Here is a 57,671-nt window from a genome sequence, read left to right on the forward strand (position 1 = left end):
GTATTTTTCACAAGGAAGATATTCAAAGAGTAAATATTCCCCCTATTAGTTTCAAAAATGTAAATAAAAAATAAAATTGTTGCGATATTTTTATAATTTTTCTTGTAAAATACGATATCAGCTTAGGTATAATTTATGAAATACAAATTATTTACATTTATTTTTCTATCCTTTTTCTTTAGTGTTACAAATGCAAGTAATGATGAGAAATGTTTTGAAGACTCAAAAAGTTTAATCACAGACTTATATAAAAACTATCCTGTGGATGGAAATAAAATTATTGAGAGTGCTGATAGAAAAACTATTTCTAGGTTTTTTTCTAATCAGTTAACAAATATGTTAGTAAAAGATTATGCTTGTAGAAGTAATTTAAATGGTGTATGTAATATGAATTTTAATATTTTAAGTAATGCACAAGATGATATAGGTAAATTTAGTATACTACAAGCTACAGATAATATTGTTACTGTTAAATTTAATACGCCTACACATGGTGAGTTTATTGATTTTTTGATAGAAAATAAAGGAAAATGTAAGCTTATTAAGAATATAAAATACGATAATAATACTAATTTGATTAAGATTTTGCAGCAATAATATTTATTTCTATTTAGTAAGTATACTAGTGTAATATATAAATTATGGTTGGGTAAAACAAGAAACTTTAATATATTAGTGATATTGTTGTAAATTTTTTATAAAATAGTAACTTGTCTGAATTTTGATTTTTATTGAAGGTACATATAGTGAGAAATAGTTTCACTAAGTTTTCTAATATTTTATTAGTTTCTAGTTTGAGTATCTATTCAAATGCTGCAGATTATAAGCCACAACAGTTAGATGAGAAAACAGTATATAAAAATAGTGAGCATGATCTGAATAATACATATTCTGATATAAAAAGCTATATTAGTGATAATAAAAACGAAGTTAAGTATCTTGTTGATACTCAATGTTCTTGGTTGAGAAATAGAAATTTAAAATGTAATTTTAATGGGAAAGAAGCAAATAATGAAAATTATAAATGTCTGAGTGATTTTAATAACTCTAAAATTAAAGATTTAAGAATATCATACCTGGACTTTGATAGTTTAGAAGGGAACTTAATAAAGCCATTTAATTATAAAGATGGTGTTATAAAAGAATTAGAAGTAGGCGGGTGTTATTGTAGTGAAAGTACAATTAAGATTTTAAAAAATAAGATTTATATATATCAAGCTTGTGATCAAAAATTAAATGAACCACGTATATATAATATTGTTGGTAAGAAAAAAGATGAATTTTCTGTAGAGTATCAAATTGATACCAATAATAATAAAGTCCCAGAGTTTAATTTGGTGTTTGTAACTAATGGAAAAAATGTTTGGAATATTGTTCCTAAGGTTTTTAGAAAAGAAGACTTATTAAATTTAAATTTTAAAATTGGCTATACAACTGATGCGAATTTAAAAAATAAGAAAATTGATTGTAATGATTATGAGGAATAATTATAAATTATTAGAGCTTTGATTGTATTTGATAATAGTAATATTATCTAAAAAATAATATTACTATTTTACTAAAATTTAAAATGGAACTTATCCTAAATGAAGAAGCAACTTAAGTTTATAATTTTTACTTTTCTAATGATTGGTCCTATAGTATCTTCATACGCTGACTTTGGTTTTATTCAAGATAAGGATGGATACGTTAATGTACGAGGAAATTCAAGTTTAAATTCTAAAGTTACGTCTAAATTAAATAATAATGAAATTGTTTCTTGTGTGATGGATGAAGGGACAAATAATTTTTGTTTAGTTAATGCAAGCAATGGTGTAACTGGATTTGTCTATAAAAATAGAATAAATAATTTTAGTGGTTACACTTCTATTAAGCTATCTCAATATTCTAGAGAAAAGGTTGTCTATAGTGATAAAAATATAATAGCAGAAGTGTATGCAAAAAAAGCTATTTTAGATCCTAAACTTTATAAAACTTTTAAAGGTGAATATAAGTATTTTAATAATAAACAATTCTTTGGTACTGATGGTACTTTACCTAATAATGATTTTTTACAACTTGATAAAATCATAATTAAGGATAAAGATAAGAAAATAGAAATTGGTAAAAATGATATAGAGCAATACTTTTTTCCTAAAAATGGTATAGATAGTGACAAGAACGAGCTTGCTGATTTTAAAATATATTATTTAAATAATAATATTTATATTTTAAATACTTTTAATAATGGTGGTGCAGCAGCTTACAATATTGTTTTAAATATAAAAAATGGAAAAGTAATTGCCAATAAAGCTTGGGGGGCTGAAATTTAAAAATATTTTCTTTCTTCTACAAAAGTTAATTAATTAAAAAAGCCCAACATTAAGTTGGGCTTTTTTTTACGTCTCTACAATTCCCTCTAAATCTTCGAGCTTATAGTTCGGCATATCAATAATATGGGTTTGAATACCTTCTTGAACGTAATCATTAGCATGAGGATATAACCAACGAGTGATCTGTTCCGCAACACTCGAGTGATACTGAATCTCAAAGTGATTTAAACCATAAAACACGGCTTTATGTGAGTCTGGAACCTTAAGCTGAAAACGTGGGTTAGGGTGTTCGCCTAGCGCGCTTTTTACACTCACTAAGTAGTCGCCAATTACGGTCAACGCTTTATTACGCACCTTTTCAAATTCTAAGGTTCCTGCCACTAAAAAGGTATTGATATGGGAAGGTAGCGGAGCAGGGGCACGGTTATCATCCATCATACCAATACGGGCATCCATATGTTCCCAATCATCATCACGAACGCTACCGTGGCGTAAGTCTAAAATACCATTACTCCGAATATTAACCAGTTGACCGAGTAAGCCGACAAAAGGGAAAGCCCCAAGTTTATCTTGTATGGTAAAGCCAAAGCGCTCTAAAACTGCCCCATGATGTGGAGAGCCAATGCAGACTAGATTCTCGACCATATGGATCCATTGATACATATTTTGTTTGCCATAAAACAAGGCACTACGAGATACTAGCCCGCCCATACTATGGCCAATGATATCAATACTGGTAATTCTTGGATTACGTTGTACCAAATCTTCTAATAAGTTCGAAAAACTGCGTCCATTGGCTGAAATGCGTCGGCCTGTATTGTAATTTAAATACAACATGGTGTTATGGTCACGCTGCGCTAACAGGCGCTCACCAATGCCGCCATAGTGTGCATTTGACCAAGTCAGATGGTTCATACACAAACCATGAGCTAAAATCACAATACGGCCTGCAAGTTCCCCTTGTTGTATTGCACCATAGTGATCGTAGAGCACCATGGGTAAGGCGAGGGGGCTATGCTGTTTAAGTAGATAATCCCCAAAAATCCCATTCAAAATGCCGACTAAAAAATGTAAGCTCGGGGTGAGCGGTTTTTCGTGAAGTGTGGGATATTTTTCAATAATATGACGTAAGCTTGGCGCTAAAAAACAACTACCGTATTTTTGTAAAGCACCATAAGAAAATTGATATGCCTTTTGCACAAATGGTCGTTTTTGAAAGTTTTTAGCATTTTGTGTACTCACACCAAAAGCATTTTTTAATACTTCAATATTAATAACTTGAATTAATTCATGTACACCATTTAAGCTGGTACTGAACAGTTGAGCTAAACCTTCTAATACGTCTGCCTGACTAGGTGGCGTACGATCCCATTTACAATAAGTTTCATGTAGTGGTGTTAAGCTCGGCATATCTTTTCCCCATATACGTTATAACCGACGTTTTAAGCTGTACTTTTTATCAACGGCAGCTAACGTTTCCATCTTAGTAGTTTAAATAACACATGTTTTTAAAATACTGATGAATGGTTAGTTGAGTGGTTTTTCTTGTCTGACAATAGTGTTTTTATATACAAACTGAGAACAAAAATGTGAATTTATTCTCAATTTAGAGGGAAATATATGAATATTATCTACCTCCATGGCTTTAATAGTAGCTCTCTTTCAATTAAAGGGTTGAGCCTTAGACAGTATTGTAGCGAATTGGGCATAAATGTGCATTTGCCAGATTTAAATAGATCTCCTGATCTAGTGGTTGAGCAAGTTTCAGAGCTGATAGAGTCTTTAGAGGATGTAGCCCTAGTCGGTAGTAGCCTTGGCGGGTTTTTTGCGACATATTTTGTCGCGAAATATAATGTTCCAGCTGTACTGATTAACCCTGCTATGCAACCATGGAAACTGTTTGATGAGTTATTTCAAGTTGAAAGTATGCCCTATGTGGTGAATGATCAATGGTCAATTGATCATGTTCAGTTAAGGCAGTTAGAACAACTGGAACTGAATCAACCTGAAAATGCCGACAAAATACTCGTCTTATTGCAACAAGGCGACGAAATTTTGGATTATCGTCAAGCACAACGCTATTATAGTGCTGCAACGCCATCCTCATTGATTTTGACGGATGCTCATGGCAATCATGCTATGGAAGATTTTGAAGAAAAATTACCGTTAGTGATCGAATTCTTTGCGCACACCATCAAATAAGGAAAACGTACAACGTGACACAATATACGGCTCAATCGCTTGAAGTTCTTTCCGGTTTAGACCCTGTTCGTCGTCGTCCAGGGATGTATACCGATACGACTCGACCTAACCATTTAGCCCAAGAAGTTATTGATAATGCTGTTGATGAAGCATTAGCTGGTCATGCCGACAAAATATGTGTCACGGTTTATAAAGATGGTTCGTTGTCGGTTGAAGATAACGGCCGTGGTATGCCAGTCGATATACATCCTGAATATGGACAAAGTGGTATCGAAATTATTCTAACCAAGCTCCATGCTGGTGGTAAATTCAGCACCGATAACTATCAGTTTTCGGGTGGTTTACATGGTGTGGGCATTTCCGTTGTAAACGCTTTATCAACACGGGTTGAGGTCGAAGTTCAACGTCAGGGTAACCTATACCAAATGGCCTTTGAGCAAGGGGAACCCGTTGCTCCTTTAGCTGTTCTCGAAGGTAAAGTGCCAAAACGCGCGACGGGTACAACGGTACATTTTTGGCCAGAAGCTAAATATTTTGATAGTCCAAAATTTGCGTTAAAAGCACTCAAACACAATTTAAAGGCCAAAGCTGTTTTAGCTGCTGGTTTAAAAATTATTTATATCGATCAAATTAACGATGAAAAAATTGAATGGCAATTTGAAAATGGCCTCGTCGATTATTTGATGGATGAATTACAAGACCGCGAAATTTTGCCAAACCCTGCATTTGTGAGCAGCGGTCAGGCAGATCGTGCGGCATGTGAATTTGCGATTTGTTGGAATGTGGAAGGTGGTGAGCAGGTTCAAGAAAGTTACGTCAACTTGATTCCAACTGCACAAGGCGGTACTCATGTGAACGGTTTACGCTCTGGGGTTACTGAGGCGTTACGTGAATTCTGTGAGTTACGTAACTTGTTACCGCGTAATCTTAAACTCTCGGCAGAAGATGTTTGGGATGGCGTGAACTATATCTTGTCGCTCAAGTTCCAAGAGCCGCAGTTTTCAGGTCAAACCAAAGAGCGTCTTTCGAGTCGTGAAGCATCAAATATTGTTTTAAATATTGCTAAAGATGCTTTTTCACTCTGGCTAAACCAACATGCTGAAATCGCGATGCAACTGGCTGAAATGGCGATTTCTAAAGCAGGTCGTCGTTTAAAAGCAGCAAAGAAAGTCGAACGTAAAAAAATTGTTTCCGGCCCTGCATTGCCGGGTAAGTTGGCAGACTGTGTTGGCCAAACACGTGAGGACAGTGAATTATTTATTGTCGAGGGTGACTCAGCAGGTGGTAGTGCCAAGCAAGCGCGCGATAAAAACTTTCAGGCGATCATGCCAATTCGTGGAAAAATCTTAAATACATGGGAAGTTTCTTCAGATGAAGTACTCGCTTCTCAAGAGGTTCACGACATTGCGATTGCCATCGGGGTAGACCCGGGCAGTGATGATTTATCTGAACTACGTTACGGTAAAATTTGTATTTTAGCCGATGCTGACTCTGACGGTTTACACATTGCGACCTTATTATGCGCCTTATTCGTTAAACACTTTCCAGCATTGGTTGAAGAAGGGCATCTGTATGTAGCAATGCCACCATTATTCCGTATCGACATTGGTAAAGATGTCTATTACGCGCTTGATGATGATGAGCTTGAAGCTATTTTGAAAAATGTTAAAGGTAATCGAAATCCGCAAATTACCCGATTCAAAGGGTTGGGTGAGATGAACGCGATTCAATTACGTGAAACGACTATGGATCCGAACACGCGTCGTTTAGTTCAGCTTGACCTAGATGACGTTCACTTAACGGCAGGTTTACTCGACAAGTTGCTTGCGAAAAAGCGTTCGGCAGATCGTAAGCAGTGGCTTGAGCAGAAGGGTAACTTAGCTGATATTACTGTTTAGAAAAATGAAAAAACCCCCGTTCAATTGACGGGGTTTTTTTATATAAACCTAAGATTGTTAGAAATCACCACAACGATTCCTGCTATTAAGGTTTAGACCATTAAATTAGACAGATCTGTATATTTTAATTTAGGTCGTAATTTTTATAGCCTGTGGAAATTGAAAAATATCACAATTCGCTCCACCTCCAATTCGATCTACTACTGCAAAATCACTTGGTGCCTCAAAGGTAAGCAAAGGATGATGCCATGTGCCTGCCCGATAATTAATACTTTGCTTTCCATTCGAGACGAAAGCACATAGTTTTGAAATATCAGGGGTGTTTTCGTCCAAAGCGGGTGCCACGATAATTAAAAACTTTTGTTGCTGTAGTGGAATAAATGCCTGAGAGCCTTTGGGATGGCGTTCTAGCATTGAAATTTCTAGAGGCAACACACTGGCTTTAATATTACGGAAAATACTAATTCCTGCCTTTGCTTCCCCTTCAATTTCAGTTTCAACGAGCGCATGGTAGCGCTCGGTGTGGGCATCATTAATATGAAAAAAGTCATGCCCGTCACAACAGATGACTTCTCCGAAGGGCTGGAAGTTTTCAATGGTTAAGGGCTGAATTTGAACAGTATTCATCATCATGACTTGGCAATTTTTCCCCATAAACGAACACGGCTAATACCACCATCTGGAATCATGTTAATACGAATATGCGAGATTTTTTCATGTTGTAAAATCTCATTCACATATTCATGAATATGATCCATTTGCATAGGTTGGGCTTCTAGTAAGTAAGACCAAAACATACTTTGAGGAATTAACTGTGCATCGGTTGCATTTTCGAGGTAAACCGCCTGAATAGATACTTGAGCAGGAAAGTTCCCTTTAAAATGAGCTGTATCAATTTCAAGTTTTTCAATTTTTCCGCTTTTACCCAACGCAAGAATACACCAGTCATAACCCGGTGCACGGCGGCGTTTGGTTTCCCACCCATCGCCCATGTTGACGCCACGGCCTGGGTTAATCAAATTACGCGGGTGTCCAAAATGAGCATCACTATAGGCAACTACGCGGCCACCATTTTCGAGAGCCAATAAATCGAGAGTTTGTTCGCTATCAGTTACCTGAATATGAACATCACCATAGACACGTAAACGGGCAATACCGCCATCTGGGAAAATATTAAGGCGTATATGAGTGAAAAGTGCATCATTATTGACCATAAAAATATGATGCTGGCTTGGGCCTAGTTCAGTATTTCCTAAAACATCCTCCCATTTTGCCCCTGACAGGTCCCCATTTGGTGCATAACATGCTTCTAATGATGCAGATGCAGGATAATTTCCTGTAAAAAAGCTGGTATCAATATCAAGTGCAGTGATTTTTCCACTTACACCTAACTTCACGATACACCAATCATAGCCTGCGTGACGTTTACGGCGCGTTTCCCATCCGTCCATCCATTTGCCGTTGTCATCAAATTTATCTTCAACAAAAATAGGTGCATCAAATTGCAGCATACGCTTTGCTTCTGCAAAGAAATCATCTGAACACTCAATGACTTGTGCACCAATTCGGGCATCTGCCAAATTGGTTTTCGTATTCAAAATCTCAGGAAGTTCAAAAGCTGGAGCGTGCAATGTTGCCATAGTGGAGTATCCGTATTTCTTGTTAAAAAACATGATTTTTCATTTAAAACTGCGCTAACACGGAACGTGCTGAGACGAGTTTTATACTTAAATATATAAGCATGGTGCATGCCAGTTTTGTGGAAAAGCTAAATAAATTTTGAACGATGGCATGTTTTTAGCATAAGCACCCTATAGGTGAATATCTATAGGAGAGTGTTATGAATGTGGTGATTATTGGTGCAGGAATGGGAGGTCTAACCACAGGCATTGCATTAAAGAAATTTGGTCACCAAGTTCGCATTTTTGAACAAACTGAAAAGATTCTTCCCGTCGGCGCGGCAATTTCACTGTGGTCGAATGGTGTGAAATGTCTGAACTATCTGGGATTAACTGACAAAATCGCCAAACTTGGTGGACAAATGGATGATTTGGCCTATGTGGATGGTTTAACTGGAGATGTGATGACACAATTCAGTTTACTGCCATTAATTGAAGAAGTGGGCCAACGACCTTATCCAGTTGCACGTGCTGATTTACAAAATATGTTAATGGATGAATTTGGTCGTGATCAGATTTATTTAGGCAAAAAAATGGTCAGCCTTGAAGACAAAGCTGATTATGTCGAGGTTCATTTTGCAGATGGTAGCTCAACGCAGGCTGATCTATTAATTGGGGCTGATGGGACTCACTCACTTACACGGGCCTATGTGTTGGGGCAGCAAGTGCAGCGCCGTTACGCAGGTTATGTAAACTGGAATGGTTTGGTTGAGATCTCTGAAGATTTAGCTCCGGCCCAGCAATGGACGACTTATGTGGGCGAAGGCAAGCGAGCTTCTTTAATGCCAGTTGCAGATGGAAAGTTCTATTTCTTTTTAGATGTTCCTTTACCAGCAGGGCTAGATAATAATCGAGATGAATATAAAAAACTTTTAAAACAATATTTTGTTGATTGGTGTCAACCCGTACAGCAGCTTATTGAACGCTTAGACCCGCAAAAGACCAATCGGGTAGAAATCCATGATATTGAACCGTTCACTCAATTTTATAAAGGTCGCGTGGTGATTTTGGGTGATGCTGCACATAGCACGACACCTGATATTGGGCAAGGCGGTTGCCAAGCGATGGAGGATGCGATTTATTTAGCGCGTTCTCTGCAAATTAATACTTTGGGGCTAGAGGACGCTTTACGTCGCTATCAAAACAAGCGCAATGAACGTGCCAATGAATTGGTGCTTCGCGCACGCAAACGTTGTGATGTGACACATATGAAAGATGAAGCGGTTACACAAGCATGGTATGAAGAATTACGTCGTGAACAAGGTGGGCATATTATGCAGGGGATTATTAGTAATATTGTGGGTAATCCACTTGATTAAAAACAAAAACAGCAAGGAACTTTCCTTGCTGTTTTATCTTCTAAATTTGGATTTTAGAAGTGGTATTTAACCAAGGCACTCACGTTATTTTCGTCGGCACCTTTAATACCAAATTTGTTATTCCACACTGAGTGCTCGATACCTAGGTATAGGCGTGTATCGGGAGAAATGTGTTTACCCACATTCCATTTCCACTGAGTTGTCCAGTTTAACTCGCTCGCATGGTCGCCTTCAGCAGTTGACCAGTCAAGGAAACCATCTACCAAGAAATCTTCAGATCCTAATTTTAATGGAATACCATAAACGAATGTCATTTGATAATCGTCGTCAATGTTCTCATTATTTGCACGGTAGAAGTTTAAATTTGCATATTGGAAATATGGGATATCTAAATCAACTGCAAAACCATAAAGGAAGTTATCGAAGTTATTGCCGTCTTCACTGTTACCTTCCCAAGTAGTACTAATAAGTACATCTTTGATTGGGCCATACGACAGTTTCTTACCAGATACTTCGCCTAAACTTAGGCGTGGTGATAACTCGAAGTAAGTACTCTTGTGGTCATTTTCACCACGCATGCGGTCCATAAAGAAAAACACATCAGCGTATTTAACTTTTGCTGCATATTCCAAAGTAATGGTGGTTTCTTTGTCATCTACAACTTCATAGTTTTCGCCATAAAGTCCAGTCACACTAAAATCTTGCCAGATTGGTTTCGCCTGAACCATGGCAGTTACAGATAACAAGGCACAAGTCGCCGCAAGTTGCTTTAATTGCATTTAAATGATCTCCCCCCAAATAAAGCACGCTAAGGATACAGGGTCTTAAGCAAAAATGAAGCCAAATTTGATCAACGGTTAAAAAAAAGCCCACCGAAGTGGGGCGCTAAAAACTAAATCTTTAATGAATATTTCTTGTGTTTATTGTTTGGCTTAAATGCGCAGTACGTGAGCTGCGAAATGAAGGTAAATGATTAAATAATAAATTCAATAAGATAGCAAAGATACAAGTTGAACTAATGCCTGAATGGAACAAAGTCTGTACCCAAACCGGGAAATGAGCGTAAAACTCATGGTTAATAATTGGGATCATCCCTGCTGATAAAGCAGTTGCCACAATAATCAAATTTTTCTGATCGTTATAATCTATCTTTGCCAAAGTACGAATTCCACTCGCTGCAACCGACCCAAACAAGACCAAACCTGCACCACCAAGTACGGGCATTGGAATCGCTGCAATTAAACGACCCATAATAGGTAGTAGACCCAAAATAATCAGAATGACACCGCCTGCTGCGACTACAAATCGACTCTTGATGCCTGTGATCGCAACCAGTCCAACATTTTGGGCAAAAGCGCTTTGCATGAATGAACCAAAGAGAGGGGCAAAAGCACTGGAAAACATATCCGCACGAACTCCATTGGCGATACGTTTAGCATCTACCTCAGTTCCTACAATGTCTCCAACAGCAATAATATCGGCTGTGGTTTCAGTCATAATCACCAAAGTGACGATCAACATCGACAAGATAGCGCTGAGCTCGAAAGTCGGTAAACCAAAAGCAAATAAGTGTGGAAATTGGAGCCATGCGCCTGAGCTCACCTGACTAAAATCACCAAAACCCATAAAGTAGGCGAGGATAGTACCGGTAACAATAGCCAACAAAATTGATATGCGACGGATGCCTGCTTGCGGCAGCATATTTAGAACAATCACAATGCCTAAGGTCAGCAGTGCCAAAGAGATATTTTCTACGCTACCCCAGTCAGGCGCTTTATTGTTCCCACCCATCATCCAGCGAATCGCAACGGGTAACAAAGATAGACCAATAATCGTGATGACGCATCCTGTCACAACAGGTGGGAAAAAACGAATAATTTTAGAAAAATAAGGTGCAAGACACAGTCCAATTAGAGATGCAGCAATGACCGCGCCGTAGACAGCAGGTAAACCACCGCCTGTAGTGATAATGGCGACCATCGTTGCAACACCCGCGAAAGATACACCCTGTACCAGAGGTAATTTTGCGCCTAGATATTTGGTACCGATTGTTTGAATCAGTGTTGCCAATCCACCTACAAATAGCGCAGCCGCAATTAACATTCCGATTTGTGCTGAGCTTAAGTCAGCTGCCGTTCCAATAATCAAGGGCGGGGCTACAATGCCACCATACATGGTCAGCACATGCTGTAAGCCGTAAGCAAAACTTTTGGAAATTCCTAAATATTCATGCTCTGGAGAAATCACATTTTTTTGCTGATGATTCATATTTTTCTCCTATTTATATCTGAGTTAGCTACCGCGATAAGTGGAGTAAGCAAATGGGCTGATCAATAAAGGAATGTGATAATGCTGATTGATGTCTTCTATGAAAAATTGGATACAAACACGCGGGAAAAAAGTTTTGACTTGCTGCGATGAAAAATAAGGTGCAATTTCAAATTCAAGTTGATAAGCACCTTCTGCAAAGTCTGTTATGCCAAAATCACTCACTCGACCATCTTGGTTGGTGGTTGCGGTCGCTATCAGTTCATGGGTTGCTGCATGAAACAACTTTACTTCTACGTCTGCAGCTGGTTTACCTAAATTCGTATCTAAAATATGAGTGCTGATCATGCTTGTATTTCCTGAGATAGACGTAATAGAGCAATCGCTGCGAGTTGCTCATGTACAATTGTTTTTTCGATAGCTAAGTCGTTTTTTAGTCTTTCATGTAGCTTTTTTAAAATTTCATCACTACTGAGGCCTGCCGCTTTAATTAAAAAAATAAAGCCAAACTTTTGCTCATAATCAAGATTACCTTGCAGCAGAGCTTGTTGTGTTTGTTCATCTAAAGAAATGCCAGCTTGTTCTTTAGATGAAAAATCTTGCTCTTTTGCATTGAGTTGTTTTTTAGCTTCGCGTTCACCAATTTTTGGATGAGTTGCTAAAGCTGCTTGAATCTCTTGCCATGACCACATTTGACTTAATTGTTCTGCATATTCCAAAAGAGATGCTTTTGTTGAATAGGGGCGTTTTGAGATGATTTTTTCGGCCCATGCTTGAATGTGGACACAGTTTTTTAACAAAGTCTTGAGTTGTTCTGGTGGGGCTTGATTAAACTCGGCTAAAAACACTGTTATTCCTAAACTCGTTGTCTTGATATGGAGTTTTAGCAATAACAGTGCCAATAGCGAGTTTTAATTCACTTATGAATTTTGAAAATTAAAAATCAATTATTTAGTTATGTGATTTTTATACCAATGTTCGGCAATCTCCTGTCGACGACATACCCATACTCGATCATGCATTTGAATATAGTCGAGAAATTTTTGTAATGCTTTAAAACGGCCCGGACGCCCCAAAATGCGGCAATGCATTCCAATCGACATCATTTTTGGTGCAGTTTCTCCCTCTGCATATAGCACATCGAAACTATCTTTCAAATATTGAAAAAACTGTTCTGAACTATTAAATCCGCCTGGTGAGCAGAACTTCATGTCGTTACATTCCAAAGTATAAGGAATAATCAGATGAGAGCGTGATGCACCTGTAGTATCGGTAAGCGTTGTCCAAAAAGGTAGGTCATCGCCATAATAATCAGAGTCATATTGTATTTGTGGAAACTCTGCGAGTAACTGACGTGTATTAGGGCTGTCACGTCCGGTGTACCAACCTATAGTTTTATTTTCAAACAAGTTTTCTAAAACAGTTAAAGCTTGTTCCATATGCTTCTTTTCGACTTCAATATCAGTATCTTGATAGTGAAGCCAGCGGTAGCCATGTGAAACAACATCATAGTCAGCTTGCTTAATTGCTTCTACAATATAAGGATTGCGGGCAAGCGCCATTGCAACTCCGAAAATGGTCATTGGAAGTTTGCGCTTTTGGAATTCATTATGAATGCGCCAAAATCCAGCACGTGAACCATATTCGTACATAGAGTCCATCGACATATGTTTAGCTGGGTAACTTGCGGCACCAATAATCTCTGATAAAAACTGTTCTGAGCCCTCATCGCCGTGCTCAATATGTTTTTCGCCACCTTCTTCATAATTAAGCACAAATTGCACAGCAACCTTGGCATTGTTAGGCCATTTAACCTGTGGCGGTTGCCCGTGATAACCGATTAAATCACGTGAATAAGGAGACTTTTGAATCTGCTCAATAAGTTCTGCTCCAGATAGATAAGATTCGGACACAATTGCTCTCCTTTTGTTCAATTTTTCATAAAAATTTAAAAAATCAGCTTGCATATTTTTATAGATGGACTGATATTGAAGATATGGAGATCTTCAAAATAAATTAAAAGCAGTACGTTTAAGTCAGGAGATAACAAACCATTACACCATCAAAATGTACAATTGAAGTCAGTTCATGCATGCTTAAAACATGCCAACATAAAAAAGTTTTGCATAGAAAAGATCCACAGTAAGAAAGAGAGGATGGTATTTATGAATATTGAAATCCGCACAGATAAAAACATCCATAACAGTGAACGTTTAATTACTTATGTACGTGCAGAACTTACTCAAGAATTCCAACGTCATAGCGAACGTATTACGCATTTCTCGGTTCATTTTAGTGATGAAAATGGGGACAAAGGTGGTGACAAAGATATCCACTGTATGATTGAAGCACGTCCTTCAGGTTTGAAACCAGTTGCAGTACACCATAAAGCAGGAAATATTGATGCTTCAATTCATGGAGCGATTGAAAAATTAAAACGTAGCCTTGAACATACTTTTGAGAAAAAGGAACACCCGAGAGGTGGTCAACCAGAATTCATTGATGATGAAGTTTAATTTAAAATCCTAAAAAGCCCTTCGGGGCTTTTTTTATATTTAATGAAAATAAAACTATTCACAACATTAGGTTTGCAATGCGATGCAATCAACCTCTAAAATCTTCAGAAGAGATTAGGCATAATAGCCCTAATATATTTTTGAGAGATGGTCATGTTAACCACCCAGCAGCAAGCTTTAATTAAAGCCATAGAAGAATTAGAACTCGCGCAAGTGCAAAAATTACTTGCTGAAGGACTTGATCCGAACTTTATTGATCCGGAACAAGGACCACCTGTATCAATCATTTGTGATGGAATTTTTAAATGGTGGGAAGATGTATCAGAAGCTTATGAAGCTGGTACACCACTATCAAAAGAAGAAAAACAACAATCATTACAGGTTTACCTCGATATACTCGAAGCGTTGATTCAAGCCAAAGCGAATGTACACCTTTGGGATGCAGAAGAGTTTTATGGTCCTTTATGGGATGCAGCAAGCTCGGCATGTGCGCCAGCCGTTCAACGTTTATTAAATGAAAAAGTTGATCCAAATACACGTGATGAAGAAGGACTCACTATTTTATCTTCAATCAGTCAGTTGTTCTTTGATTGTGACTTTGATGAAATAGATTGGTCAGAAGCGCTTCAAGAAGAGCGTGAAACATTAGAGTTATTGCGCCAACATGGGGCAAAAATGTCAAAAGAACTAACTACTTGATTGGATAATAGAATGAGAACATTTCAAATTTTAACTTTTGCTCTGACCACTGTTGCTGCTGGAAGTACTTTCGCTGCGGAGTTTTCTTTTGACCGCCCAGGTGCAGGCTTTGGAACAGGGATTACTCCAGTTGGTAAATTGGCTTGGGAACAAGGCTTACCAAGTGCAACTTATACAGAGTCAACGGTTGATGGTGTTAAAGAAAAGACCGTAACTGTAAATGAGGATATGTTATTCCGTACCGGTTTAGCCGAGGGCTTGGAATTACAATTAGGTTGGCAAGGTCCAGCATGGACTCAAACCAAACGGGCTGGTAAAAAACATGACACTTCAGGCTTTGGTGATGTCAGCATTGGTTTGAAAAAAGCAATTGATCTAAAAGATGAAAACTTATCAATGGCTGTGTTAGCTGAAGCGATCATTGCCACTGGAAATGATGAATTTACTGCACATGACGATATTTATAGCCTAAGTTCAGCAGTCGCTTATAAATATAATGACTTAGTCGGCACATCAATTACCATGCGCTACGAAGTACAAAATAGTAACTGGGCAGTAACTGCAATCCCGACGATTGATTATAAAATCGCAGGTAAGTTGTCAGGTTATTCTGAGTTCATTTACCGTAAAGCTGAAAGCCAAGACTACGAATATGGTTTAGGGACAGGTTTAGTCTACGCTGTAAATGATCGTACTCAGCTCGATGCAAGTATTGGGGTTGATTTAGAGGGTCAAGATAAGAGCTACAACGGTGGCTTAGGCGTGGCATTCTTGTTCTAATCGAAGCAATTTAAATTTATGTTAATGAAAAAGCTTATTCATCAGGGAATTTTTTATTTTCTAGCAGTTGCTGTTTGTGTGTTTAGCCAGTTGGTTTCTGCGCAAGATAAGCTACTCTCACCCGAACAAGCTTTTTCATTTTCGGTTGAATCTTCTGAGCCGCATACTGCGAGTTTGTCTTGGCAGATTCAGCCAAATTACTATCTTTATCAGCATAAATTTTCCGTACAACAAGGTACTCAACCTTTAACTTTAAAGTTACCTAAAGCGATTGCTCAATATGATGAAAATTATGGGCAAAGTCAGGTTTACTACCATCAAGTTAATTTCCAAATTAAGACTAAGCCTTCAGAGCACTATAGTGTGACTTGGCAGGGCTGTGCCAAAGACCGTATTTGTTATCCGCCACAAACCATTGAATTTCAAACTGACGCAGATGGCTTGGTGGGTGTGCAAAACCAAGCAGGAACAGCGCCAAAAAGATTACTAGATTTAGCGAATACACAATCCGAAACTTCCTTGGGTTCAGAATCTTTAGAAAAAGAGCAGAGTACAGAGACAACAGCTGCTACAACTACACCACAAATTGCCCAAGATCAGATCTGGTCAGCCAAGTTAATTGAACACTCGCTTTGGTATGGAGTTTTATTATTTTTAGGTTTAGGCATGTTGCTCGCCTTTACACCATGCTCTTTACCGATGCTGCCTATTTTAACTTCGCTGATTATTCGAGAACATAAAGGTTTAAAAGCGTGGACCATTGCGCTTACTTTTGTGTGTAGCATGGCATTAGTTTATGCAGGCTTGGGTTTAATTGCTTCCTCGGCAGGCTTAAATTTCCAACGCTGGTTACAACAGCCAGCAACTTTAATTGCTTTTAGTTTGCTGTTTATTGTTTTTGCTCTGAATTTATTTGGTTTGTTTGAGCTTCGTTTACCGCAAACATGGTTAAATCGACTTGACCGTATTCAGTCAATGCAACAAGGCGGCACTTTGGTCGGTGCTGGGGTTATGGGTATCGTTTCTGCGCTCTTGGTGGGACCTTGTATGACTGCACCACTCGCCGGAACTTTGTTATTTATTTCTCAAACACAAAATCAATGGCAAGGTGCTTTGCTTTTATTCTGCCTAGGTTTTGGAATGGGAATTCCATTGTTACTGGCAAGTATTTTAGGGGCAAAATTCTTGCCTAAAGCGGGCGACTGGATGCATCAGATTAAAGTAATTTTTGCTTTTCTGATGTTGGGTTTAAGTCTTTATTTTATTCGCCCTTTATTACCAGATTGGGGCATGCAAGTACTTAGTTTAGTATTAGGCCTCGCTTTTATAGCCTATGCTGTTTATCAGTTTTTCTGGAAAAAAGGGCAACTACAATGGCTCTACGCGATTTTATTATTAATCGTTACACCTTTTGTAGCCTATAACCAATATCAACATATTCAAAATCGAACCTTGCAAAGTTCTAATCATATGGCCGAGTGGCATATTGCGACTAGTGCAGCAGACTTTGAGAAAATTTTAGCGGCAGCACCTGCTGATCGAGCTATTGTGGTTGATGTCTATGCAGACTGGTGTGTTGCCTGCCAACCGATTGAACACCGTATTTTAAAAGCACCCGAGGTTCAATCTGCTCTTGCGCCATATTATTTAATTAAGCTTGATTTGAGCCATTATGACCAGTCGCATGAAGCACTACTCAAACAATGGAATATTTTAGGACCACCGACCTATTTATTCTTAAGCCCAGAGCAAAAAGAGATTCGTGCTTTACGATTAACGGGTGCTTTTAGTCAGCAAGAACTTTTGCAACAACTCGCGAGTTTGGCAAAGCTCAAAGAATCATAAGGTATTGATAGTTTCGGTCTGATGAAATGTGCGTACCTGATTACGGCCTGAAGCTTTTACCGCATAGAGAGCTTGGTCAGCCTGTCGAATAACAAGATAAGGGTCCTCTGCAAAAGCTGAACTGCTTATTCCAAAACTTGCACTAATATGAATAGGATTATTTTGGGCGCTACAAACAGGTAATTCTTGTAAAGCACAGCGACAACGCTCAGCAATTTTTTCAGCTTGAATAATATCGGTGTGGGGGAGTAATAAAATAAATTCTTCTCCACCAAATCGACCAATAATGTCCTCACTGCGCAAATTATCAGAAAGGCACTGCGCAATTTCAATTAAGACCTGATCACCTTGGTGATGTCCGTATATATCATTAATTTTTTTAAAATGATCGATATCAAGAAGTACCACTGCATAATCAAATTGTTGTTGGTGTAGCGACTCTAAATGTGTGTTTAAACTACGTCTATTTAAAACATTGGTTAAAGGGTCGATTTGGCTTAGACGTTGAATATAAGTTTCTCGCTGACGCCATTGGGTGAGTAATATTTCAAATAAAATAAAACAGGCCAATAAAATAGGCATAATAAAAAAAGCCATACTTCCTAACCAAAACGGATTAGTTTGGGCTCGTTGCATAGCAATAAGATTAAATAATGGCGCATAAGGCAAAACACCTTTCATGCTTAGATACGTACATATTGTTAAAATAATCGTCGCAGGTATAAGGGCGCTATAAACAATTTTCCGCTCGAATAACACCAAACCCACACCGATGGTACCTACATAACCGACCATAGTGGCTGGACTGATACTGCCAATTAAATATCCATCGTGGCATAGCATGAGTGCAAAGAATTGTACACTAATCAAAGGAATAAATTTTTGAGCCCATTCGTCATTTTTGTAGCGATAACAGGGGATTATCAAAGCGCCTAATAAAAATAAAGTAAATAAATTGAGCAAGATTTGTGATTCGACTAAAGGCAGATTTGCCCATTGCCAAACGCTTGGCGTAATTAAAATATAGCCTTTCCATAAAATCCAACTGAAATTCATTGCACAGGCAAGTGTGAGCATCAGTGCACTTTTTTGTAAGGGAGTCCAGTTGATAATGTGATTATTGTGGATGAAATCGATTATCACCTGTTTTGTTCTATGTATTGGATGAGTGATTAAACGATTTTTCATAGTAAGTAAGGGCTCCTAAATATAGATGCCTCTTTATTGGACCATCCTAAAATTGGATTGTTTAAATAATTTATATTTTAAACATAACATGATTTTCAATTTATACATGATGTCTTTTATAAAGAAAATGATGTGAAAAGTTTTGGGACTATTCACATCATTCATCAGTAAATTAAGTTTTATCAAGCTGATGGGCAAATTCAGCAATATCTGCCAATGCTTGTTTAGCTTCATCAAACCATGCATTAAACATTTGGAAGTTATGCCACATGCCCGTATAAAGTTTGAATTGAACGTTAACACCAGCATCTTCAGCTTTTTCTCTAAAACGCTTGGCATCGTCTAATAAGATTTCTTTAGACCCCACTTGAACCAAAGTGGGCGGTAGACCATGCAAGTCATCGAAAATAGGCGAAACACGTGGGTCATCAGCTGCAATATGATTGCCTATATAGTATTGAGTGCCTGTTTGTAGGGCTTCAATAGATAATAAAGCATCATGTTTTTTGTTAAACCGAAGAGACTCACTCGTGAGTGTTAAATCCAAAAATGGAGACAATAAAATCAGGCCACTCGGCATGAGTTCGGGTTGTTCTTTTAAACGCAAGCAAAGTGCTAGCGCTAAATTTGCCCCGCATGAGTCACCCGATAAAATAATATCTTTCGGTTGAATGCCTTGGACCACTAAAGACTGATAGATGTCGTATAGAGCTTCGGTTGCCTCAGGGTATGGATGCTCTGGTGCAAGAGGATAATCCACATGGATAATCTGCATTTGAGTACGGGCAGCTAAATCCGTCATAAAAGCATGATGTGTTTTGACACTACCAAGGAAAAAAGCACCGCCGTGAATGTGAAAAATTAGTTGAGTCGCAGAATCTTGCGGCTTGATTTCTTCACCTTTAATACCTGCTAGTCGAATCGGGCGCACGGATACATTTTTTTGTCGTGGGAAAGCACGACACATCTGATCCAGCACAGGGCGTAAGGCAGTAGCCGGCAAATTTAGCTGGCTTGGCTTGCGAATTGTTGTTTTAAGAAAAGTTTCTGTAAAATAATATTTCCAAACATTTGATATATTCATATAGCATCCATTTTTATGCTAGTTTCTTGTTTTCTTGTAAATTTTATTTTGCAAGATTACAAGGTTACACGAAACAGTCACATTCAAAAATTGCAATATCTTTGCGACTTCTGAATACTAAAAATCTTGAAAGACCCAAGGATATTACAAAAATGAAAAAGATTGCTTTAGCTTTAGGACTCATTGGTATGGCTGCATTTGCCAATGCGGCTGATTCACTCAATGGAACGGTATGGAAAACGATTGATGATCAGACCAACAAGCCAAAAGCCGTAGTGAAATTTACGGAACAGAAGGACGGAACCTTAACTGCAACCATTCAGAGCATTTTGACACCAGGTGAAGAAAACGCTTGTACAAAATGTGAAGGTCCGTACAAAAACAAACCGCTTAAAGGTGTCACCATTGTACATAATTTAAAAAATGTAGGTGGTAACAGTTATGAAAACGGTACGATTTTAGACCCAAAATCAGGTAAAACTTACAAACTGAAAGGTGAGTTAACCGATGGCGGCAAAAAGCTTAAATTACGTGGTTATATTGGCGTTTCTGCACTTGGTCGTAACCAAACATGGATTCGCGCGAACTAAAAGTTTTAATAAAAAAAACGAGCCATTTGGCTCGTTTTTTTATGCTTGAATATTTTGATAGGCGGTTTCATCGAAACCTACAATAAAGCCTTGTGGAGTTTTTAAAACAGGTCTTTTAATCAAACTTGGTTGAGCAATGAGTGCTTCAATGAGGTTTTCTTCACTGCTTAGAGCACGATTTTGTTCTTCTTCTGAAAGCTTGCGCCATGTCGTTCCTTTTTTGTTGAGAACGGTATCTTGTCCAATTTCTTTTAACCAGATTTTTAGAGTATCTGCATCAATGCCTTGTTTTTTATAATCATGAAAATCATAGTTAAGCCCTTTAGCCTGCAAGGCATCAAATGCTTTTTTCATTGAGTTACAGTTTTTAATTCCATAAATTTTTAACATTTTATCGGACCATGTCAAAAAGAGAGAGCACACAGCCTAACCCAAAATGCTTTTAAGCACTACTTTATACCGATACTTTTAAAACAAATGAAAATTAATGATTAATCGAAAGAGAAATGTCATGTTATTGTCATAAGACAAGGTAATAATGAGCTTAATAAGAAGAAGTTAAAACTAAAAGAACTTAGCGCAAAATAAGAGACAGAAAAGAGAAAACCCGCATTTAATCATCCTGATCATGCGGGTCTCATTTCAACGTCCAATGTCACATCCTTGCAAATAAACTTATCATAAGTTTATTTTATCTTCCTACGGCGTCCTATCCTTTTGCGTCATCCTGACTGCTTCCCTGTGCCGTGGGGCTATAATGCCGTTAAAGCTGTGTAAGAAAAATACTCAAAAACGACATATGCTGTAAGCGAAAACGACAATGTAAGTGAACGAGTGTTCACTTATTCTTGAATTTTATAGTCGATAATAACGGGTGCATGGTCGCTAAACCATTGATCTTTATAAACCCAAGCATTAATTGTACGTGCTTTCCAGTCTGGCGAGCATGCATGGTAATCAATACGCCATCCTACATTTTTTGCACGCGCTTGACCGCGATTTGACCACCATGAATAAAGTTCCGCTTCTGTACGAACTACACGGAAGGTATCGACATAACCAAGTTCATCATAGATATGGTCAAGCCACGCACGTTCATGTGGTAAACAACCAGATGATTTTTGGTTACCTGACCAGTTTTTGATATCAATTCGTTTATGAACAATGTTGTAGTCACCACAAATGATCACTGACTTGTTTTCATCACGCCATTGTTTCAAGATTTTTGCGTATTCACCTAAAAATAAATCTTTACGTGCTTGCGCTTCTTCACCACTTGAGCCCGAAGGTAAGTATAATGACGCAATATGTACCGGATGTGACAAACCCAAATCGAATTCCGCAGAAATAAAGCGGCCTTGACTGTCAGCTAGCTCAAACCCTAATCCATCTTTAACAGAGACGAAGGGTAGGCGGCTATATATCGCAGTCCCCGCGTAACCTGCACGCTCTGCTGGAAAGAGATGGGTATGCCATCCTTCGGGTCTGAATTTTTCAGTCCATTGTTCATGGGTAATGCGGCTTTCCTGCATGCATACGACATCGGCATCTGATTGTTCTAACCATTCAAGTAAGCCTTTCGTCACCGAAGAACGTAAGCCATTTACGTTAATGGAAACGACTCGAAGAATTTTTACATCACTTGGATACTGATCCTTTGGTATCATGCGAAAATTTAACCTCAATTGTGAATTTGGAGCACCTCATGACAACGCCTGTGTCATTTCACCCGCAAGCATTTATCGAACTCGCATTATCACGCGGTGTGCTTAAATTTGGTGAGTTTACTTTAAAATCTGGACGCGTGAGTCCTTATTTTTTTAATGCAGGCCTACTCAACGATGGTGAAGCTTTATCTCTTTTAGCACAAGGCTATGCTGATAAATTAACACAATGTGAAAATGTTGATGTGATTTTTGGACCAGCTTACAAAGGTATTCCATTTGTAGCAGCGACTGCTGTGGCTTTATCGCAAGTCCATAATAAAAGTGTGCCATGGGGCTTTAACCGTAAAGAAGCGAAAGATCATGGTGAGGGTGGTGTTTTAGTTGGTGCTGCGGTTGAAGGTAAAAAAGTCTGGATTATTGATGACGTAATTACCGCAGGTACAGCAATTCGTGAAGTGGTAACGATTTTGAAAAATGCTGGTGCAACTATTGCGGGTGTTTTGGTGGCATTAGATCGTCAAGAACGTGGTCAAGGTGAACTTTCTGCAATTCAAGAAGTTCAAAAAGAATTAGAAATTCCTGTACATGCACTGATTACCATGAAAGATTTAATGGATTATTTAGAAGCGAAAGGTGAAACAGAAGCCCTAGCAAATATGCAAGCGTATCGCGAGAAATATGGTATCTAAAAAGAAAAAGGCATACTTCTAAAGAGGGTATGCCTTTTTAATATTTTACTTAGAACTGATAATTTAAACGCAATAACACATTACGTGGTGTGCCTGGCATGCTGTCTGAGCGCCAGTATTCTTTATTAGTTAAATTGTTCACTGCAAGTGTGACATTCCATGGGGCTGCACTATAGCCAATCGCTGCATCGACACGGTTAAAGCCTTCCATTTTTACTTGATTATTAATATTTGGATAATAAGACCCGACATAGGTCACGCCCACTTCGGTATACCACTGTTCAGTTGGTAAATAACGAACAAATAAATTACCTGTGTTCTTAGATGTGTTGGCTAAATAGTTGCCTTCTTGTTCAGGTTTTTGTTTATCTTCTTTCACTTTTGCATCTGTGTAACCATAACCACCACGGACAAAGACATTATCAAGTACACGACCAATAAAACTAAATTCCAGACCACGTGATTGATGCTGACCCGCAGTTGCCCATACATCTGGCTGCTCATTAGGATTTGGTTTATAGCGGATATTATTTTTACGAATATCAAAGACCGAAAATTGAGTATTTAAACGATTATCTAACCATTCGCTTTTTACCCCAACTTCATATTGTTCGTTATATTGAGGCTCTTTATCCATTTTTGTGACATCGGTGCTTCCAGTAACTTGGTTAACACCCATTTGTCCACCAAATGGTGCAAAGCTCTTAGAGTAAGAGGTATAAAAGCTATGTTCAGGAAGCGGTTGCCATACCAAACCAACATTTGGGCTAAAGCTGCCATCTTTTACATTACGGTGTTCTTTAGTCAGCTTGTTGGTGGTTGAAAAGTCAAAGTAATCGTAGCGCACACCCAGCATGAGTTTAAGTTGGTCATTTAGACCAATTAAATCTTGAATAAATACGCCGTAAGTTGTGCCTTCATTATAGTTATGCTGATTAATCTTTAATGGGCCATTCCCACGACTGTACTCACGTTCGCCAGTGATTGGATTAACGTAACCATAAATGGCTGACCCATTTTGAGTTTTATTGGCTAGACGTGGCTCTCGTTGTTCATAAGTCCAGTCTGTACCCATCATGATTTGATGTTCAAGCTGACCAGTTTTGAACTTACCCTTAATATCAAAGGTATTGGTGGTGGTCTTATTGCTGGTTTGTTGCCAGTAGTAAATTTGGTCGACGTAACCTTTTTTAGTACAAGACTCATTCTTTGAGTTTTTACCATCTAAACCACAATAAGTTCCAAAATAAAAGTGGTCAAAGTTCTGTTCTGCTTGTCGGTAACTTGCTGCCCAGTGAAAGTTCCAATCAGGCGCATATTGATAATTCACATCGGTGCGGACCACTTGCAAAATATCATCAACATAATCGCCGTCTTGGGCAAATCCCATTTTAATTGAAGTTTCTGCAGGCAGAATGTCACGTGATGGTCCGCGATCAGGTACACGACCTAATTTGTCATAGGTATATTGTGTGGTCCAAGTGAGAGTTCCATCATCATTTTTATAAGTAAAACTTGGTGAAAACATTTCAATTTTATTTTCAATACCGGAGCGGAAGCTCCCTGATTCACCATATTCTCCAGTTAAACGTACTGCTAAATTGTCATTAAGTACTTGGTTGATGTCAGCGGTTGTTCCGTAGTTGTCGTAAGAACCTGCGTACGCACCAACTGAACTTTTGGAGTCAAAATTGGCGAATTTACTCACCATATTCACAACTCCACCGCCAGCACTACGGCCATATAAAACAGAGGCGGGGCCTTTTAAAATTTCAATACGTTCGATATTTGCTGTACTACGACGTACTTGTCCGCTTTCACGTATGCCATCACGATAAATATCACCTGTATCAGCACCAAAACCACGTATCGTGATCCCATCACCGCGCATATCATAACTGGTTGATACGCCAGGGGTGCCTTGCAGCATAACGCTTAAATCATTTGATCCATAAATTTTATATTTCTGAACATCAATTGTATCAATGGTTTGAGGAATATCTTTTTTGTCTAAACCATTACGTGTGACATTGGCTTTGTCGTAGTCGATATAACTTTTAATTGGGTCGAGCTCACTCATTGCCTCAATTTTTATGGTGGGCATGGTAGCTGCCACTTTTGATGAGTCAGTCACATCTTCTGCATAGGCACCTTGAATATTCAAGATCATTAAACTGAGTAAGCTCAGCGGGAAAAGACGCTTCATTTGGGGAGATGGTATAGAAATTCTTAACATAAAAATAAAATCAATTAACAAAATAAAAGTACAAATGATAATTATAATCATTTAATTGTTTAGAATAAAAGAACTATTACCTTAAAAAATGACATATTTATTTTTTAATAACTGATTTTTAGTAAGTTAATTAGCAAATTAAACGAATTGGATGAGTTGACTCATTAGTTTTTCTTGTTAATTGGGCTTTAAAGGGGACTTTTCGTTGATTAAAAGCACCCTTCTGGAATTACGCGTTATTTTTGAGAACATCTAAAATATCCATTTCTGGATCATAATTTTCATCAATTGTTTTGCAAATTGCTTGTCCCACAATGACATGCGTGCCGTTAAAGGTCATAGTGGGTGCTTCATATAACTCCCAACCATGATTCAGAGCTTTAGTCACTCGTGCACAAAAAGCAGAGTCATCAGGACCAGTTAAATAGCGATAAAGTTTCATCTTTAGCCTTTAAAAATAGTATTTTATAACCTTAGTTTAACTGAATTTACCTTAATTCAAGATAAAGAAATAACCGATAAGGTTTTACTGAAATTAAGAAAAACCAGTGAAAAATCTCAGTTATACTCATGCTAATTTAAATTTTAAGAAGAGCTTGAGCATGCGTGTACTTGTCGTCATGGATCCGATTGAAACCGTAAACCTTAAAAAGGATTCAACCATGGCAATGTTGTGGGCGGCGAGCCGTCGTGGACATGAATTAGGTTATGCATTACAACAAGATTTATATATCGATCAAGGTAAAGCTTACGGCCTCATTTCACCGCTAAAGGTTTTCGAAGATTACAACCATTACTATGAGCTGGGCGAAAAGAAAAAAGAATCTATCGGGGCTTACGATGTAGTACTCATGCGTAAAGATCCGCCGTTTGACATGAACTTTGTCTACACGACTTACGTGCTTGAGCAAGCTGAGCGCGAAGGTTCATGGATTATTAACAAGCCTCAATCACTGCGTGATTGCAATGAAAAACTCTTTGCAACGCAGTTTCCAGAACTGCAAGTGCCTACACTTGTAACATCACAGCAAAGTTTAATTCGTGAATTTATTAAAGAACATGGCGATGTAATCGTTAAGCCACTTGATGGTATGGGGGGGATGGGCATTTTCCGTTTGTACCAAGACGGTGTAAATATTGGTTCTACCCTAGAAATGCTTACAGAGCTAGGTACTCGTCCCATTATGGCTCAGCGTTATATTCCTGAAATTGTAGAAGGGGATAAGCGTATTTTAATGGTGAATGGTGAACCTGTTCCTTACTGTCTAGCTCGTATTCCACAAAATGGTGAAGTACGCGGTAACTTGGCGGCAGGCGGTTTAGGCCAAGCGCGTCCGCTTACTGAAAACGATAAGCTGATTGCTGCTAAAATTGGCCCTTTCCTACGCGAAAAAGGTTTGATTTTTGTAGGCTTAGATGTGATTGGTAATTATGTCACTGAAATTAATGTCACTAGCCCAACCTGTATTCGTGAAATTGATGCTCAATTTGGTACATCAATTGCCGATGATTTATTTGATGTATTAGAAGCTGGTCGCACAGCTTAATTATTTATTTCAGGTGATTTTCAGCGGTATTTATTGGAAATCACCTGAAAATATATGAATTAATAAAATAACAATACTAAATACACCACAGCTTTGTAAGCATATTTTCAAAAAAGCACATCTTTCTGTTATAAACGAGTGAAATTAGCTTTTCGTTAATGAAGCTTTAGGATTAAAATAAACGGCTACAAAAATAGATGACAATTTCCATTGTTTTTTGAGTTGAAGAATTAGACCGTGACCGATTCACAGCAAAGCAAACCTAAACATGTCATGATGATGGCTGCCGGTACAGGTGGACATGTTTTTCCAGCCCTCGCCGTAGCCAAAAAACTTCAACAACAAGGTTGTCAGGTTTCATGGTTAGCCACGCCAACAGGTATGGAAAACCGATTATTAAAAGATCAAAATATTCCAATATATCAAATTGATATTCAAGGTGTTCGTGGCAACGGATTAGTCCGTAAAATTGCTGCACCTTTTAAAATTTTAAAAGCCACTTTAAGCGCAATGCGTTATATGAAACAGCTTAAAGTTGATGCAGTTGCAGGCTTTGGTGGTTATGTTGCGGGGCCGGGTGGTTTGGCCGCACGTTTGTTAGGTATTCCTGTACTTATTCACGAGCAAAATGCAGTTGCAGGTTTTACCAATGCGCAGTTATCTCGTGTTGCTAAAGTCGTATGTGAAGCATTTCCAAATACCTTTCCTGCTGGTGGAAAAGTCGTTACAACAGGAAATCCTGTACGTCATGAAATCACAGATATTTTAAGCCCAAAGTGGCGTTATGATGAGCGTGCGCAAGCAGGACAGCCTCTAAATATTCTAATTGTTGGTGGTTCTTTAGGTGCCAAAGCACTCAATGAACGCTTACCTCCAGCATTAAAACAATTACAAGTTCCACTCAATATTTTTCACCAGTGTGGTCAGCAACAAGTTGAGGCAACTCAAGCACTTTATGCAGATGCACCAGCTAATTTAACTGTACACGTTTTGCCGTTTATTGAAGATATGGCAAAAGCTTATAGTGAGGCGGATTTAATTATTTGCCGAGCTGGAGCACTCACCGTAACAGAAGTTGCAACAGCAGGTGTGGCCGCAGTTTTTGTACCACTCCCTATAGCAGTTGATGACCATCAAACTGCAAATGCCAAATTTCTGGCGGATGTCGGTGCTGCGAAAATTTGCCAGCAATCGACCATGACGCCAGATGTTTTAAATGAATTGTTCACTTCGCTGATGAACCGCCAATTACTTACTGAAATGGCAGTGAAAGCGCGTCAACATGCCCAACCAAATGCGACTCAGCATGTGGTTGATCTTATCCAAAAAATGTAATCGGATTTACTATGTCTCCATCAACAGCTGCGAACCAAGCAAAAAAACTGATTAAAGTGCCTGAAATGCGCCGTATTAAACACATTCATTTTGTGGGGATCGGTGGCGCTGGGATGTGTGGCATTGCAGAGGTTTTGGGTAACCAAGGCTATAAAATTTCCGGTTCAGACATTAAAGCGTCTAAAACTACAGAACAATTAGAGAAAAATGGCATCAAAGTTTATATTGGCCATCAACCGGAAAATATTAAAAATGCCAATGTGCTTGTAGTTTCTACAGCAATTGATCCGGAAAATCCGGAAATTAAAGCTGCAATTGAACAGCGTATTCCAATTGTACGCCGTGCAGAAATGCTAGGTGAGCTTATGCGTTACCGTCACGGTATTGCTGTGGCTGGTACGCATGGTAAAACCACAACTACAAGTCTTTTGACGACGATGTTGGCGGAAGAAAACCTTGATCCAACTTATGTTATTGGCGGCTTACTTAACAGTACAGGCGTAAATGCGGCGTTAGGTGAAAGCCGTTTCATCGTGGCTGAAGCTGATGAATCAGATGCATCTTTCCTTTATTTGCAACCAATGGCCGCGATTGTAACCAATATCGATGCTGACCATATGGATACCTATGAAGGTAGCTTTGATAAATTAAAAGATACGTTTGTACAGTTCCTTCATAACTTACCATTTTATGGTTTGGCTGTAGTTTGTGGTGATGATGCGAACATTCGTGAAATTCTGCCGCGTGTAGGCCGTCCGGTCATTACTTATGGTTTTAATGAAGATAATGACATTCGAGCAGTTGATATTGAACAAGATGGTATGCAATCGCACTTCACTGTGTTGCGTAAAGGTCGTGAACCATTGCGTTTAACAATTAATCAACCAGGCTTACATAATGTTTTAAATGCCTTGGCAGCAATTGGTGTTGCCACAGATGAAGGTGTTTCTGATGATGCAATTAGCCGTGCATTAGAAGGATTTAGTGGTGTTGGCCGCCGCTTCCAAGTGCAGGGTGAATTTGAACTTGCTGATGGCAATGTTAAGTTGGTTGATGACTATGGACATCATCCGAAAGAAGTAGAAGCAACAATTAAAGCTGCTCGCCAGAGTCATCCAGACCGTCGTTTGGTTATGTTGTTCCAACCACATCGTTATTCTCGTACCCGCGATTGTTTTGATGACTTCATTGAAGTGCTCTCTCAAGTCGATCAATTATTATTGTTGGAAGTTTATCCTGCTGGTGAAAAGCCTATTGTGGGTGCAGACAGTCGTACTTTGGCTCGTAGTATTCGTTTACGCGGACAAGTAGAACCAATTTTGGTTGATCCGGTGGAAGGTAATTTGCAAAACATCATGCAAAATGTGTTACAACCAAATGACTTGTTATTAACGCAAGGTGCGGGTAACGTGGGAGCAATTTCAGTAGAACTTGCGCAACACCATTTGTATGTGAAATAAACAAAAAGTATTGAATTATCGGGTTAAGGATTTAAACGTGTCAAATGCTACAAAATTCGGCAAAGTTGCCGTGTTATTTGGTGGGAAATCGGCTGAGCGTGCTGTGTCTTTGGATAGTGGTCAGGCAGTTTTGGACGCTTTGTTACGTTCAGGTGTTCAGGCTGAAGCATTTGATCCACAAGACCGCAGTGTGACTGAACTTGTAAATTATGATCGTGCATTTATTGTATTGCATGGTCGCGGGGGTGAAGATGGCCAGATTCAAGGTGTACTTGAATGGTTAAATCTGCCTTATACAGGAACAGGTGTGCAAGGTTCTGCTATTGGCATGGACAAAGTTAAAACCAAGCAAATCTGGCAAGGTAGCGATTTACCTACAGCGCCATATCGCATTATTACTAAAGAAACAGATTTAGATGCGGTGATTGCTGAGTTGGGCTTACCTGTCATTATCAAACCTGTACATGAAGGCTCAAGTGTCGGCATGAGTAAGGTTGAGAAAGCAGAAGACTTTGCTGCAGCAATTGAAAAGGCGACTCAGCACGATGCTGTGGTTATGGCAGAAAAATGGATCACCGGTCGTGAGTTCACAATTTCATTCCTAAATGGACAACCTTTGCCTGTCATTCGTTTGCAACCACCAGCAGATGTTGCTTTCTATGACTATGAAGCGAAATATCAACGTAATGATGTAGAGTATGGTATTCCTTGTGGTCTTAGTGAGACTGAAGAGAAAAACCTACAAGCATTGTGTTTACGTGCTTTTCAGGCCGTTGGTGCAGAAGGCTGGGGTCGTATTGATGCGATGCAGGATGAGCAAGGCAATTTCTGGCTTTTAGAGGTAAATACTGTGCCAGGTATGACCAGTCACTCTTTAGTTCCAAAAGCTGCTAAAGCTGTTGGTTATAGCTTTGATGAATTGTGCGTTGCAATTCTTGAGCAAACATTGGAAGGTACGGCTTAAATATGGCACAACTTCCGGCTTCCATGCGCCGTAAACGTGCGGCTATCACCTCTATTCATGATAAACCGCCTACGCGTAAGCAGAAGCTTGCGAATGCTGGTGGATGGGTGCTGTTGGTTATTGCTTTTGTAGTGCTGGCAGTCGGAATTTATGGGCTATATAAAGTTATTACAGATGCAACAGTTGCAAAACTAGAAGTTGTAGGTTCGGCGTCTTCGGTTGAAACGCAACAAGTGATGCAACATGTTGCTCCAATTATAAAAGCAAATTATTTCACATCTGATTTAGAACAGATTCGTGACAAAACATTAGAAATTTCATGGGTAGACCGAGTTGTCGTATCTCGTGCTTGGCCCAATGGTATTCGTGTCCGTGTCATGCCTCGCCATGCTATCGCTCGTTGGGGAACAGGTCGCTTATTAAGCGATGGTGGCGATGTATTTAGTGAGGCAGAGCCGACGAATCATCCTGAACTTCCGTTGCTTCATGGGCCGGTAAGTCAGTCAAAAATGATGATGCGACGCTATAATGAAATTAATCAATTATTCCATCCTGTTAATTTACGTTTAAAAGAGTTATATCTGACTGAGCGAATGACTTGGTTTATGCAATTTGATTCTGGTTTACGCATTATTGTTGACCAAGATCAAACAATGAATAAGTTGCAACGTTTAAGTCATCTGGCACAATCTGACTTAAAACCGGTGTGGTCGAAAATCTCAGCCATTGATTTACGATATCGTAATGGATTATCTATTCAATGGAAGAACGCAACACCACCTAAAATTGTGAATGGTCAGTTTGTTGTAACGAGTGATGACACAAGCATTGCAGGTGGAACAAAAGCAAAGCCATAATACGTGGCTTTAAAATAGGCAATTTGCCTGGTATTAAACAACAAAGAAATGGTATGAGTGATGAGTGAAGCTGTTCCCTCAGTTGTTGCGATTGACATTGGGACGCATAAAGTTTCAGTTTTGATTGGAAAAATTCATGCGCCGGATAACATTCAAGTTATCGGTATGGCAACTGCTCGCAATCGAGGCATGAATAAAGGAAAAATTGTAAGCCTCGATAAAGTCATTGCTGCGATTAAAAATGCTGTTGCTGAAGCGGAAAATATGGCCGAATGTCGCATTCATAGCGCATGGGTATCTATTCCGAGTACCGAGTTGCAAAGTTTTTATGCCTCTGGTCGCACACCAGTATCTAATCCAGCACATGTGATTACAACAAATGAAGTCGTGCGCGCGTTAGAATTGGCAAAAGCAAGTCATGTGACTTCTGATTACTATTTAGCAAGTGCAGTGCCGTTAGGCTTTGAATTAGGTGATTCTGCTGAATGGGTGCAGAATCCAATTAATATGACTGCCCATAGTATGACTGGACATTATCAGTTAATGATGATGCCTATAGCGACTATGCAAAACCTTGATCGTGCCATGAAAGGTGCAAATATCGGGGTTGAAAAAATGGTGGTGTCTTGTTTGGCAACCGCTGAGGCAAGCTTACTGAAAGATGAAAAAGAGTATGGTGTTTGTCTAGTTGATATTGGTGCAGGCATTACCAATCTTGCTGTTTATCTAGATGGACGTTTGGCTCTAGCGCGTACGTTGCAACGCGGTGGTGAACACGTTACACGTGATATTGCTGCTGTATTGCAAACGACGACAGAAGAAGCCGAAAGAATTAAAATTCTGCATGGTTGTGTCGATTTAAGTGCTGTTAAGCCAGATCACATGATTCAGGTAGAAGGAATTGATGGCCCTCAAACAATTAGCCGGATTGAGTTGTCAGAAATTATTATTGCCCGTTATGAAGAGATCTTTAGCCAGATTCGCGATGAACTCGAACAAAGCGGTGCAATTCATGGTTTATACCATGGTGTAGTATTGACAGGGGATGCTTGTCAAATAGAAGGTATGGTGAGTTTAGCTCGTCGTATGTTGGGTGTATCTGCACATTTGGGTAATCCGCCGTTACAGGTTTATGCTGATGATCAACATCAAGCAGCCTTACGTCGTTCTATGTATGCAACAGCAGCTGGTTTGCTCATGTTTAGCCAAAGTGAGTTGCAAGATGCTGTTGAAGAGCCTGAAGAGGCAAATGACCGTTCGATATGGGAACGAATGGTAAATGGCTGGAATGCGTTTAATAGCAAATTAAAAGCCATTTTTTAGGATGTATGTATTTATTGGTAGAATTGTTAGGAAGTTGTAAGAGAAAACCGCTGTACTTGACAAGGTTGGTATTGCACAGCATTCTTAAAATTAGTTATTTTTGAAAATCAAGGCAGTATACGGGCTGAAGTGACTGCCATAATGTATTAGGAACCCTAAAGGTCATGGCCTCATTTGAATTTATAGAAGATGAACTAAACGATGGCAACGGTCAAGCCCGTTTCACTGTATTTGGTGTAGGTGGTGGTGGCGGTAATGCCGTTCAACATATGGTGCAGTCTGATATTCAAGGTGTTAAATTCGTTTGTGCCAATACAGACAAACAAGCACTGGACTGTATGAATGCACCTTTCAAAATTCAGTTAGGCGAGCAAAGTACACGTGGTCTAGGTGCTGGTGCTAACCCTGAAGTAGGGCAAGTTGCAGCAGAAGAAAGCCGTGAAATCATTCGTCACCACCTTGAAGGTACCGATATGGTTTTCGTTACCGCTGGTATGGGTGGTGGTACGGGTACTGGGGCAGCGCCTGTTGTAGCTGAAGTTGCCAAAGAAATGGGTATTTTGACTGTTGGTGTAGTTACAACACCATTTAACTTTGAAGGCCGTCGCCGTTTAAAGTCTGCTGAGCGTGGTATTGAAGCACTTGAAGCACATGTTGACTCATTGATTATTATCCCTAACCAACGCTTACTAAGCGTATATGGCGATATTTCAATGAAAGATGCTTATAAAAAAGCTGATGATGTGTTGTTAAACGCTGTACGTAGTATCTTTGACTTGGTTGTTAACCGTGGTCACATTAACCTTGACTTCGCCGATTTGAAAACTGCAATGAGTACTCGCGGTTACGCAATGATGGGTGCTGGTTTAGGTCGTGGTGAAGATCGTGCGCGTCAAGCTGCTGAACAAGCGATCCGTAGTCCATTACTTGATAACGTAAATATTATTAATGCCAAAGGCGTGTTAATTAACATTACGGGTGGTGATGACATTACGTTACGTGAGACTGAAATCATTACTGATGTTGTGAACCAGATTGTTGACCTTGATGAAGGTGAAATCTTCTACGGTACAGTATTTGACCCAGATGCACGTGATGAATTACGCGTAACAGTGATTGCAACTGGTTTAACTCGTAATGCAGCAGATGCTGAACCGAGAAAACGTAATACGGTAAGCCATGCATCCTCTCAATCAGCTCAATCTGTTGATGAAGATGATGTTCCTGCAATCAATAAGCGTCAAAACGCCGATAATGAAGTCAGTAGCACAGCAAGTTCTACTCCGCGTTCTTCTCCAATGAGTATTCAAGATTACTTGAAAAATCAGCAACGTAAGTAAATAATCGTTAGATTTAATGAAAGGTAGTGTTCAAACACTGCCTTTTTTTATTTTTGATCAATGACTAAATATGCTAACGTATAGCGGTTTTAAAAAAGAAGTTACAAAGCATGGTGAAACAACGTACTCTCAATCGTGTGGTAAAAGCGAGTGGAATAGGTCTTCATAGCGGTCAAAAAGTGATGATCAATTTCATTCCACATACCGTGGATGGAGGTATTGTATTTCGCCGTATCGATTTGGATCCACCTGTCGATATCCCTGCCAATGCTTTATTGATTCAAGAAGCTTTTATGTGTTCCAACTTGGTAACGGGGGATATAAAAGTAGGAACAATTGAGCATGTAATGAGTGCAATTGCAGGTTTGGGAATTGATAACCTGATTGTTGAGGTGTCAGCTTCTGAAGTTCCAATTATGGATGGAAGTGCTGGTCCATTTATTTACCTTTTAATGCAAGGTGGATTACGTGAACTGGATGCACCGAAAAAATTTATAAGAATATTAAAACCAGTTGAAGCACTCATCGATGATAAGAAAGCAATTTTCAGCCCTCACAATGGTTTTCAATTAAATTTCACGATTGATTTTGACCATCCGGCATTTGCTAAAGAATATCAATCTGCGACGATCGACTTTTCGACCGAAACTTTTGTTTATGAAGTCAGTGAAGCACGTACTTTTGGTTTCATGAAAGATCTGGACTACTTGAAAGCAAACAATTTAGCACTAGGCGCAAGTTTAGATAATGCAATTGGTGTAGATGATACAGGTGTCGTCAACGAAGAAGGTTTACGTTTCGCTGATGAGTTCGTTAGACATAAAATTTTAGATGCAGTAGGTGATTTGTATTTGCTTGGTCATCAAATTATTGCCAAGTTTGATGGCTATAAATCAGGACATGCTTTAAATAATCAGTTGTTACGCAATGTTCAAAGTGATCCGAGTAATTATGAAATTGTAACATTTGATGACGAGAATCAGTGTCCAATTCCATATGTCAGCGTGACATAAGTCATTGTCTTTACTTGGCTATGTTATAATGTAACATTAAAAAGTGTGATTATTATCACATAATAATAATGATTCTAATTAAGAAATATAAAGCTCATCATTTTTTATTGCTTGCCAAACGTAGTAAAGCTTGGCTAAGCTTAGGGTCGCTCACAAAGTCGGCTGCACTACGTAACATTTCTTGTGTTTCCGGGGGGATGGGTTTAGATGGCTCAGATGAAGGTGCATTTGGAATATTTTTATTTCTTAATCGAACCTGAATTCTTTGTAGGTCTTTTAGCCCTTCGAGCTGAGATAATTTAGATACATATTGGTTCTGTAAATAACTGAGTTGACTAATCATCGCTTGATTTTCACCAGTAATGATTAAAGAGCCATTTTGATAACACACAACCTGCCATTGTTCCGGTTGGGGCAATAAGGGTTGGATAATTTTCGTAAGTCTTTGCCATTGCGCGACTTGCGTTGTTAGAAACGTAAGGTTTCCTGTTTTTATGTGTTTTCCGGTTTGTTGAAAAACGTTATCGGGTTTGGACATGGTCATTCTCGGATAGATTCTTGTCTTAATCTTAAGCGTTCATTTCAATTGATATCAAGGAAGAGATCATAAGGAACTTGAGTAAGAACAGTTTCAAGAGGTTTTTATGCACACGCGTCGTATTTTATTAGCGTTTTCACTTGCCGCTTCGGCAGCATCAGTTGCTTTTGCAGATTATCAAACAATTAACCAATCTACTGATTCAGATCGATTGGAACAGCTATCAAAAACATTATCTCAAGGTTCATATACTCATCCCGATGATTTAGATCTTCCGGCGAGTGCGAAAGTTTCAGTGACCTTACGCCAAAAAACGGTTGAACTCAACAATGAGTCACTTGCAAAGAAGTACGGTAATACAACCGCAAAAAATTCTTTTAATGCCTCTTCTTCAAATTCTTACTCTTGGTTAGTTTCTCATCCTCTTCCTGATACTGTACGAGTTTCTTCAAACTTTGGTGGTCGTACCATGGGTGGCCGTGCAGAACATCATGGTGGTTTGGATATGGCTGCTCCGAGTGGCACGCCAATCTATGCTACAGGCCCAGGTATTGTAACCAAATCTGGCTGGGGCACTGGTTATGGTCAATATGTTGAAATTAACCATGGTAATGGCTATTTAACGCGTTATGCTCATGCTTCACGTTTAATGGTGCGTGTAGGCGACCAAGTATCTGCGGGCGAGCATATTGCTAATGTAGGGTGTACAGGTCGCTGTACAGGTCCGCATTTGCATTATGAAGTTGTAAAAGATGGGCAACGTAAAAACCCAACTACTTACTTGGCGATGCTTCCATAAAAGCATAGTTAAAAAAGCAAGGTTATTAAATTTATGAATCTAAAACTAAGCTAAACCTTTTTTAACGCAAAGATTGTATAAAAAAACGCCATTATTGGCGTTTTTTTGTTATTTTGTTTACTGCTCGGTCAATGACTATTCATTCAGAAAATAATAGGGCCCCCTCACATTCACCCGAGGCAATAACTTGAAAGGGGTAAAACGTGGTAAAAATACAAAGTAGATTAGAGAACAAGGAACAGGTGAATTATGGCGTTTTACGGTGACTCCGACGCACAAGAAACCCAAGAATGGCAAGATGCATTCGATTCAGTTTTACAACATATGGGAACTGAACGAGCGGCATTCTTGTTGGAAAAACTTTACCAACAAGCAATTGCTAAGCATGTTCCAATTCAACGTCTCAATACACCTTACTTAAATACAATTTCTGTTGAAGAACAACCTGCAATGCCAGGCGACCAAGATATGGAACGCCGTATTCGTGCATTGATTCGTTGGAATGCCTTAGCAATGGTACTTCGTGCGAATAAAACAGGTGATGATTTAGGTGGACACTTGGCGAGTTTCGCATCAAGTGCAACATTATATGACGTAGGTTTTAACCATTTCTTCCGCGCAAACAGCAATAGCTTTGGCGGAGATATGATTTATTATCAAGGGCATTGTGCTCCTGGTATTTATGCACGTTCATTCCTTGAAGGACGTTTAACTGAAGAACAGTTAAGTAATTTCCGCCGTGAAGTTGGCGGTAACGGTTTACCAAGCTATCCGCATCCATATTTAATGCCTGACTATTGGCAATTCCCAACAGTATCAATGGGTCTTGGTCCAATCATGTCGATTTATCAAGCACATATTCAAAAATATTTGATGAACCGTGGCTTGATCAAAGAAGAAGATCGTAAAGTTTGGGCTTATCTTGGCGATGGTGAGATGGATGAGCCAGAAAGTACTGGTGCAATTTCACTTGCTGGTCGTGAAAAGCTTGATAATCTTATTTGGGTTGTTAACTGTAACTTACAGCGTCTAGATGGTCCTGTACGTGGTAACGGTAAAATCATTCAAGAGTTAGAATCTTTATTCCGTGGCGCAGGCTGGCGTGTAATTAAAGTGGTATGGGGCCGTCATTGGGACCCACTTCTTGCAAAAGACACCTCAGGCGCTTTGAAAGCGGTAATGGAAGAGACAGTTGATGGTGAATACCAACGCTATCAAGTGAAAGGTGGTGCATACACGCGTGAGAAGTTCTTTGGCAAGTACCCGGAAGCTGCGGAACTTGTAAAAGACCTAAGCGATGAAGACATCGATAATCTCAACCGTGGTGGTCATGACCCTTACAAAGTGTTTGCTGCATATGCAGAAGCAATGAAAGCTAAAGGTCAACCAACAGTTATTCTTGCGAAAACTGTTAAAGGTTACGGTTTGTCTGAAGAAATTGAAGCGGTGAACAAAACTCACCAAATCAAAAAAATGCAGATTGACTCTTTGAAATATGTACGTGACCGTTTCAATCTTCCATTTACAGACGATAAGTTAGAAGAGCTTCCATTCTACCGCCCAAGTGAAAACTCTCCAGAAATGAAGTATATGAAGGCGCGTCGTGAAGCGTTAGGTGGTTACCTACCTGCACGTCGTAAAGAGAGTGAAATCTTAGCGATTCCTGAATTATCTGTATTTGATGCTGTATTAAATGGTTCAGGTGGTAAAGAACAATCTACCACTATGGTGATGGTTCGTTTAATTGCTTCTTTACTCAAAGAAAAAGCAATTAAAGACCGCGTAGTACCAATTGTTCCAGATGAAGCACGTACTTTTGGTCTGGAAGGTATGTTCCGTCAGCTCGGTATCTATGCTGCTCACGGTCAAAAATATACCCCAGAAGACCAAGAACAATTAATGCATTACCGTGAAGCAAGTGACGGTCACATGCTACAAGAAGGGATTAACGAAGCTGGTGCGATGAGTGCATGGGCTGCGTTGGCAACAAGTTATTCAACGAATAACTTGCCAATGATTCCAATGTATATGTACTACTCAATGTTCGGTTTCCAACGTATTGGTGACATTGCATGGGCAGCTGGTGATGCGCAAGCTCAAGGTTTCTTGTTGGGTGCAACTGCTGGTCGTACCACATTGAACGGTGAAGGTCTACAGCACCAAGATGGTCATTCACATATCTTGGCGAACACTATTCCAAACTGTGTATCTTATGATCCATGTTTTGGTTATGAGTTAGCTGTAATCGTGCATGACGGTTTAAAACGTATGTATGTGAACCAAGAGCGTGTGTTCTACTACTTAACTGTAATGAACGAAAACTACGAGCATCCTGCAATGCCTGAAGGCGCTGAGGAAGGCATTAAACGTGGTATGTACTTGTTCGAAAAAGATGAAAAAGCAACTGTCCAATTACTTGGTTCAGGTGTGATTCTTCGTGAAGTGATCAAGGCTGCGAAAATCTTACGTGATGAATACCAAATCCATTCAAATGTTTGGAGTGTAACAAGCTTCAATGAGTTGTCACGTGATGGTATGGCATGTGAAGAATACAACCGTTTACACCCACTTTCTGAAGAAGTGAAAGAATCTTGGGTATCTAAACAGTTACGTGGTACAGAAGGTATCGTTGTTTCAGCAACAGACCATATGCGTGCTTATAGCGAACAAATCCGTGCGTATCTTCCAGATGGTCGCCCATTTGTTGCATTAGGTACAGATGGATACGGTCGTTCAGATACACGTGCTAACTTACGTAGTTTCTTTGGTGTTGATGCTGCACATATCGTTGTTGCTACTTTGAAAAAATTAGCTGACGAAGGTGAAGTGGACGCACGTTTAGTTAAAGACGCGATTTCTAACTTTGAGTTAGATACTGACCGTCCAGTGGCATGGGCTCCTCAAGCGCATCCAGAAGTTCAGGCAGTTGCTGAATATAATGAAACGCAAACAGGTGAGGGGAACTAAGCATGCAAATTAAGACCCCTGATATTGGTGTAGACAAAGCAGTTGTTGCTGAAATTTTAGTAAAAGTTGGCGACAGTATTGCAGAAAATGACAGCCTTGTTTTGCTTGAGTCAGATAAAGCCTCTGTTGAAGTGCCTAGCACTTCAGCAGGTGTTGTAAAAAGCATCTTAATCAAAGAAGGTGATAGCGTAACTGAAGGTACGGTATTGCTTGAACTTGAAGCTGAGGGTGCTGCACCAGTAGCTCAAGCAGAAGAAGTTCCAAAAGCTGCACCAGCAGCTGAACAAACGGCAGCACCTGCAGCGGCTCAACAGCCCTCAACTGCTGCTCAACCAGCAACGGCAACAACTAGCCAAGTGGTTGAAGTTCAAGTTCCCGATATTGGTGTTGAAAAAGCACTAGTTGGTGAGATTTTAGTAAAAGTTGGCGAACAAATCGATGTTGAACAAAGCATCGTTGTGGTTGAGTCTGACAAAGCAACTGTAGAAGTACCAAGCAGTGTTACAGGTACTGTAGAAAGCATTCAAGTTAAAGAAGGCGATACAGTTAAAGAAGGTGTTGTTCTTATTCAAGTAAAAACAACATCTGCATCTAGTGCGCCAGCTGAGGCACCTGCTTCTACAACAGCAGCTCCGGCAGCAGCTACACCAGCTCAACAAGAAACTGTAGCATCGACTGCTACTCAATCTGGACCGGTTGATATTAACGTTCCTGATTTGGGTGTAGATAAAGCAGTTGTTGCTGAAATCTTGGTTCAGGTTGGTGATAAAGTTGATGTAGACCAAAGCCTTGTTGTGGTTGAGTCAGATAAAGCAACTGTGGAAGTTCCAAGTACTGTTGCGGGTATTGTGAAAGCAATTCACTTGCAAGCAGGCCAACAAGTTTCACAAGGCGTATTGCTGGCAACAATTGAAGCTGAAGGTCAAGCACCTGCTGCTGCACCAGCGGCAAAAGCAGAAGCAGCCCCAGCTCCACAGGCAGCAGCGCCTAAAGCGGCAGCACCTGCTCCGACTCAAGCAGTATCTGCTCCAGCTTCTTCTGGTAATGATAAATTAACTAAAGAACAAGAAGCCGAAAACGCTAAAGTTTATGCAGGCCCTGCTGTGCGTAAGCTTGCTCGTGAGCTTGGTGTAGTTTTATCTCAAGTTAAGACTTCTGGTGAACATGGCCGTGTTGTTAAAGAAGATATCTTTGCGTATGTGAAGACTCGTTTAACTGCGCCACAAGCTGCACCAGTTGCTGCGGCTGCACCAGCAGTTTCAGGTTTGCCAAAGCTTCCTGACTTCACTGCGTTTGGTGGCGTGGAAGAAAAAGTACTGACGCGTTTGCAGCAAGTATCAATTCCGCAATTGTCATTGAACAACTTTATTCCGCAAGTCACCCAGTTCGATTTGGCTGATATTACTGAGTTGGAAGATTGGCGCAATGAGCTAAAAGGCAACTTCAAAAAAGAAGGTATCAGCCTGACGATTATGGCATTCATTATCAAAGCGGTTGCGTATTTGTTGAAAGAAGAGCGTGAATTCGCAGGTCATCTATCTGATGACGGTAAATCAGTGCTCTTGCGCAATGAAATCCATATGGGTATTGCGGTAGCAACACCTGATGGTTTGACAGTACCAGTACTACGTAATCCTGACCAAAAATCAATTAAGCAAATTGCAGTTGAATTGGGTGTGTTAGGTCAAAAAGCACGTGATAAGAAATTAACACCGAAAGACTTGCAAGGTGCGAATTTCACTATTTCAAGTTTGGGCGCAATAGGTGGTACAGCATTTACACCACTTGTGAACTGGCCGCAAGTTGCGATTTTGGGTATTTCACCTGCAACGATGCAGCCTGTTTGGAATGGTAAGGACTTTGATCCACGCTTAATGTTGCCATTGTCATTGTCTTATGACCACCGTGTAATTAATGGTGCAGATGCGGCTCGCTTTACTAATAAGCTTACGAAACTTCTTAAAGATATTCGTACTTTATTAATCTAATATTTTTAAATGAATCATTAAAACCTCGCTTCGGCGGGGTTTTATTTTGATATTTAATTTAATTGGTTTTAAGTTAATCTAAAGACGAAGAATGAAGTGTTGAGAGAGGAGAAATTTCTCGTTATTAGGTAAAGGAGAAAGAATAAATGGTAGGATTTTTAAAAATCATGGTGCCGATCCTATTAATTGTATTTTTATTAATGGGGCTGTGGGTGAGTATTTTACACTTTCCTTGGGAATGGATGACCTACGTTGCAATGGGCTTGGAAGTATTTGTAGCAATGCTTATTTTGCCATTTGAATTTCAATCTCAGCACGTAACTGGCATTAATAATTTTGGATTTATTAACTTAAGTATTTGTTTAGCTTTACTATTGGGTCTAGGACGATTGTTGGTTTGGGCGTGGATAAAATTTTTTGCCTGAATGTTTGAAAAATAGAACTACTCGAATATAATAAACGCATACTTCATTGGGGAGTAGCCGCTATTCATTTCTAAATGAATAGGTGATGATCAACATAATTGTTCAACAGAACATGGTCATCATAGCTTAAACGTCTCATCGTTTCCGAGTTGGCAAGACCTTTGATTTACCACTCTGCAGATATTTGGCTAGCAGGAGGGGTAGGTCATGGGCATTTATGCTAGCCAGAGAAACGACATGCAAGAATTTCTGATTTCTACTTCAATTGTTGCCCTCGCTGAAATGGGCGATAAAACTCAATTATTGGCCCTTTTACTGTCTGCACGTTTCCGTAAGCCAATCCCTATTCTTATTGCGATTCTTTTAGCTACTCTAATTAATCATGGTATTTCTGCTGTACTTGGACAGTGGATCACAACTGTGCTGAGCCCCGAAATTTTAGTCTGGGTTCTTGCAGCTGGCTTCATTGGTATGGCTTTCTGGATGCTTATTCCAGATAAGTTAGACGATGAAACGGATAGTATTAACAGATGGCAAAAATTTGGTGTTTTTGGTGCTACCTTCATCTTATTTTTCTTAGCTGAAATTGGTGACAAAACCCAAATTGCAACAGTCGCTTTAGCTGCACGTTATGACAGCATTTTTTGGGTGATGTTAGGTACAACCTTAGGGATGATGATTGCCAATGCACCTGCTGTATTTATTGGTAATAAATTGGCTGAACGTTTATCTATCTCACTTATTCATAAAATTGGTGCTGCTATTTTCTTAATTGTAGGTATCTCTACTTTAGTACAGCATTATTTTTTCTAACGCATTTTAAGCTGCGAAAAAAACGCACTCAATTCGAGTGCGTTTTTTTATAGGTAATTTTAATAGTTAAATTTCACAGTAAAGTTAATTTGACGGGGGTTACCTAAAGTCACCATATTTTCATTTAAGGCACCTGCATAGTAATCTTTATCGAATAGATTACGGATCGCTAGTTGAGCACCCCAATGTCCTGCATCATAGCCAGCTTCTGTATCAAATACGGTATAGCCTGGAATATGGACATCTAGCTTATCCATAGTTTTATAGGTTTCACCACGGAACCCACCGCCGACATACCAACCAAGTTTTGAGGCAGGATCAAATTTATAACGAGCCGACAGACTGTAAGCATGCTCAGGAATATTGTCGAGTGCTTTTCCTACATTGCTCGCGTTTGCATCTTTACTAATTTCAGCATCAATTGTGTAGGTATAGGCAGCTGTTAATTTCAAACCTTCTAAAATTTCTGCGCTGAGCTCAGTCTCGATACCACGAGTTAACTGCTCGCCACGTTGTACTTTATATCCACTATTCGCAGTATCAGTGACTAAAACATTTTGACGTTTTAAGTCATACCAAGCGATAGCGCCTTGAACTCGTTGATCTGGGCTTTGTAATTTCATTCCGACTTCAACCTGTTTCCCTTCTTCAGGTTTGAACGGATTGTTATTTACATCAGTACCGCTATTTGGGGTAAATGAAGTAGCGTAGCTGACATAAGGAGCCACAATGTCATTAAGGGTATACATGAGAGAAGCACTACCTGTGAATGCTTCATCTGTTTGTTTACTCGTATTGCCAGTCACCAAACTTGTAGTTTGAGTTTGCGCCCAGTCTTGACGACCAGATAAGCTTAAAAGTAATTGGTCATTAAGCTGAATGCGATCACGTAAATAAAGTCCTAAATATTTGAGACGGTTGATATCACGAACATTTTGAGTCAATTTTACATTTTGTCCGTAAACGGGATCATAGATATTTAAATCGCCAATATCGTATTTATCATTGGTGTAATCACTTTTTTCCTGAAAAGCATCTACGCCAATATTAAGGTCGTGTTGCATACCATATAAATCAAACTGTTTATTGAAACGGTTATCGATGGCAAAGCTTAAATTATCAATAATTTGGTGGCGGCTATTATTTTTACGGCTAATGGTTGTGTAGTCGATTTCACCTTGTTTGTTTTTTGCCCAAAAGTTGTTACCCGTGCGAGCAAAGACAGCAGTACCATCCATTTCAGTTTTTTGTACGGCAAAGTTCTGATTAAAGTTCCAACCGTTATCAAAAGCGTGTTTAAAGGTATAACCTGTACGGTAAACATCTGCCTCATATTTACCAAAATTAGGATCGCCAATATATAAACTTCGGTTTATAGCGCCGTTAGGGTTATCTTTTAATGTACCAATGACAGGTAAACCTTGTTGACGAATGTATTCGCGATGCTGATAGCTTGCGATGACAGAGAGATCAGTGTTATCCCCTAAGTCAAAGTTATAAGAGGGGGAGATGTAGTAATTTTTAAAATACACATAATCTGTTGGGTCATCTTGATCCGAGATACGACCATTTAAACGGAAAGCACCTTTTTCACTATTATTAGGACTATAGTTTAAATCGAACGTACCTTCTTTAAGATTGTAGCTGCCATAAGTCATAGTGGCCCGAGCAAAGCTTTCAGCTTGAGGGCGTTTAGTCACTAAGTTGACCATACCTCCTGGAGCAACCAAACCAAAATTAATAGATGCAGGCCCTTTTAAAACTTGTACCTGATCCATGCCTGATAACTCAGTAGCAACATACGTATTTTGGCCTACTCTTAAACCATCTACATAAACTGAATCAGAAGAAGTTTGTCCTCGAATAACAAAATCATCCCAACCACGACGACCAAGTTTCCCAGCTTCTACGCCTGCGACACCTTCAAGGGCATCTGCTAAAGTTCTTGCTTGTTTTTGGTCGAGCTGTTCGCGGGTTACTACCGAAACCGACTGAGCAGTTTTAAATAAAGGTGCATCTGATTTTAAGGCAGAGTTTGCTTTCGTTGCGACATAAGGTGAAGTGCTTTCTTTTTGTGCTTTAACAGAAATCGTGGGGAGAACACTGGTTGAATTTTGTTGTTCTGTTATTTCTTCAGCATGACTTGCTGTCATCGAAGTAAAAATAGCAACTGCTAACAATGTTTTTGATGTTGAAAAACGGAAGGGTTGATTCATGGGAGGCCTAAGCAGCACAAAAAGTAAATTTGATAATGAGAATTATTTTAATTTATTGTGGGTTAATTTTAAATAACATTGTGATTCATTTATAAAATAAGAAAAGCAAAATCAATTTTAAAATATTATTAGAAAAATAAAGTAGTTTATTGCAAGAGCTACTGAATCCCTTTATTTTAGTATGGATATAAAAATATCTAATATTTAAAGTTTTTTTTGGGGAATTTTATGGGGTTTGAAAAAACAACATCACAGATATTATTTGATAATGGCGTACATAAATGTATTAGTTTTACCAGTTTGGTCAAAGGGGAAGGCATTCAAGCCAATCAATTTTTAATTATTGATCATGAACGCGCTGCTGTAATCGACCCAGGTGGCGATTTGACCTACGTTCCATTAACGATGGAATTAAATAAATATACACGTTTGAAAAATCTGGACTATGTGATGGCCTCGCATCAAGATCCGGATATTATTACTTCAATGCCACGCTGGCTGGTTTATACCGATGCTAAAGTCGTTGCATCAAAATTATGGGCACGTTTTTTACCGCACCTAAATTCCTCATTTATGAGTGAGCGTATGAAAGGGAATTGGGAAGACCGCCTTATTGAATTACCCGACCGCGGCCAAGTGATTACTTTAGGAGAATCCAAGCTTGTGGTATTTCCCGCTCACTTCTTACATTCGGTGGGTAATTTTCAGTTTTATGATCCAGTTGCCAAAATTTTATTTTCTGGCGATATGGGTGCCTCGATTGTTGAAGATGCTAATCAGCCTTTAAAAGATTTCGATACCCACGTTATGAAAATGAAGGCTTTTCATCAACGCTATATGTGTTCCAATAAGGTTATCCGTTTGTGGGTTAGCATGGTGCGCCAAATGGATATCGAGATGATCGTTCCTCAGCATGGAAGTCCATTTATTGGTAAAGAAATGGTCAATCAGTTTTTAGACTGGATTGAGACCTTGCCATGCGGCGTAGATTTAATGAATGAGCAAATTTTTAGCTGTCCAACTTAAAAAATGAGGTCCATTATCTTGAGTCGGAATTGAAATTTTTTTAGTATTTTTCGTCGCAGAAAAATTTTTGATGACGAGAATTTGAATAAAATGTTATCTCAAGTTGCGACTCCAGATGAGTGCCTACGCTGTGGGGCATGTTGTGCACATTTTCGGGTTTCATTTTACTGGGCTGAGGCCGAGTTAATAGATGAACATCTAGTTGAACCTTTAACACCTGTTTATTCTTGTATGCGTGGAACTAACCGGGTTCAGCCACGTTGTCAGGCTTTGACAGGTGAAATTGGTAAAGAGGTGGGGTGTTCTATTTATGCTGTACGTAGTTCTACCTGTAGAGAAGTGCAGGTGGGAGATGAGCAGTGTAATAAAGCTCGTTTGGCGCACCAGCTTATTCCTCTGATTCGTGTTAACCCAGCCGATTCTGAGAATGATCATGACTATGATCAGGTGAGTTAAATATGAGCTAACACAATAATAAGTGGGAAATATTTAGAGCAGGCAAATATCTATTGCTGAAAAAGGCAAAGATAATATGAAAATTGCATTGAAATTTGTTTATAATAGCTCACGGAATTTACCAGTGAGATTGTTATGCTGACCATCGTTCAAGAAGCGCTAACCTTCGATGATGTCTTATTACTTCCTGCCTACTCTACTGTTCTCCCAAAAGATGTCTCTTTAAAGACACGTTTAACTCGCGGCATTTATTTAAATATCCCATTAGTTTCAGCGGCAATGGATACAGTGACTGAGTCACGTATGGCGATTGCGATGTCACAAAATGGTGGTATCGGGATTTTGCACAAAAACATGGATATTGCTGCTCAAGCTGCAGAAGTACGCCGTGTGAAAAAATTCGAAGCGGGTATGGTGAAAGATCCTATCACTGTAACGCCAGAAACTACAGTACGTGAACTGATTGCAATTACCTCTGCTAATAACATTAGTGGTGTACCTGTTGTTAAAGATGGCAAGGTTGTTGGTATTGTGACAGGCCGTGATACGCGTTTTGAAACCAATTTAGAACAACCTGTTAGCAACATCATGACAGGCCAAGATCGTTTAGTAACTGTACGTGAAGGCGAGTCTAAAGAAAATATTCAAGCATTATTGCAAAAACACCGTATTGAAAAAGTCTTGGTCGTTGGTGAGAGCAATGAACTTAAAGGCTTAATTACAGTAACTGACTTCCGCAAAGCTGAGAGCTATCCAAACAGTTGTAAAGATGATCTTGGTCGTTTACGTGTTGGTGCTGCGGTAGGTACAGGTGCTGATACACCAAGTCGTGTGGAAGCATTGGTTGAAGCTGGTGTTGACGTAATTGTTGTTGATACAGCACATGGTCACTCTGCTGGTGTAATTGAACGTGTACGTTGGGTGAAACAAAACTTCCCTCAAGTACAAGTGATTGGTGGCAACATTGCAACTGGTGATGCTGCATTAGCATTATTAGATGCAGGTGCAGATGCTGTAAAAGTAGGTATTGGCCCTGGTTCTATCTGTACAACACGTATTGTGGCAGGTATTGGTATGCCACAAATTTCTGCGATTGACAGCGTTGCTAGCGCACTAAAAGATCAAATTCCTTTAATTGCAGATGGTGGTATCCGCTTCTCTGGCGATATGGCAAAAGCGATCGGTGCGGGTGCAAGTACGATCATGGTTGGTTCATTACTTGCAGGTACTGAGGAAGCGCCGGGTGAAGTTGAGTTTTTCCAAGGTCGTTACTACAAAGCATATCGTGGTATGGGTTCATTAGGTGCAATGGCGGGAGCAACTGGTTCTGCTGACCGTTATTTCCAAGATTCAAAAGCGGGTGCTGAGAAGTTAGTACCAGAAGGCATTGAAGGCCGTGTCCCATATAAAGGTCCAATGGGTAATATCGTTCATCAAATGATGGGTGGTTTACGTTCATCGATGGGCTATACAGGTTCAGCTGTGATTGAAGATCTTCGCCAAAATGCAAAATTTGTGAAAATTACTTCAGCTGGTATGTCTGAGTCACATGTCCATGATGTAACGATTACTAAAGAAGCTCCAAACTATCGTGTTGGTTAGATTTTCGTAACCAAAACAATGAAGAAAGCCGTCATTACACTGACGGCTTTTTGTTTTTGGTGTAAAGTAAATCTGACGAAAAGAAATATGGCGGAATGGCCATATATGAAGTAAGCCACGGCTGAAGTGGCGTAAAAATGAGATAAGCTATGAGTTATTTTGGAACGGATGGTATTCGTGGAAAATTTGGGCAAATGCCTATTACTCCAGAGTTTGCTTTAAAACTCGGTTTTGCTGCAGGGAAGGTATTAAAACGAACGAGTCCAAAAAATAAGCCACTTGTTGTATTAGGAAAAGACACTCGTTTATCTGGTTATATTTTAGAGTCTGCTTTGCAGGCGGGGTTAAACGCTGCTGGCGTATATGTTCATTTACTTGGCCCATTACCAACCCCAGCAATTGCGCACCTTACTCGTGCTTTACATGCGCATGCAGGTATCGTGATTTCTGCATCTCACAACCCATATTTTGATAACGGGATTAAATTTTTCTCAAGTGAAGGTAAAAAATTACCAGATTCATTGCAGGAAGAAATTAATAAAGAATTAGAAAAAGATTTATTTATTGAAGACACTGCGAACTTAGGTAAAAGTGTCCGTGTAAATGATGCGAATGGTCGCTATATCGAATTTTGTAAATCTACTTTCCCTTACCACTTTGACTTAAATAATTTAAAGATCGTATTGGACTGTGCTCATGGCGCAGCATATAGCGTTGGTCCTTCGGTTTTTCGTGAGTTAGGGGCAAAAGTTGTTGCTTTATATAATGAGCCAGATGGTTTAAATATTAATGAAGGTTGTGGTTCAACACATCCTGAAAACCTACAAAAAGCTGTCGTTGAGCACCAAGCAGATTTAGGGATTGCCTTTGATGGTGATGCTGACCGTGTCGTAATGGTTGATAAGTTTGGTAACTTAATTGATGGCGACCATATTTTATATATTTTAGCGACTCAGGCTCAAAATAAGCCAGCAGGCGTAGTCGGTACTGTCATGAGTAACATGGCACTCGAAGTTGCACTTGAAAAAGCGAATGTTGGTTTTGTTCGTGCTAAGGTTGGCGACCGATATGTATTACAAGCTTTAGAAGAAAATGGTTGGGTTACTGGTGGGGAACCATCTGGCCATATTCTAACTTTAGACAAGAGTACGACAGGTGATGCAATTATTGCAGCCCTTCAAGTTTTAACCGTGATGGTCGAGCAAAATAAAGCTCTTCATGAATTGGTTCAAGATTTTAAATTATTCCCACAAATTCTTGTGAATGTACGTTTAGAACAAATGCTTGATCCGTATTCTATTCCTGCATTGGTTGCCGAGTTTGATAAAGCAGAAGCACAGCTCAAAGGACGTGGACGAATCTTGATTCGTAAGTCAGGAACAGAACCTGTGATTCGAGTTATGGTCGAAGGTGATGATGAGCAAGAAGTGAATGCTTTAGCTCAGCATTTAGCAGATTCAGTTCGTTCACAAGCACAAGTCGCATAAGGTGCATGACATGAGTGATGTCATTAAAGATTTAAGTGAATTACGCTTAAGCTACGAGCAAGGAGAATTGCATGAGGGACAGGTTGAATCTAACCCTCATCTTCAGTTTCTTGGTTGGTTTAACCATGCTCTAGCAGCCAATTTGCATGAACCTTATGCCATGTCGTTAGCAACAGTGGGTGCTAATGGCAGACCACATGTTCGAACAGTCTTGTTGCGCGGTGCTACAGAAGCTGGCTATGATTTTTATACTAACTATGACAGTCAGAAAGGTATAGATTTGGCAGAAAACCCATATGCCGAATTATTATTTTACTGGCCGAGTCTAGAACGTCAGGTGAGAGTTGGTGGTCATGTAGTAAAAATTTCTGAACAGGAATCTACAGATTACTATCGTAAACGACCACGTGATAGCCAGATTGCAGCGCATATCAGTACTCCGCAAAGTGGTAAGATTGAAAGTCGCGAGCTGTTACAGCAACGTTTTCAAGAGTTACAACAGCAAGTTACAAGCCGTGAAGTGCTTGATAAGCCAGAGTTCTGGGGAGGCTATCGTTTGCAGCCAGATTATTATGAATTCTGGCAAGGGCGACCAAATCGTTTACATGACCGCTTGAGTTATGAAAAAATCGACGGTCAATGGACGTTGCACCGACTGATGCCTTAAATGACAAAAATACAAATCAAACAAAGACCTTTATTGACACGCCCTGAACAGTTTCAGGGCGTGCCTTCGTTTATTGCCGAAATTTTGGCAAGGCGTGGGGTACAATCTGAACAGGAATTAGAGTTAAAGCTTAAGAATTTATTAGCTCCACAGCTCAAGGGATTAGAGATAGCTGTGGCCTTAATAGATCAAGCCATTGATGAGCAGAAAAAAATTGTTATTGTCGGTGACTACGATGCCGATGGCGCAACCAGCACAGCTTTAATGATATTGGTGCTTCGCGATATGGGAGCACAAGTCGATTATTTGGTTCCAGACCGATTTAAATACGGTTATGGACTTACCCCCGCAATTGCAGAGCTTGCACATCAAACTTATCAACCCGATTTATTAATTACTGTCGATAATGGGATTTCCAGCCATACTGGTGTTGATGCGGCACATGCACTGGGCATGCAAGTGGTTATTACAGATCATCATTTAACGACCAAAGAAACACCACTTGCAGAAGCAGTTGTAAATCCAAATCAGTTGGGTTGTGAGTTCCCAAGTAAGGCGCTTGCAGGTGTTGGCGTTGCATTTTATGTACTGGCCAATTTAGCAAGTTTACGTAACAAGCAAAACAAAAGCACAAGTAAAGTCACTCAATATCTAGACTTGGTTGCTTTAGGAACATATGCGGATGTTGCTGTCCTAGATTATAACAACCGTATTTTGGTCGACGCAGGCGTAAAACGTATTCAACAACATCAATGCCGAGTAGGAATATTGGCGTTGCTAGATATTGCTGGCCGTGAGGCTTCATCTTTGCGTGCACAAGATTTAGGTTTTGTTTTAGGTCCGCGTATTAACGCTGCTGGACGCATGGAGAGCATGCGTATAGGCATTGAATGTTTATTAGCTGACACAATGGAATTTGCCTATCCAATCGCGAGACAGTTAAATCAATTAAATATAGAGCGTCGTCAAATCGAAGGGGAAATGAAGCAACAAGCCTTATCTGCTTTAGATGGCTTGCAGCTCTCAAAAGAAGACGTTCCTCCGGCTCTTGTACTTTTTGAAGAAAACTGGCATCAAGGCGTGATCGGGATTGTGGCAGGGCGTTTAAAAGAACAATTTCATCGCCCCACTATTGTTTTTGCACCCGATGAAGATGGCATTCATATTAAAGGATCAGCACGTTCAATTGATGGCGTGCATATTCGAGATACGATTGAACAGGTTGCTGAACAACATCCAGAATTGGTGAGCCATTTTGGTGGGCATGCAGCAGCAGCAGGTTTAACCATACGTAAAGAAAACTTTGAAGCTTTTAAAACAGCGTTTACCAATTGCATTGCAGCAATGGAAGAATCTTTGTTTCAAGCAACGCTATGGACGGATGGGGAATTACCAGCTTCGGCTTTGCAACTAAATACATTAGATTGGATAGAACAGCTTGGTCCATGGGGACAAAAATTCCCTTTTCCTCAGTTTGAGGGGCATTTTAAAGTTATTGATTATCGCTGGCTTAAAGAAACGCATTTGAAGCTTAAATTAGCACTCGACCAATACAGCTTTGATGCAATTGCTTTTAATGCAGCGGGCCGTTTTGAATTTGACCCAATGCGTGATCATGTACATTTGGTCTATGAAATAGATCGTAACGCATTTAATGGCAATGTGAATTTACAATTACGTATCGTACATTTAAACCAATAAAAAAATCCGCTCAATTGAGCGGATTTTTTTATGACTTTAGGCTTGATTAGAAGCGGTAGCCTGCACGAACACCATAAGTGTTGTCGTTATCACCGAAACCAATACGACCTTCAAGACTTACTTGTTGATTTAAGAATTTTTTAGCATTAATACCAAATTCATCTTTATCAGTTAAGTCATTGTTGTAGTAATCCACACCAAGACTTAAAGTTTTATCGATGTAGTAGTCACCACGAACTTTATATTCGTCTAGGTCACCAAATGCACCGAATGCTTCAAGGTTTACGTCATGTTGACCTACTTGAGTTACGTATTTAGCACGAACTGTTGGATCAGCGCCGTCTTTACCGTCTTTTTCGTCGTAGCCTTTAACACCTAGAGCAAGTAATAAACCTGGAGCTGGTAAATAACCTACTTCAGCTGCATAAGTAGTTACTTTGCTGTCAATATTGGTGTTGTCGACTTCACGCTCATTTCGACCTACATCACCGCTAAGGTAGAAATCTGAGTTAGGAACATAGTATTCAACACCTACGCCATATTGAGTATCTTTTGTACCGCTGTTATCGCCATAGTTGATAAGGGCGTTAACGTTACTTGCACGGCTTAAGAAAGCTGCTTCAGCAAGTGGAGCGTTACGAGTTTGAACAGGATTAAAGTAATAAGTCCCGTCAACACCGAATTTACTTACGCTGCTACCGTTGTCTGGATCAAGATAATTGTAAGAACCACCAACTTCAGCTTGGTAAGCGTTTGCTGCGCCACTCACTGCGAGTGCAGATAAAAGAGCTGATGCAATTGCTAGTTTTTTCATGGAATCTCTCCCCTCTAAAAAGCGATTTTATAAATGTTTTGTTACAACTTTTAGTCTAGACGAAAAAGCTTGGTCGTCAATCTTGCGCAAGTAACCGTAGTGTAACCGTGTGCTATTTATGTAAAGCTATTTAATTTAACAAATTGATTTTAAAGTATAAAAACATAATGTTTTATTTTATTAAAATTGAGGATATTTTGTGTAGATCATAAAAAATGCTGTAAAAGTACCCAATTTTGTATGAGGATGTTACTAATTAATCTTAAAATGAACTAAAGGAAGCTTGGTAATTAAATGTGTGAAATATGAGGAGAAATACAAAGCAGGTTCGTAGATAACTGCAGCTATGCTAAAATAATTGACTGTTTATCTGCTCTTATGGGAACACTCGCGTGGAAATTAATCCTTATCTAAACCAATTGAAAGACTTAACTGATCGTAGCCAAACACTACGGGGGTATCTTTGACTACGATCTGAAAAAAGAACGTTTAGAAGAAGTTTTACGTGAGTTAGAAGATCCTGCGATCTGGAATGATCAAAGCCGTGCTCAGGCGATGGCGAAAGAAAAGGGCGAACTAGAAAACGTTATTAATGTATTGGACGGTTTGTCTACACAGCTTGAAGATGCAAAAGCGATGTTAGATTTGGCTGTAGAAGCCGACGATGAAAGCCTGCTTGAAGATGTTCAGTCTGAGCTTGGGGCTGCCGAAGATGAACTGGCTAAACTTGAATTCCGTCGTATGTTTAGTAACCCAATGGACCCGAATCCTTGCTATGTAGAGATTCAATCAGGTTCAGGTGGTACAGAAGCACAAGATTGGGCGTCTATGCTTTTACGTATGTATATGCGCTGGATTGAACGTCATGGCTTTAAAGCAGAACTTATGGAAGTATCTGATGGTGACGTAGCTGGTATTAAATCAGCAACGATTCGTGTCGAAGGTGAATATGCCTACGGTTGGTTACGCACAGAGTCAGGTGTACACCGTTTAGTCCGTAAATCACCATTTGACAGTGGCAACCGCCGTCACACTTCATTCTCTGCGGTATTTATTTCACCAGAGGTTGATGACAATATTGAAATTGATATTAACCCTTCTGATGTTCGTACTGATACTTACCGTGCATCTGGTGCTGGTGGTCAGCATATTAACAAGACCGACTCGGCTGTGCGTTTGACTCACATCCCAACAGGTATTGTAGTAGCGTGTCAGAACCAGCGTTCGCAACATGCTAACCGTGACCACGCATGGAAACAGTTACGTGCACGTTTGTACGAATTGGAAATGCAAAAACGTAATGAAGCAGCGCAAGCTCTAGAAGACTCTAAGTCTGATATTGGTTGGGGAAGCCAAATTCGTTCATATGTATTAGATGATTCGCGTATTAAAGACTTACGTACGGGTGTTGAAAACTCTAATACAGGTGCTGTTCTTGATGGTGACCTTGATCGTTTTATCGAAGCGAGTCTAAAACAAGGTTTATAAGAGTCTGCTGAACTTTTAGTTTAAATACAGTTCATCTATGAATATGTAGAACTCTTGGATTTTTAGCGATTAAAACGGCAAAGCAGTTCAGCCTTCGAATGTTAATCGAAAAAATGCGATATGAATATCGAAAAAAATAGATATGAATATCGAAAAAATGCGATATTATGTTTTCGAAATGCTGAACAAAGCTTTGTTCGTTTAAAAGACGTGTTGAGCCTATGGATATTGATGCAATTAGCAAAGCCCTTTCCAACCCTCTACGTCGGCAAATTTTGCAATGGTTAAAAGAACCTGCACATTATTTACCGGTGGAAGAATGTGGTGGTAGTTTTGAGAAGGGTGTTTGTGCAGGTCATATTGAACGTTTGGGTAAAGTAGCTCAGTCTACGATGTCTAATCATTTGTCTGTGTTACAACAGGCGGGGCTTATTCAGGTCCAAAAATATGGTCAATGGTCTTATTTTTCACGTAACGAAGCTTTGATTCAGCAATATATCGAACATTTAAAACAAACACTTTAAATTATTAAAAGTGTAAGTCGAGGCGATTATGGCTGAACTCAATACTCCTTTAACGGTTGGTGATTTTGAAATCAAAAATCGATTGGTAATGGCTCCATTAACGCGTGCGCGTAGTGGTGAAAGCCGAGTGCCTAATGATTTAATGGTTGAATACTATCAACAACGTGCAAATGCCGGTCTAATTTTGACTGAAGCCACAGTAATTGGTTCAAAAACTGTGGGTTATGCAGACACCCCGGGGTTATGGTCACAAGAGCAGGCACAAGCTTGGAATAAAATTATTGAGGCAGTCCATGCTCAAGGTTCAAAAATTGTAGCTCAACTTTGGCATGTAGGCCGTATTTCGCATCCTGAACTTTTAGATGGTGATATTCCTGTTGCACCAAGTGCAATTCAACCTGCGGGTGAAGTGAGTTTATTACGTCCTAAACGTCCGTATGTAACACCGCGTGCACTTTCAATTGAAGAGATTCAAGAAGTTATTGCTCAATACAAACATTCAGCAGAACTGGCTAAAGCAGCAGGTTTTGATGGTGTTGAATTACACGCAGCGAATGGTTACTTGATTGACCAGTTCCTTCAAAGTAATACCAACCAACGTGATGACGAATACGGTGGTCCGGTTGAAAACCGTGCACGTTTATTATTAGAAGTCGTTGATGCATTTATTGAAGTGTGGGGCGCTGGCCGAGTAGGTGTTCATATTGCACCGCGTGGTGATTCACACGATATGGGAGATGAAAACCCATTAGCAACTTTTGGTTATGTAGTTGAACAACTTAACCAACGTAATGTTGCTTTCATTTTCTCTCGTGAATATGAAGCTGCTGACAGCATTAGTCCTAAACTTCGCGAAAAATTTAATGGTGTATGGATTGCCAATGAGAACCTAACACCAGAATCAGCAAAACGTATCTTGCGTGAAGGTCAGGCAGATGCTGTATCTTTTGGTAAAGCATATATTGCTAACCCAGATCTTTTACAGCGCTTAGAACAAGACTTGCCATTAAATGAACTTCAACCAACGACTTTATACGCTAAAGGTGCTGAAGGTTATACAGACTATCCAACGCTGGAAGCGTCATAATATCTTTGAGATTTCGATTTACTGACCTATTTCATTTCTTAAGTCAGTAAATCGCTTTTCTTGTAATGGTAGAGTTTAGGTATCGAAACTCTGCCATTTTTTCTATCTATGTTATATTTTCCCCAGTTTTAAATTTTGACTATTTGAGGCAAACCGCTTGGCGACCCCTTTTTGGTATAACACCGCACTCCATTTATTAAAACCTTTTTACCAATGGCGGATAAAAAAACGTGCAGAAAGCCAGGAATTATATAATCAGGAATGTCTGGAAAGATTTGGGCCGTTTGAATCTCCGAAAAATTTGAGAGCAATTTGGTTTCATGCTGTTTCGGTCGGAGAAACCAATGCAGCGCAGCCCTTAATTGAACATTATCTTAAACTTGGTCAAGCCGTATTAGTTACCAATACAACGAAGACTGGGCAGGCGCGTGCTAAATCGTTATTTTTAAAATCACCTTATTTAGATTTATTCCAAGCAGTTTATTTGCCGGTTGATCAAAAGCACCTCTTAAAGCAATTCTTTGAGTTGTACCAGCCAAAGCTTTTAGCATTGGTTGAAACTGAGCTTTGGCCAAATCTAATTGATCAAGCCAAGCTACAGCATGTACCTTGTTTATTATTAAATGCGCGGTTATCAGAAAAATCAGCGAAAGGTTATCGCCGCGTTTCAGGTCTAACAGCGGAAATGCTGAAACAAATTGACTGGGTGCTGGCACAAGATAATGCTACTCGGCAACGTTATATCGAACTTGGCTTAGATCAACAAAAAAGTCAGGTGGTTGGAAATATTAAATTTGATATTCACGCACCAGAAGTATTTATAAATCAAGCTGAAAAGTTACACCAGCTATGGTATTTGGGGCAACGTAAAATCTTAACAATTGCCAGTACACATGCATCTGAAGAACAACAAATTTTGCAAGCGCTCGGACCTTATCTAAAGTCAGATCCAAATTTAGTTTGTATTGTTGTACCTCGGCATCCTGAACGTTTCGATGAAGTGTTTGAAATTTGCCAAGACCTAGATTTAATTACTCATCGTAGAAGTTTGAATCAAAGTATTCATACGAGTACACAAGTTTATCTGGCTGATAGCATGGGTGAGCTTTGGCTATGGTATGCCTTAAGTCAGGTCTGTTTTGTTGGTGGATCACTTAACGAACCAGGCGGGGGACATAATATTTTAGAACCTATGGTTCTGAATGTGCCGACCGTAATTGGACCGCGTTATTTTAATTTCCAAACCATTGTTGATGAATTTATTGATGAAAATGGTGTACTGATTGCCCAAGACGCCGAGCAAGTTGTAGCAATCTGGATGGCTTGTTTAGCCGAGCCGGAAGAAGCAAAGCAGGTGGTTGAGCAGGCGCATAAAGTTTTGCAGCGTAACCAAGGTTCATTACAGAAACATATTGGAGTAATTAACCGGTATTTGGCCGAAAAATCATGAATATCGTTTTACTAGAATCTGAAGATGTTCAATCAGAGTTGTGGTCAATCCGTTCAAAGCGCCAATTACAGCATTTGCGTGAACACCTTGATATTACGGTTGGCCAAAATCTAAAAGTTGGTATTCGTAATGGTGCACGTTATACCACTGAAATCGTTTCGATGAATGAGCAAGAAGTTTGTATACGGCCTATTCGTGATGAAGCAGTACCTGCAAAGCTTCCAGTACATTTAATCGTAGCTTTGCCAAGGCCCAAAGTTTTACGCCGTTTAATTATGGACAGTGTGACTTTAGGTGTTGAAAGAATTAGTTTGATTCATAGCTATCGTGTAGATAAAAGCTATTGGCAAACTCCATTTTTGCAACAACTTGATAACTATGTGACTTTAGGTCTCGAGCAAGCAGGTGACACCATTGTCCCTGAAATTCAATTATATAAACGCTTTAAACCTTTTGTTGAGGATATCCTATCAAGCTTAATCTCAGAGGAAAGCCCTGCTTATGTGGCTCATCCTTATGCCGGGCAGAGCATGCCAGTTAATATTCCACATGCTTGTAGTGTAGTCGTTGGACCCGAAGGCGGCTTTATTCCGTATGAAGTTGATTTGCTCACAAAAAACGGCTGCCAAGCTGTGAGCTTAGGCAACCGTATTTTAAGAACTGAAACGTCTATTTCTTATATTTTAGGTCGTCTCTTTACTTGATAGTTCAGGGTTTAACGGTGGCTGATTTGCAGCCATTTTTAATTCCTGAATAGGGTAAGGAATATTAATGCCATTTGCATTGAACGCTTGTTTGACTTGAGCTTGAAT

At 39.5% G+C, this 57,671-nt stretch carries 54 protein-coding genes and 1 riboswitch (1 of these 55 cut by a window edge); of the genes, 36 read left to right on the plus strand and 18 right to left on the minus strand.

What is annotated here, in order from left to right; all coding sequences use genetic code 11:
• The first annotated feature begins 135 nt into the window (after positions 1–135).
• From KTI79_RS11730 to KTI79_RS11740, 3 genes are all read left to right on the plus strand, one after another.
• Complete coding sequence (locus KTI79_RS11730; RefSeq protein WP_086376043.1) at positions 136–597, plus strand: hypothetical protein; 462 nt, start codon at positions 136–138, stop codon at positions 595–597.
• 149 nt (positions 598–746) lie between these two features.
• On the plus strand, positions 747–1,487 hold the full coding sequence (locus tag KTI79_RS11735; protein WP_086376044.1) for a lysozyme inhibitor LprI family protein: 741 nt from the start codon (positions 747–749) through the stop codon (positions 1,485–1,487).
• Between the two features lie 99 nt (positions 1,488–1,586).
• Entirely contained in the window at positions 1,587–2,312 is a 726-nt protein-coding gene (locus KTI79_RS11740) for an SH3 domain-containing protein (protein WP_086376045.1), read from the plus strand.
• A 66-nt stretch (positions 2,313–2,378) separates the two neighbouring features.
• Here KTI79_RS11740 and KTI79_RS11745 read toward each other — a convergent pair whose 3' ends face one another.
• Positions 2,379–3,722 carry a hypothetical protein gene (locus tag KTI79_RS11745; protein WP_017387586.1) on the minus strand — a complete coding sequence of 448 codons (1,344 nt, stop codon included), beginning with the start codon at positions 3,720–3,722 and terminating at the stop codon, positions 2,379–2,381.
• Positions 3,723–3,932: 210 nt separating this feature from the next.
• Here KTI79_RS11745 and KTI79_RS11750 point away from each other — a divergent pair, with 210 nt between their 5' ends.
• A complete protein-coding gene (locus KTI79_RS11750; protein ID WP_086376046.1) occupies positions 3,933–4,514 on the plus strand; it encodes a YqiA/YcfP family alpha/beta fold hydrolase in 582 nt (193 codons plus the stop codon).
• A gap of 14 nt (positions 4,515–4,528) precedes the next feature.
• Positions 4,529–6,412: a DNA topoisomerase IV subunit B gene (gene parE, locus KTI79_RS11755; RefSeq protein WP_086376047.1), complete on the plus strand. Its 1,884-nt coding sequence runs from the start codon at positions 4,529–4,531 to the stop codon at positions 6,410–6,412.
• A gap of 129 nt (positions 6,413–6,541) precedes the next feature.
• Here parE and KTI79_RS11760 read toward each other — a convergent pair whose 3' ends face one another.
• Both KTI79_RS11760 and alc read right to left on the minus strand, forming a co-directional pair.
• Positions 6,542–7,045 carry an ureidoglycolate lyase gene (locus tag KTI79_RS11760; protein WP_199964082.1) on the minus strand — a complete coding sequence of 168 codons (504 nt, stop codon included), beginning with the start codon at positions 7,043–7,045 and terminating at the stop codon, positions 6,542–6,544.
• On the minus strand, positions 7,042–8,052 hold the full coding sequence (gene alc, locus KTI79_RS11765) for an allantoicase (RefSeq protein ID WP_086266281.1): 1,011 nt from the start codon (positions 8,050–8,052) through the stop codon (positions 7,042–7,044). Before alc ends, KTI79_RS11760 begins: the two co-directional genes overlap by 4 nt.
• Positions 8,053–8,252: 200 nt before the next feature.
• Between alc and hpxO the strand changes: the two genes are divergently transcribed.
• The gene (hpxO, locus tag KTI79_RS11770; protein ID WP_086266280.1) at positions 8,253–9,410 is read left to right on the plus strand and encodes an FAD-dependent urate hydroxylase HpxO; all 1,158 of its coding nucleotides are present in this window, start codon (positions 8,253–8,255) and stop codon (positions 9,408–9,410) included.
• A gap of 53 nt (positions 9,411–9,463) precedes the next feature.
• Here hpxO and KTI79_RS11775 read toward each other — a convergent pair whose 3' ends face one another.
• The 5 genes from KTI79_RS11775 to puuE form a co-directional block, all read right to left on the minus strand.
• Positions 9,464–10,189, minus strand: a complete 726-nt coding sequence (locus KTI79_RS11775; protein ID WP_086266279.1) for an outer membrane protein OmpK — start codon at positions 10,187–10,189, stop codon at positions 9,464–9,466.
• A 121-nt stretch (positions 10,190–10,310) separates the two neighbouring features.
• A complete protein-coding gene (locus KTI79_RS11780) occupies positions 10,311–11,678 on the minus strand; it encodes a nucleobase:cation symporter-2 family protein (RefSeq protein WP_086266278.1) in 1,368 nt (455 codons plus the stop codon).
• A gap of 24 nt (positions 11,679–11,702) precedes the next feature.
• Positions 11,703–12,026 (minus strand): hydroxyisourate hydrolase, encoded by a 324-nt coding sequence (uraH, locus tag KTI79_RS11785; RefSeq protein ID WP_005066767.1) that lies wholly within the window; start codon positions 12,024–12,026, stop codon positions 11,703–11,705.
• Entirely contained in the window at positions 12,023–12,526 is a 504-nt protein-coding gene (gene uraD / locus KTI79_RS11790) for a 2-oxo-4-hydroxy-4-carboxy-5-ureidoimidazoline decarboxylase (protein WP_002121920.1), read from the minus strand. Before uraD ends, uraH begins: the two co-directional genes overlap by 4 nt.
• Before the next feature lie 99 nt (positions 12,527–12,625).
• Positions 12,626–13,591 (minus strand): allantoinase PuuE, encoded by a 966-nt coding sequence (puuE, locus tag KTI79_RS11795; protein WP_199964051.1) that lies wholly within the window; start codon positions 13,589–13,591, stop codon positions 12,626–12,628.
• A 252-nt stretch (positions 13,592–13,843) separates the two neighbouring features.
• Here puuE and KTI79_RS11800 point away from each other — a divergent pair, with 252 nt between their 5' ends.
• The 4 genes from KTI79_RS11800 (at position 13,844) to dsbD (ending at position 17,518) form a co-directional block, all read left to right on the plus strand.
• Positions 13,844–14,194 carry an HPF/RaiA family ribosome-associated protein gene (locus KTI79_RS11800; RefSeq protein WP_001019316.1) on the plus strand — a complete coding sequence of 117 codons (351 nt, stop codon included), beginning with the start codon at positions 13,844–13,846 and terminating at the stop codon, positions 14,192–14,194.
• A 153-nt stretch (positions 14,195–14,347) separates the two neighbouring features.
• A complete protein-coding gene (locus tag KTI79_RS11805) occupies positions 14,348–14,893 on the plus strand; it encodes an ankyrin repeat domain-containing protein (protein WP_005066773.1) in 546 nt (181 codons plus the stop codon).
• 12 nt (positions 14,894–14,905) lie between these two features.
• Positions 14,906–15,673, plus strand: coding sequence for a transporter (locus KTI79_RS11810; RefSeq protein WP_086266276.1), 768 nt, complete (start codon positions 14,906–14,908; stop codon positions 15,671–15,673).
• A gap of 18 nt (positions 15,674–15,691) precedes the next feature.
• Entirely contained in the window at positions 15,692–17,518 is a 1,827-nt protein-coding gene (gene dsbD, locus KTI79_RS11815) for a protein-disulfide reductase DsbD (protein WP_086266275.1), read from the plus strand.
• Here the strand turns inward: dsbD and KTI79_RS11820 are convergent.
• Both KTI79_RS11820 and KTI79_RS11825 read right to left on the minus strand, forming a co-directional pair.
• Positions 17,513–18,706: a GGDEF domain-containing protein gene (locus KTI79_RS11820; protein WP_199964052.1), complete on the minus strand. Its 1,194-nt coding sequence runs from the start codon at positions 18,704–18,706 to the stop codon at positions 17,513–17,515. The genes dsbD and KTI79_RS11820 overlap by 6 nt on opposite strands.
• 172 nt (positions 18,707–18,878) lie before the next feature.
• Positions 18,879–19,790: an alpha/beta hydrolase gene (locus tag KTI79_RS11825; protein ID WP_086266274.1), complete on the minus strand. Its 912-nt coding sequence runs from the start codon at positions 19,788–19,790 to the stop codon at positions 18,879–18,881.
• Between the two features lie 152 nt (positions 19,791–19,942).
• On the opposite strand from KTI79_RS11825, the gene KTI79_RS11830 reads away from it, so the two are divergent.
• Complete coding sequence (locus KTI79_RS11830) at positions 19,943–20,380, plus strand: DUF2147 domain-containing protein (protein WP_005066784.1); 438 nt, start codon at positions 19,943–19,945, stop codon at positions 20,378–20,380.
• Positions 20,381–20,419: 39 nt separating this feature from the next.
• Here the strand turns inward: KTI79_RS11830 and KTI79_RS11835 are convergent, their stop codons facing one another.
• Both KTI79_RS11835 and KTI79_RS11840 read right to left on the minus strand, forming a co-directional pair.
• Positions 20,420–20,770, minus strand: coding sequence for an arsenate reductase (locus KTI79_RS11835; RefSeq protein WP_068564562.1), 351 nt, complete (start codon positions 20,768–20,770; stop codon positions 20,420–20,422).
• Positions 20,771–21,222: 452 nt separating this feature from the next.
• Positions 21,223–22,047: an exodeoxyribonuclease III gene (locus tag KTI79_RS11840; protein WP_002122009.1), complete on the minus strand. Its 825-nt coding sequence runs from the start codon at positions 22,045–22,047 to the stop codon at positions 21,223–21,225.
• A gap of 38 nt (positions 22,048–22,085) precedes the next feature.
• Between KTI79_RS11840 and pyrE the strand changes: the two genes are divergently transcribed.
• A complete protein-coding gene (gene pyrE / locus KTI79_RS11845) occupies positions 22,086–22,736 on the plus strand; it encodes an orotate phosphoribosyltransferase (protein ID WP_002121863.1) in 651 nt (216 codons plus the stop codon).
• 49 nt (positions 22,737–22,785) lie between these two features.
• Here the strand turns inward: pyrE and KTI79_RS11850 are convergent, their stop codons facing one another.
• Positions 22,786–24,972, minus strand: a complete 2,187-nt coding sequence (locus tag KTI79_RS11850) for a TonB-dependent receptor (RefSeq protein ID WP_199964053.1) — start codon at positions 24,970–24,972, stop codon at positions 22,786–22,788.
• A 229-nt stretch (positions 24,973–25,201) separates the two neighbouring features.
• Positions 25,202–25,414, minus strand: a complete 213-nt coding sequence (locus tag KTI79_RS11855; RefSeq protein WP_002122004.1) for a DUF1737 domain-containing protein — start codon at positions 25,412–25,414, stop codon at positions 25,202–25,204.
• A gap of 160 nt (positions 25,415–25,574) precedes the next feature.
• On the opposite strand from KTI79_RS11855, the gene gshB reads away from it, so the two are divergent.
• The 8 genes from gshB (at position 25,575) to lpxC (ending at position 34,811) form a co-directional block, all read left to right on the plus strand.
• The gene (gene gshB, locus KTI79_RS11860; RefSeq protein WP_086266273.1) at positions 25,575–26,519 is read left to right on the plus strand and encodes a glutathione synthase; all 945 of its coding nucleotides are present in this window, start codon (positions 25,575–25,577) and stop codon (positions 26,517–26,519) included.
• Positions 26,520–26,756: 237 nt separating this feature from the next.
• Positions 26,757–27,854, plus strand: coding sequence for an undecaprenyldiphospho-muramoylpentapeptide beta-N-acetylglucosaminyltransferase (murG, locus tag KTI79_RS11865; RefSeq protein ID WP_032036138.1), 1,098 nt, complete (start codon positions 26,757–26,759; stop codon positions 27,852–27,854).
• Positions 27,855–27,865: 11 nt separating this feature from the next.
• Entirely contained in the window at positions 27,866–29,314 is a 1,449-nt protein-coding gene (murC, locus tag KTI79_RS11870; protein ID WP_057075488.1) for a UDP-N-acetylmuramate--L-alanine ligase, read from the plus strand.
• A 37-nt stretch (positions 29,315–29,351) separates the two neighbouring features.
• On the plus strand, positions 29,352–30,278 hold the full coding sequence (locus KTI79_RS11875; protein WP_002121862.1) for a D-alanine--D-alanine ligase: 927 nt from the start codon (positions 29,352–29,354) through the stop codon (positions 30,276–30,278).
• Positions 30,279–30,280: 2 nt separating this feature from the next.
• Positions 30,281–31,135 (plus strand): cell division protein FtsQ/DivIB, encoded by an 855-nt coding sequence (locus KTI79_RS11880; protein WP_002122049.1) that lies wholly within the window; start codon positions 30,281–30,283, stop codon positions 31,133–31,135.
• Positions 31,136–31,195: 60 nt separating this feature from the next.
• Complete coding sequence (ftsA, locus tag KTI79_RS11885; protein ID WP_086266272.1) at positions 31,196–32,458, plus strand: cell division protein FtsA; 1,263 nt, start codon at positions 31,196–31,198, stop codon at positions 32,456–32,458.
• Between the two features lie 164 nt (positions 32,459–32,622).
• The gene (gene ftsZ / locus KTI79_RS11890) at positions 32,623–33,798 is read left to right on the plus strand and encodes a cell division protein FtsZ (RefSeq protein WP_002121912.1); all 1,176 of its coding nucleotides are present in this window, start codon (positions 32,623–32,625) and stop codon (positions 33,796–33,798) included.
• A gap of 110 nt (positions 33,799–33,908) precedes the next feature.
• Positions 33,909–34,811: a UDP-3-O-acyl-N-acetylglucosamine deacetylase gene (lpxC, locus tag KTI79_RS11895; protein WP_017399846.1), complete on the plus strand. Its 903-nt coding sequence runs from the start codon at positions 33,909–33,911 to the stop codon at positions 34,809–34,811.
• A gap of 97 nt (positions 34,812–34,908) precedes the next feature.
• On the opposite strand, the gene KTI79_RS11900 is transcribed toward lpxC, so the two are convergent.
• Positions 34,909–35,355: a DciA family protein gene (locus tag KTI79_RS11900; protein WP_005804431.1), complete on the minus strand. Its 447-nt coding sequence runs from the start codon at positions 35,353–35,355 to the stop codon at positions 34,909–34,911.
• A gap of 100 nt (positions 35,356–35,455) precedes the next feature.
• Between KTI79_RS11900 and KTI79_RS11905 the strand changes: the two genes are divergently transcribed.
• The 5 genes from KTI79_RS11905 (at position 35,456) to KTI79_RS11925 (ending at position 42,341) form a co-directional block, all read left to right on the plus strand.
• Positions 35,456–36,148 (plus strand): M23 family metallopeptidase, encoded by a 693-nt coding sequence (locus KTI79_RS11905; protein WP_002121983.1) that lies wholly within the window; start codon positions 35,456–35,458, stop codon positions 36,146–36,148.
• Between the two features lie 249 nt (positions 36,149–36,397).
• Complete coding sequence (gene aceE / locus KTI79_RS11910; RefSeq protein ID WP_014207931.1) at positions 36,398–39,115, plus strand: pyruvate dehydrogenase (acetyl-transferring), homodimeric type; 2,718 nt, start codon at positions 36,398–36,400, stop codon at positions 39,113–39,115.
• Between the two features lie 2 nt (positions 39,116–39,117).
• The gene (locus tag KTI79_RS11915; RefSeq protein ID WP_086266271.1) at positions 39,118–41,103 is read left to right on the plus strand and encodes a 2-oxo acid dehydrogenase subunit E2; all 1,986 of its coding nucleotides are present in this window, start codon (positions 39,118–39,120) and stop codon (positions 41,101–41,103) included.
• A 146-nt stretch (positions 41,104–41,249) separates the two neighbouring features.
• Positions 41,250–41,528, plus strand: a complete 279-nt coding sequence (locus tag KTI79_RS11920; protein ID WP_068564549.1) for a hypothetical protein — start codon at positions 41,250–41,252, stop codon at positions 41,526–41,528.
• A gap of 36 nt (positions 41,529–41,564) precedes the next feature.
• Positions 41,565–41,750: riboswitch (yybP-ykoY riboswitch) on the plus strand.
• 15 nt (positions 41,751–41,765) lie between these two features.
• Positions 41,766–42,341: a TMEM165/GDT1 family protein gene (locus tag KTI79_RS11925; protein ID WP_005804434.1), complete on the plus strand. Its 576-nt coding sequence runs from the start codon at positions 41,766–41,768 to the stop codon at positions 42,339–42,341.
• 59 nt (positions 42,342–42,400) lie between these two features.
• Here KTI79_RS11925 and KTI79_RS11930 read toward each other — a convergent pair whose 3' ends face one another.
• Complete coding sequence (locus KTI79_RS11930) at positions 42,401–44,557, minus strand: TonB-dependent siderophore receptor (protein WP_086266270.1); 2,157 nt, start codon at positions 44,555–44,557, stop codon at positions 42,401–42,403.
• Positions 44,558–44,785: 228 nt separating this feature from the next.
• On the opposite strand from KTI79_RS11930, the gene KTI79_RS11935 reads away from it, so the two are divergent.
• From KTI79_RS11935 to recJ, 6 genes are all read left to right on the plus strand, one after another.
• Positions 44,786–45,583: an MBL fold metallo-hydrolase gene (locus tag KTI79_RS11935; RefSeq protein WP_086264722.1), complete on the plus strand. Its 798-nt coding sequence runs from the start codon at positions 44,786–44,788 to the stop codon at positions 45,581–45,583.
• Between the two features lie 90 nt (positions 45,584–45,673).
• A complete protein-coding gene (locus KTI79_RS11940; RefSeq protein WP_086264723.1) occupies positions 45,674–46,039 on the plus strand; it encodes a YkgJ family cysteine cluster protein in 366 nt (121 codons plus the stop codon).
• Between the two features lie 135 nt (positions 46,040–46,174).
• Positions 46,175–47,641, plus strand: a complete 1,467-nt coding sequence (gene guaB, locus KTI79_RS11945; protein ID WP_086264724.1) for an IMP dehydrogenase — start codon at positions 46,175–46,177, stop codon at positions 47,639–47,641.
• A gap of 149 nt (positions 47,642–47,790) precedes the next feature.
• Positions 47,791–49,128, plus strand: coding sequence for a phosphoglucosamine mutase (gene glmM / locus KTI79_RS11950; RefSeq protein WP_086264725.1), 1,338 nt, complete (start codon positions 47,791–47,793; stop codon positions 49,126–49,128).
• A 10-nt stretch (positions 49,129–49,138) separates the two neighbouring features.
• On the plus strand, positions 49,139–49,795 hold the full coding sequence (pdxH, locus tag KTI79_RS11955; protein WP_086264726.1) for a pyridoxamine 5'-phosphate oxidase: 657 nt from the start codon (positions 49,139–49,141) through the stop codon (positions 49,793–49,795).
• A complete protein-coding gene (recJ, locus tag KTI79_RS11960) occupies positions 49,796–51,496 on the plus strand; it encodes a single-stranded-DNA-specific exonuclease RecJ (RefSeq protein WP_086264727.1) in 1,701 nt (566 codons plus the stop codon). It begins immediately after the preceding gene.
• 46 nt (positions 51,497–51,542) lie between these two features.
• On the opposite strand, the gene KTI79_RS11965 is transcribed toward recJ, so the two are convergent.
• Entirely contained in the window at positions 51,543–52,310 is a 768-nt protein-coding gene (locus KTI79_RS11965; RefSeq protein ID WP_060465084.1) for a putative porin, read from the minus strand.
• A gap of 392 nt (positions 52,311–52,702) precedes the next feature.
• Between KTI79_RS11965 and prfB the strand changes: the two genes are divergently transcribed.
• From prfB to KTI79_RS11990, 5 genes are all read left to right on the plus strand, one after another.
• Positions 52,703–53,798 (plus strand): peptide chain release factor 2 gene (gene prfB / locus KTI79_RS11970; protein ID WP_099475557.1). Its coding sequence is split into 2 segments (ribosomal slippage): positions 52,703–52,774 and positions 52,776–53,798, totalling 1,095 coding nucleotides; the frame shifts between segments, so codons are not numbered across the junction.
• 221 nt (positions 53,799–54,019) lie between these two features.
• Positions 54,020–54,322 (plus strand): ArsR/SmtB family transcription factor, encoded by a 303-nt coding sequence (locus KTI79_RS11975; protein WP_002121891.1) that lies wholly within the window; start codon positions 54,020–54,022, stop codon positions 54,320–54,322.
• Positions 54,323–54,350: 28 nt separating this feature from the next.
• Complete coding sequence (locus KTI79_RS11980; RefSeq protein ID WP_057068976.1) at positions 54,351–55,409, plus strand: alkene reductase; 1,059 nt, start codon at positions 54,351–54,353, stop codon at positions 55,407–55,409.
• Between the two features lie 157 nt (positions 55,410–55,566).
• Positions 55,567–56,859 (plus strand): 3-deoxy-D-manno-octulosonic acid transferase, encoded by a 1,293-nt coding sequence (locus KTI79_RS11985; protein WP_086264728.1) that lies wholly within the window; start codon positions 55,567–55,569, stop codon positions 56,857–56,859.
• Positions 56,856–57,563, plus strand: a complete 708-nt coding sequence (locus tag KTI79_RS11990) for a 16S rRNA (uracil(1498)-N(3))-methyltransferase (protein WP_086264729.1) — start codon at positions 56,856–56,858, stop codon at positions 57,561–57,563. The genes KTI79_RS11985 and KTI79_RS11990 overlap by 4 nt, the downstream gene beginning before the upstream one ends.
• Here the strand turns inward: KTI79_RS11990 and KTI79_RS11995 are convergent.
• Positions 57,543–57,671 carry the final stretch of a mechanosensitive ion channel family protein gene (locus tag KTI79_RS11995; protein WP_086264730.1) on the minus strand. Its footprint extends 852 nt past the window's final position, so the window shows 129 of its 981 coding nt (coding positions 853–981); its start codon lies off the right edge, out of view; it ends in the stop codon at positions 57,543–57,545. The genes KTI79_RS11990 and KTI79_RS11995 overlap by 21 nt on opposite strands.

The sequence above is a fragment of the Acinetobacter sp. WU_MDCI_Abxd143 genome, from assembly GCF_025514195.1.
Lineage (GTDB): Bacteria > Pseudomonadota > Gammaproteobacteria > Pseudomonadales > Moraxellaceae > Acinetobacter > Acinetobacter pittii_H.

Coding starts and splice junctions, on each gene's coding strand:
- KTI79_RS11730 (WP_086376043.1), top strand. CDS start 136: ATGAAATACAAATTATTTACATTTATTTTTCTATCCTTTTTCTTTAGT.
- KTI79_RS11740 (WP_086376045.1), top strand. CDS start 1,587: ATGAAGAAGCAACTTAAGTTTATAATTTTTACTTTTCTAATGATTGGT.
- KTI79_RS11745 (WP_017387586.1), bottom strand. CDS start 3,722: ATGCCGAGCTTAACACCACTACATGAAACTTATTGTAAATGGGATCGT.
- KTI79_RS11750 (WP_086376046.1), top strand. CDS start 3,933: ATGAATATTATCTACCTCCATGGCTTTAATAGTAGCTCTCTTTCAATT.
- KTI79_RS11760 (WP_199964082.1), bottom strand. CDS start 7,045: ATGATGATGAATACTGTTCAAATTCAGCCCTTAACCATTGAAAACTTC.
- alc (WP_086266281.1), bottom strand. CDS start 8,052: ATGGCAACATTGCACGCTCCAGCTTTTGAACTTCCTGAGATTTTGAAT.
- hpxO (WP_086266280.1), top strand. CDS start 8,253: ATGAATGTGGTGATTATTGGTGCAGGAATGGGAGGTCTAACCACAGGC.
- KTI79_RS11775 (WP_086266279.1), bottom strand. CDS start 10,189: ATGCAATTAAAGCAACTTGCGGCGACTTGTGCCTTGTTATCTGTAACT.
- KTI79_RS11780 (WP_086266278.1), bottom strand. CDS start 11,678: ATGAATCATCAGCAAAAAAATGTGATTTCTCCAGAGCATGAATATTTA.
- uraH (WP_005066767.1), bottom strand. CDS start 12,026: ATGATCAGCACTCATATTTTAGATACGAATTTAGGTAAACCAGCTGCA.
- KTI79_RS11800 (WP_001019316.1), top strand. CDS start 13,844: ATGAATATTGAAATCCGCACAGATAAAAACATCCATAACAGTGAACGT.
- KTI79_RS11805 (WP_005066773.1), top strand. CDS start 14,348: ATGTTAACCACCCAGCAGCAAGCTTTAATTAAAGCCATAGAAGAATTA.
- KTI79_RS11810 (WP_086266276.1), top strand. CDS start 14,906: ATGAGAACATTTCAAATTTTAACTTTTGCTCTGACCACTGTTGCTGCT.
- dsbD (WP_086266275.1), top strand. CDS start 15,692: ATGTTAATGAAAAAGCTTATTCATCAGGGAATTTTTTATTTTCTAGCA.
- KTI79_RS11820 (WP_199964052.1), bottom strand. CDS start 18,706: ATGAAAAATCGTTTAATCACTCATCCAATACATAGAACAAAACAGGTG.
- KTI79_RS11825 (WP_086266274.1), bottom strand. CDS start 19,790: ATGAATATATCAAATGTTTGGAAATATTATTTTACAGAAACTTTTCTT.
- KTI79_RS11830 (WP_005066784.1), top strand. CDS start 19,943: ATGAAAAAGATTGCTTTAGCTTTAGGACTCATTGGTATGGCTGCATTT.
- KTI79_RS11835 (WP_068564562.1), bottom strand. CDS start 20,770: ATGTTAAAAATTTATGGAATTAAAAACTGTAACTCAATGAAAAAAGCA.
- KTI79_RS11840 (WP_002122009.1), bottom strand. CDS start 22,047: ATGATACCAAAGGATCAGTATCCAAGTGATGTAAAAATTCTTCGAGTC.
- pyrE (WP_002121863.1), top strand. CDS start 22,086: ATGACAACGCCTGTGTCATTTCACCCGCAAGCATTTATCGAACTCGCA.
- KTI79_RS11850 (WP_199964053.1), bottom strand. CDS start 24,972: ATGTTAAGAATTTCTATACCATCTCCCCAAATGAAGCGTCTTTTCCCG.
- KTI79_RS11855 (WP_002122004.1), bottom strand. CDS start 25,414: ATGAAACTTTATCGCTATTTAACTGGTCCTGATGACTCTGCTTTTTGT.
- gshB (WP_086266273.1), top strand. CDS start 25,575: ATGCGTGTACTTGTCGTCATGGATCCGATTGAAACCGTAAACCTTAAA.
- murC (WP_057075488.1), top strand. CDS start 27,866: ATGTCTCCATCAACAGCTGCGAACCAAGCAAAAAAACTGATTAAAGTG.
- KTI79_RS11880 (WP_002122049.1), top strand. CDS start 30,281: ATGGCACAACTTCCGGCTTCCATGCGCCGTAAACGTGCGGCTATCACC.
- ftsA (WP_086266272.1), top strand. CDS start 31,196: ATGAGTGAAGCTGTTCCCTCAGTTGTTGCGATTGACATTGGGACGCAT.
- ftsZ (WP_002121912.1), top strand. CDS start 32,623: ATGGCCTCATTTGAATTTATAGAAGATGAACTAAACGATGGCAACGGT.
- lpxC (WP_017399846.1), top strand. CDS start 33,909: ATGGTGAAACAACGTACTCTCAATCGTGTGGTAAAAGCGAGTGGAATA.
- KTI79_RS11900 (WP_005804431.1), bottom strand. CDS start 35,355: ATGACCATGTCCAAACCCGATAACGTTTTTCAACAAACCGGAAAACAC.
- KTI79_RS11905 (WP_002121983.1), top strand. CDS start 35,456: ATGCACACGCGTCGTATTTTATTAGCGTTTTCACTTGCCGCTTCGGCA.
- aceE (WP_014207931.1), top strand. CDS start 36,398: ATGGCGTTTTACGGTGACTCCGACGCACAAGAAACCCAAGAATGGCAA.
- KTI79_RS11915 (WP_086266271.1), top strand. CDS start 39,118: ATGCAAATTAAGACCCCTGATATTGGTGTAGACAAAGCAGTTGTTGCT.
- KTI79_RS11920 (WP_068564549.1), top strand. CDS start 41,250: ATGGTAGGATTTTTAAAAATCATGGTGCCGATCCTATTAATTGTATTT.
- KTI79_RS11925 (WP_005804434.1), top strand. CDS start 41,766: ATGCAAGAATTTCTGATTTCTACTTCAATTGTTGCCCTCGCTGAAATG.
- KTI79_RS11930 (WP_086266270.1), bottom strand. CDS start 44,557: ATGAATCAACCCTTCCGTTTTTCAACATCAAAAACATTGTTAGCAGTT.
- KTI79_RS11935 (WP_086264722.1), top strand. CDS start 44,786: ATGGGGTTTGAAAAAACAACATCACAGATATTATTTGATAATGGCGTA.
- KTI79_RS11940 (WP_086264723.1), top strand. CDS start 45,674: ATGTTATCTCAAGTTGCGACTCCAGATGAGTGCCTACGCTGTGGGGCA.
- guaB (WP_086264724.1), top strand. CDS start 46,175: ATGCTGACCATCGTTCAAGAAGCGCTAACCTTCGATGATGTCTTATTA.
- glmM (WP_086264725.1), top strand. CDS start 47,791: ATGAGTTATTTTGGAACGGATGGTATTCGTGGAAAATTTGGGCAAATG.
- pdxH (WP_086264726.1), top strand. CDS start 49,139: ATGAGTGATGTCATTAAAGATTTAAGTGAATTACGCTTAAGCTACGAG.
- recJ (WP_086264727.1), top strand. CDS start 49,796: ATGACAAAAATACAAATCAAACAAAGACCTTTATTGACACGCCCTGAA.
- KTI79_RS11965 (WP_060465084.1), bottom strand. CDS start 52,310: ATGAAAAAACTAGCAATTGCATCAGCTCTTTTATCTGCACTCGCAGTG.
- KTI79_RS11975 (WP_002121891.1), top strand. CDS start 54,020: ATGGATATTGATGCAATTAGCAAAGCCCTTTCCAACCCTCTACGTCGG.
- KTI79_RS11980 (WP_057068976.1), top strand. CDS start 54,351: ATGGCTGAACTCAATACTCCTTTAACGGTTGGTGATTTTGAAATCAAA.
- KTI79_RS11990 (WP_086264729.1), top strand. CDS start 56,856: ATGAATATCGTTTTACTAGAATCTGAAGATGTTCAATCAGAGTTGTGG.